At 70.7% G+C, this 56,462-nt stretch carries 49 protein-coding genes and 1 tRNA gene (1 of these 50 running past the window's edge); 28 read left to right on the top strand and 22 right to left on the bottom strand.

Translation table 11 applies throughout. The features are described 5' to 3' along the window. From gltB to pyk, 7 genes are all read left to right on the top strand, one after another. Nucleotides 1–1,815, top strand: the 3' portion of a protein-coding gene (gene gltB / locus ACIBK9_RS29260) for a glutamate synthase large subunit (RefSeq protein WP_397162119.1). It extends 2,691 nt beyond the left edge of the window; 1,815 of the gene's 4,506 nt are visible here — the last part of the coding sequence; its start codon lies beyond the left edge, outside the window; the stop codon is at nt 1,813–1,815. Nucleotides 1,816–1,828: 13 nt separating this feature from the next. Then, nucleotides 1,829–3,307 (top strand): glutamate synthase subunit beta, encoded by a 1,479-nt coding sequence (locus ACIBK9_RS29255; protein WP_397162118.1) that lies wholly within the window; start codon nt 1,829–1,831, stop codon nt 3,305–3,307. 102 nt (nt 3,308–3,409) lie between these two features. Next, the gene (locus tag ACIBK9_RS29250) at nt 3,410–3,991 is read left to right on the top strand and encodes a TetR/AcrR family transcriptional regulator (protein WP_397162117.1); all 582 of its coding nucleotides are present in this window, start codon (nt 3,410–3,412) and stop codon (nt 3,989–3,991) included. Nucleotides 3,992–4,081: 90 nt separating this feature from the next. Then, nucleotides 4,082–5,527 (top strand): MDR family MFS transporter, encoded by a 1,446-nt coding sequence (locus ACIBK9_RS29245; protein WP_397162116.1) that lies wholly within the window; start codon nt 4,082–4,084, stop codon nt 5,525–5,527. Between the two features lie 141 nt (nt 5,528–5,668). Further along, a complete protein-coding gene (locus ACIBK9_RS29240; protein WP_397162115.1) occupies nt 5,669–7,375 on the top strand; it encodes a S8 family peptidase in 1,707 nt (568 codons plus the stop codon). Further along, nucleotides 7,372–7,722 (top strand): DUF2784 domain-containing protein, encoded by a 351-nt coding sequence (locus ACIBK9_RS29235; protein ID WP_397162114.1) that lies wholly within the window; start codon nt 7,372–7,374, stop codon nt 7,720–7,722. The genes ACIBK9_RS29240 and ACIBK9_RS29235 overlap by 4 nt, the downstream gene beginning before the upstream one ends. Before the next feature lie 35 nt (nt 7,723–7,757). After that, nucleotides 7,758–9,188 (top strand): pyruvate kinase, encoded by a 1,431-nt coding sequence (gene pyk / locus ACIBK9_RS29230; protein ID WP_352327603.1) that lies wholly within the window; start codon nt 7,758–7,760, stop codon nt 9,186–9,188. A gap of 101 nt (nt 9,189–9,289) precedes the next feature. Here the strand turns inward: pyk and dapD are convergent, their stop codons facing one another. Then, the gene (gene dapD / locus ACIBK9_RS29225) at nt 9,290–10,252 is read right to left on the bottom strand and encodes a 2,3,4,5-tetrahydropyridine-2,6-dicarboxylate N-succinyltransferase (RefSeq protein ID WP_397162113.1); all 963 of its coding nucleotides are present in this window, start codon (nt 10,250–10,252) and stop codon (nt 9,290–9,292) included. Between the two features lie 24 nt (nt 10,253–10,276). Beyond that, complete coding sequence (locus ACIBK9_RS29220) at nt 10,277–10,699, bottom strand: pyridoxamine 5'-phosphate oxidase family protein (RefSeq protein WP_358293840.1); 423 nt, start codon at nt 10,697–10,699, stop codon at nt 10,277–10,279. 229 nt (nt 10,700–10,928) lie between these two features. Between ACIBK9_RS29220 and ACIBK9_RS29215 the strand changes: the two genes are divergently transcribed. Then, complete coding sequence (locus tag ACIBK9_RS29215) at nt 10,929–11,522, top strand: TIGR03086 family metal-binding protein (RefSeq protein WP_397162112.1); 594 nt, start codon at nt 10,929–10,931, stop codon at nt 11,520–11,522. Between the two features lie 98 nt (nt 11,523–11,620). Here the strand turns inward: ACIBK9_RS29215 and ACIBK9_RS29210 are convergent. After that, nucleotides 11,621–11,693, bottom strand: a tRNA-Leu gene (locus ACIBK9_RS29210). 89 nt (nt 11,694–11,782) lie between these two features. Here ACIBK9_RS29210 and ACIBK9_RS29205 point away from each other — a divergent pair. The 3 genes from ACIBK9_RS29205 (at nt 11,783) to ACIBK9_RS29195 (ending at nt 15,373) form a co-directional block, all read left to right on the top strand. Then, the gene (locus ACIBK9_RS29205) at nt 11,783–12,367 is read left to right on the top strand and encodes a response regulator (RefSeq protein ID WP_352327599.1); all 585 of its coding nucleotides are present in this window, start codon (nt 11,783–11,785) and stop codon (nt 12,365–12,367) included. A 151-nt stretch (nt 12,368–12,518) separates the two neighbouring features. Continuing rightward, on the top strand, nt 12,519–13,811 hold the full coding sequence (locus ACIBK9_RS29200; protein ID WP_358293837.1) for an ABC transporter substrate-binding protein: 1,293 nt from the start codon (nt 12,519–12,521) through the stop codon (nt 13,809–13,811). 254 nt (nt 13,812–14,065) lie between these two features. Further along, nucleotides 14,066–15,373: an ABC transporter substrate-binding protein gene (locus ACIBK9_RS29195; protein WP_358293835.1), complete on the top strand. Its 1,308-nt coding sequence runs from the start codon at nt 14,066–14,068 to the stop codon at nt 15,371–15,373. A gap of 3 nt (nt 15,374–15,376) precedes the next feature. Here ACIBK9_RS29195 and ACIBK9_RS29190 read toward each other — a convergent pair whose 3' ends face one another. Beyond that, a complete protein-coding gene (locus ACIBK9_RS29190) occupies nt 15,377–16,045 on the bottom strand; it encodes a hypothetical protein (RefSeq protein ID WP_387666578.1) in 669 nt (222 codons plus the stop codon). Nucleotides 16,046–16,415: 370 nt separating this feature from the next. Between ACIBK9_RS29190 and ACIBK9_RS29185 the strand changes: the two genes are divergently transcribed. Further along, on the top strand, nt 16,416–17,711 hold the full coding sequence (locus tag ACIBK9_RS29185) for an ABC transporter substrate-binding protein (RefSeq protein WP_358293831.1): 1,296 nt from the start codon (nt 16,416–16,418) through the stop codon (nt 17,709–17,711). Nucleotides 17,712–17,767: 56 nt separating this feature from the next. Here ACIBK9_RS29185 and ACIBK9_RS29180 read toward each other — a convergent pair whose 3' ends face one another. The 6 genes from ACIBK9_RS29180 to ACIBK9_RS29155 all read right to left on the bottom strand — a co-directional run bounded on the left by ACIBK9_RS29180 (nt 17,768) and on the right by ACIBK9_RS29155 (nt 22,993). Continuing rightward, entirely contained in the window at nt 17,768–18,169 is a 402-nt protein-coding gene (locus ACIBK9_RS29180) for a hypothetical protein (protein WP_352358300.1), read from the bottom strand. Nucleotides 18,170–18,228: 59 nt separating this feature from the next. Next, on the bottom strand, nt 18,229–19,026 hold the full coding sequence (locus tag ACIBK9_RS29175; protein ID WP_352331023.1) for an ABC transporter ATP-binding protein: 798 nt from the start codon (nt 19,024–19,026) through the stop codon (nt 18,229–18,231). Continuing rightward, nucleotides 19,023–19,961, bottom strand: coding sequence for an ABC transporter ATP-binding protein (locus ACIBK9_RS29170; protein WP_358293827.1), 939 nt, complete (start codon nt 19,959–19,961; stop codon nt 19,023–19,025). Before ACIBK9_RS29170 ends, ACIBK9_RS29175 begins: the two co-directional genes overlap by 4 nt. Beyond that, nucleotides 19,951–20,949, bottom strand: coding sequence for a branched-chain amino acid ABC transporter permease (locus ACIBK9_RS29165; RefSeq protein WP_352358296.1), 999 nt, complete (start codon nt 20,947–20,949; stop codon nt 19,951–19,953). The genes ACIBK9_RS29170 and ACIBK9_RS29165 overlap by 11 nt, the downstream gene beginning before the upstream one ends. Nucleotides 20,950–20,965: 16 nt before the next feature. Then, nucleotides 20,966–22,123, bottom strand: coding sequence for a branched-chain amino acid ABC transporter permease (locus ACIBK9_RS29160; protein ID WP_397162111.1), 1,158 nt, complete (start codon nt 22,121–22,123; stop codon nt 20,966–20,968). Between the two features lie 519 nt (nt 22,124–22,642). Then, nucleotides 22,643–22,993: a PaaI family thioesterase gene (locus ACIBK9_RS29155; protein WP_397162345.1), complete on the bottom strand. Its 351-nt coding sequence runs from the start codon at nt 22,991–22,993 to the stop codon at nt 22,643–22,645. A gap of 131 nt (nt 22,994–23,124) precedes the next feature. On the opposite strand from ACIBK9_RS29155, the gene polA reads away from it, so the two are divergent. The 3 genes from polA (at nt 23,125) to rpsA (ending at nt 28,706) form a co-directional block, all read left to right on the top strand. Further along, entirely contained in the window at nt 23,125–25,815 is a 2,691-nt protein-coding gene (gene polA, locus ACIBK9_RS29150; protein ID WP_387666587.1) for a DNA polymerase I, read from the top strand. 161 nt (nt 25,816–25,976) lie between these two features. Next, entirely contained in the window at nt 25,977–27,032 is a 1,056-nt protein-coding gene (locus ACIBK9_RS29145) for a polysaccharide deacetylase family protein (protein WP_358293821.1), read from the top strand. A 192-nt stretch (nt 27,033–27,224) separates the two neighbouring features. Beyond that, a complete protein-coding gene (gene rpsA, locus ACIBK9_RS29140) occupies nt 27,225–28,706 on the top strand; it encodes a 30S ribosomal protein S1 (RefSeq protein WP_352358288.1) in 1,482 nt (493 codons plus the stop codon). Nucleotides 28,707–29,000: 294 nt separating this feature from the next. Here the strand turns inward: rpsA and ACIBK9_RS29135 are convergent, their stop codons facing one another. Together ACIBK9_RS29135 and ACIBK9_RS29130 are read right to left on the bottom strand one after the other, a co-directional pair. Then, complete coding sequence (locus tag ACIBK9_RS29135) at nt 29,001–29,750, bottom strand: SDR family oxidoreductase (protein WP_397162110.1); 750 nt, start codon at nt 29,748–29,750, stop codon at nt 29,001–29,003. A gap of 147 nt (nt 29,751–29,897) precedes the next feature. Further along, nucleotides 29,898–30,638, bottom strand: coding sequence for an SDR family NAD(P)-dependent oxidoreductase (locus tag ACIBK9_RS29130; RefSeq protein WP_397162109.1), 741 nt, complete (start codon nt 30,636–30,638; stop codon nt 29,898–29,900). A gap of 121 nt (nt 30,639–30,759) precedes the next feature. Between ACIBK9_RS29130 and ACIBK9_RS29125 the strand changes: the two genes are divergently transcribed. Further along, nucleotides 30,760–31,359 carry a TetR/AcrR family transcriptional regulator gene (locus ACIBK9_RS29125; protein ID WP_397162108.1) on the top strand — a complete coding sequence of 200 codons (600 nt, stop codon included), beginning with the start codon at nt 30,760–30,762 and terminating at the stop codon, nt 31,357–31,359. Nucleotides 31,360–31,467: 108 nt separating this feature from the next. Here the strand turns inward: ACIBK9_RS29125 and ACIBK9_RS29120 are convergent, their stop codons facing one another. Both ACIBK9_RS29120 and ACIBK9_RS29115 read right to left on the bottom strand, forming a co-directional pair. Continuing rightward, nucleotides 31,468–31,674, bottom strand: coding sequence for a 4-oxalocrotonate tautomerase family protein (locus tag ACIBK9_RS29120; RefSeq protein ID WP_358293814.1), 207 nt, complete (start codon nt 31,672–31,674; stop codon nt 31,468–31,470). Nucleotides 31,675–31,812: 138 nt separating this feature from the next. Next, entirely contained in the window at nt 31,813–32,547 is a 735-nt protein-coding gene (locus ACIBK9_RS29115; RefSeq protein WP_397162107.1) for an SDR family oxidoreductase, read from the bottom strand. A 109-nt stretch (nt 32,548–32,656) separates the two neighbouring features. On the opposite strand from ACIBK9_RS29115, the gene ACIBK9_RS29110 reads away from it, so the two are divergent. From ACIBK9_RS29110 to ACIBK9_RS29095, 4 genes are all read left to right on the top strand, one after another. Continuing rightward, complete coding sequence (locus ACIBK9_RS29110; protein WP_397162106.1) at nt 32,657–33,361, top strand: TetR/AcrR family transcriptional regulator; 705 nt, start codon at nt 32,657–32,659, stop codon at nt 33,359–33,361. Between the two features lie 930 nt (nt 33,362–34,291). Further along, nucleotides 34,292–35,872, top strand: a complete 1,581-nt coding sequence (locus tag ACIBK9_RS29105; RefSeq protein ID WP_397162105.1) for an alpha/beta hydrolase — start codon at nt 34,292–34,294, stop codon at nt 35,870–35,872. A gap of 98 nt (nt 35,873–35,970) precedes the next feature. Further along, nucleotides 35,971–36,426 carry a GNAT family N-acetyltransferase gene (locus ACIBK9_RS29100; RefSeq protein WP_397162104.1) on the top strand — a complete coding sequence of 152 codons (456 nt, stop codon included), beginning with the start codon at nt 35,971–35,973 and terminating at the stop codon, nt 36,424–36,426. Between the two features lie 187 nt (nt 36,427–36,613). Then, nucleotides 36,614–36,841 carry a hypothetical protein gene (locus tag ACIBK9_RS29095; protein ID WP_397162344.1) on the top strand — a complete coding sequence of 76 codons (228 nt, stop codon included), beginning with the start codon at nt 36,614–36,616 and terminating at the stop codon, nt 36,839–36,841. Here the strand turns inward: ACIBK9_RS29095 and ACIBK9_RS29090 are convergent. Further along, nucleotides 36,827–37,399 carry a TetR/AcrR family transcriptional regulator gene (locus ACIBK9_RS29090; RefSeq protein WP_397162103.1) on the bottom strand — a complete coding sequence of 191 codons (573 nt, stop codon included), beginning with the start codon at nt 37,397–37,399 and terminating at the stop codon, nt 36,827–36,829. The genes ACIBK9_RS29095 and ACIBK9_RS29090 overlap by 15 nt on opposite strands. Nucleotides 37,400–37,471: 72 nt before the next feature. Here ACIBK9_RS29090 and ACIBK9_RS29085 point away from each other — a divergent pair, with 72 nt between their 5' ends. Genes ACIBK9_RS29085 through coaE form a run of 3 tightly spaced genes read left to right on the top strand, consistent with a single transcriptional unit; the run spans nt 37,472 to nt 38,880 of the window. Next, nucleotides 37,472–38,044, top strand: coding sequence for a dihydrofolate reductase family protein (locus ACIBK9_RS29085; RefSeq protein WP_397162102.1), 573 nt, complete (start codon nt 37,472–37,474; stop codon nt 38,042–38,044). A 26-nt stretch (nt 38,045–38,070) separates the two neighbouring features. Next, entirely contained in the window at nt 38,071–38,229 is a 159-nt protein-coding gene (locus tag ACIBK9_RS29080) for a hypothetical protein (RefSeq protein ID WP_397162101.1), read from the top strand. 48 nt (nt 38,230–38,277) lie between these two features. After that, entirely contained in the window at nt 38,278–38,880 is a 603-nt protein-coding gene (gene coaE / locus ACIBK9_RS29075) for a dephospho-CoA kinase (protein WP_364331190.1), read from the top strand. 17 nt (nt 38,881–38,897) lie between these two features. Here the strand turns inward: coaE and ACIBK9_RS29070 are convergent, their stop codons facing one another. After that, entirely contained in the window at nt 38,898–44,492 is a 5,595-nt protein-coding gene (locus ACIBK9_RS29070) for a TIR domain-containing protein (protein WP_397162100.1), read from the bottom strand. Between the two features lie 75 nt (nt 44,493–44,567). On the opposite strand from ACIBK9_RS29070, the gene ACIBK9_RS29065 reads away from it, so the two are divergent. After that, complete coding sequence (locus tag ACIBK9_RS29065; protein WP_397162099.1) at nt 44,568–45,722, top strand: SLC13 family permease; 1,155 nt, start codon at nt 44,568–44,570, stop codon at nt 45,720–45,722. Nucleotides 45,723–45,734: 12 nt separating this feature from the next. On the opposite strand, the gene ACIBK9_RS29060 is transcribed toward ACIBK9_RS29065, so the two are convergent. From ACIBK9_RS29060 to ACIBK9_RS29050, 3 genes are read right to left on the bottom strand one after another with little or no spacing between them, the layout of a single operon-like run. Beyond that, a complete protein-coding gene (locus ACIBK9_RS29060; protein WP_397162098.1) occupies nt 45,735–46,538 on the bottom strand; it encodes an inositol monophosphatase family protein in 804 nt (267 codons plus the stop codon). 10 nt (nt 46,539–46,548) lie between these two features. Continuing rightward, nucleotides 46,549–47,169: a hypothetical protein gene (locus ACIBK9_RS29055; protein WP_397162097.1), complete on the bottom strand. Its 621-nt coding sequence runs from the start codon at nt 47,167–47,169 to the stop codon at nt 46,549–46,551. A 9-nt stretch (nt 47,170–47,178) separates the two neighbouring features. Beyond that, nucleotides 47,179–48,243: a hypothetical protein gene (locus tag ACIBK9_RS29050; protein WP_387666632.1), complete on the bottom strand. Its 1,065-nt coding sequence runs from the start codon at nt 48,241–48,243 to the stop codon at nt 47,179–47,181. A 180-nt stretch (nt 48,244–48,423) separates the two neighbouring features. Here ACIBK9_RS29050 and ACIBK9_RS29045 point away from each other — a divergent pair, with 180 nt between their 5' ends. Continuing rightward, on the top strand, nt 48,424–49,308 hold the full coding sequence (locus tag ACIBK9_RS29045; protein ID WP_397162096.1) for a PIG-L family deacetylase: 885 nt from the start codon (nt 48,424–48,426) through the stop codon (nt 49,306–49,308). 34 nt (nt 49,309–49,342) lie between these two features. Here the strand turns inward: ACIBK9_RS29045 and ACIBK9_RS29040 are convergent, their stop codons facing one another. Genes ACIBK9_RS29040 through ACIBK9_RS29030 form a run of 3 tightly spaced genes read right to left on the bottom strand, consistent with a single transcriptional unit; the run spans nt 49,343 to nt 52,980 of the window. Then, the gene (locus ACIBK9_RS29040; protein WP_387666638.1) at nt 49,343–50,116 is read right to left on the bottom strand and encodes a sporulation protein; all 774 of its coding nucleotides are present in this window, start codon (nt 50,114–50,116) and stop codon (nt 49,343–49,345) included. A 9-nt stretch (nt 50,117–50,125) separates the two neighbouring features. Beyond that, nucleotides 50,126–51,367 (bottom strand): SPFH domain-containing protein, encoded by a 1,242-nt coding sequence (locus ACIBK9_RS29035; protein ID WP_397162095.1) that lies wholly within the window; start codon nt 51,365–51,367, stop codon nt 50,126–50,128. Then, complete coding sequence (locus tag ACIBK9_RS29030; RefSeq protein ID WP_358293784.1) at nt 51,364–52,980, bottom strand: SPFH domain-containing protein; 1,617 nt, start codon at nt 52,978–52,980, stop codon at nt 51,364–51,366. The genes ACIBK9_RS29035 and ACIBK9_RS29030 overlap by 4 nt, the downstream gene beginning before the upstream one ends. A 140-nt stretch (nt 52,981–53,120) precedes the next feature. On the opposite strand from ACIBK9_RS29030, the gene ACIBK9_RS29025 reads away from it, so the two are divergent. From ACIBK9_RS29025 to ACIBK9_RS29015, 3 genes are all read left to right on the top strand, one after another. Further along, entirely contained in the window at nt 53,121–53,354 is a 234-nt protein-coding gene (locus ACIBK9_RS29025; protein ID WP_397162094.1) for a helix-turn-helix transcriptional regulator, read from the top strand. A gap of 35 nt (nt 53,355–53,389) precedes the next feature. Beyond that, the gene (uvrB, locus tag ACIBK9_RS29020; protein WP_352358255.1) at nt 53,390–55,498 is read left to right on the top strand and encodes an excinuclease ABC subunit UvrB; all 2,109 of its coding nucleotides are present in this window, start codon (nt 53,390–53,392) and stop codon (nt 55,496–55,498) included. Between the two features lie 184 nt (nt 55,499–55,682). Further along, a complete protein-coding gene (locus ACIBK9_RS29015) occupies nt 55,683–56,306 on the top strand; it encodes a PepSY domain-containing protein (protein WP_397162093.1) in 624 nt (207 codons plus the stop codon). Nucleotides 56,307–56,462: the final 156 nt, after the last annotated feature.

Genomic DNA, 56,462 nt, shown 5'->3' with positions numbered 1-56,462 from the left:
GGCGGCAAGTCCAACACCGGCGAGGGCGGCGAGGACCCCGAGCGCCTGTACGACGCCACCCGCAGGTCGGCGATCAAGCAGGTCGCCTCCGGCCGGTTCGGCGTCACCAGCGAATACCTGGTCAACGCGGCCGACCTGCAGATCAAGATGGCCCAGGGGGCCAAGCCCGGCGAGGGCGGCCAGCTGCCCGGCCACAAGGTCTACCCGTGGATCGCCAAGACCCGCCACTCCACGCCCGGCGTCGGCCTCATCTCGCCGCCGCCGCACCACGACATCTACTCGATCGAGGACCTGGCCCAGCTCATCCACGACCTGAAGAACTCCAACCCGGAGGCCAGGGTCCACGTGAAGCTGGTCGCCGAGGTCGGCGTCGGCACGGTCGCGGCGGGCGTGTCCAAGGCGCACGCCGACGTGGTGCTCATCTCCGGCCACGACGGCGGCACCGGCGCCTCGCCGCTGACCTCGCTCAAGCACGCGGGCGCGCCCTGGGAGCTCGGCCTGGCCGAGACCCAGCAGACGCTGCTGCTGAACGACCTGCGCGACCGCATCGTCGTGCAGGTGGACGGCCAGCTCAAGACCGGCCGCGACGTCGTCATCGCCGCCCTGCTGGGCGCCGAGGAGTACGGCTTCGCCACCGCCCCGCTGGTCGTCTCCGGCTGCGTGATGATGCGGGTCTGCCACCTCGACACCTGCCCGGTGGGCGTGGCCACGCAGAACCCCGAGCTGCGCAAGCGCTTCAGCGGCAAGCCCGAGTTCGTGGTCAACTTCTTCGAGTTCATCGCCCAGGAGATCCGCGAGTACCTGGCCGAGCTGGGCTTCCGCTCGCTCGACGAGGCGATCGGGCACGTCGAGATGCTCGACACGACGGCCGCCGAGAACCACTGGAAGGCCGGCGGCCTCGACCTGTCGCCGATCCTGCACCAGCCCGACCTGCCCGCCGGCACGCCCAAGCGGCGCACCGTCGAGCAGGACCACGGCCTGGAGCACGCCCTCGACAACACCCTGATCCAGCTCGCCGAGGGCGCGCTCAACGACGGCACCCCGGTCACGATGGAACTGCCCATCCGCAACGTCAACCGCACGGTCGGCACGATGCTCGGCTACCAGGTGACCAAGCGGTACGGCGGCCAGGGCCTGCCCGAGAACACCATCGACATCGCCTTCACCGGCTCGGCGGGCAACTCCTTCGGCGCGTTCGTGCCCCGCGGGATCACGCTGCGGCTGACCGGCGACGCCAACGACTACCTCGGCAAGGGCCTGTCGGGCGGGCGGATCACCGTCCGGCCGCACGAGGAGGCGCCGCTCGACGGGCACATCATCGCCGGCAACGTCGCCCTGTACGGCGCCACGTCCGGCGAGGTGTTCGTCCGCGGGGTGGTCGGCGAGCGGTTCTGCGTCCGCAACTCCGGGGCCACGGCGGTCGTCGAGGGCGTGGGCGACCACGGGTGCGAGTACATGACCGGCGGCCGGGTCGTCGTGCTCGGGGCGACCGGGCGCAACTTCGCGGCCGGCATGTCCGGCGGCGTGGCGTACCTGCTCGACCTGCGGCCCGAGCGGGTCAACCGGGAGATGGTCGCCATCGAGACGCTGACCGAGCAGGACGCGGAGTTCCTGAAGGAGACGGTCGAGAAGCACTTCGCCGAGACCGCGTCCCCGGTGGCCAAGCAGCTGCTGGCCGACTGGGACGCCGCGCTCGCCCGGTTCGGCAAGATCATGCCGACCGACTACAAGAGGGTGCTGGCGGCCGCCGAGGCCGCCCGCGCCGAAGGCAGGGACATCGACGAGGCCGTCATGGCGGCTGCGGTTCAGGGCTAGGGAGGCGTACTCGATGGCTGACCCCAAGGGTTTTCTCACGCACGAGCGGGAGCTGCCGGCGCGCCGCCCGGTCGACGTCCGCATCAGCGACTGGCGGGAGGTCTACCAGGACTTCCCGCAGGAGAAGCTGACCAGGCAGGCGGCCCGCTGCATGGACTGCGGCATCCCGTTCTGCCACAACGGCTGCCCGCTCGGGAACCTCATCCCCGAGTGGAACGACCTCGTGTACCGCACCGACTGGCGCGAGGCGATCGAGCGGCTGCACGCCACGAACAACTTCCCGGAGTTCACCGGCAGGCTCTGCCCGGCTCCGTGCGAGGCGGCGTGCGTGCTCGGCATCAACTCCGACCCGGTGGCGATCAAGCGGGTCGAGGTCGAGATCATCGACCGCGCGTTCGCCGAGGGCTGGGTGACCCCGCAGCCGCCGCGGGTGCGCACCGGCAAGAAGGTGGCCGTCGTCGGCTCGGGCCCCGCGGGCCTGGCCGCCGCCCAGCAGCTCACCAGGGCCGGGCACGACGTGGTGGTGTTCGAACGCGCCGACCGCCTCGGCGGCCTGCTGCGGTACGGCATCCCCGAGTTCAAGATGGAGAAGCGCCACATCGAGCGGCGCCTGGAGCAGATGCGGGCCGAGGGCACCAGGTTCCGCACCGGCGTCGACGTCGGCGTCGACGTCACCGCGGCCGAGCTGCGCGAGCAGTTCGACGCGGTGGTGCTGTCGGGCGGCGCCACCCAATGGCGTGACCTGCCGGTCGCCGGACGCGAGCTCAAGGGCGTCTACCAGGCGATGGAGTACCTGCCGCTGGCCAACAAGGTCCAGGAGGGCGACTACGCGGTCGCGCCGGTCTCGGCCGAGGGCAAGCACGTCGTGGTGATCGGCGGCGGTGACACCGGGGCCGACTGCATCGGCACCGCGATCCGGCAGGGCGCCGCGTCGGTGACCCAGCTGGAGATCATGCCGCAGCCGCCCGCGTCCCGGCCCGGCAACCAGCCGTGGCCGACGTTCCCCATCCTGTTCAAGATGGAGAGCGCGCACGAGGAGCTGGCCGACGGCGGCGGGGAGCGCGTCTACGCGGTCTCCACCACCGAGTTCGTCGGCGACGAGGAGGGCAACGTCAGGGCGCTGCGCCTGGTCGAGGTCGAGGGGCCGCAGAACGGCTTCAAGCCGATCCCCGGCACCGAGCGGGAGATTCCGGCCGAGCTGATCACCCTGTCCATGGGCTTCCTCGGGCCGGAGAAGGGCGCCCTGCTGGAGGACCTGGCCGAGGTCGCGGGGGAGGGCTTCTACGACGCCCGCGGCAACGTCGCCCGGGACAAGACGTACATGTCGAAGGTGGACGGCGTGTTCGTGGCCGGTGACATGGGCCGCGGGCAGTCGCTCATCGTGTGGGCCATCGCCGAGGGCCGTTCGGCCGCCTCGGGCGTCGACCGGTACCTGAGCGGGGAGACGGCGCTGCCGTACCCGATCCTGCCGACGGCGCGTCCGCTGGTCTGACCTGCGCGAAGGGCCCCGGAGCCGGACGGCTCCGGGGCCCTTCGTCATTTGCACAGTCTGCAAGTCTTGCAGGCTGTGCAAATTCTGCGTAGAGTGCAACGCATGGAGAGTCCGGAACAGCGCCGTGAGCGCCGCAGGGCCGAGAAGCGGCAGGCCATCCGGCTGGCCGCGGTGCGGCTGGCGCTCGACGAGGGCCTCGACGCCGTGACCGTCGAGGCCGTCAGCGCGGCGGCCGACATCTCGCCCCGCACGTTCTTCAACTACTTCGCCTCCAAGGAGGAGGCGCTCGTCATGGAGCCGATCTGGCGGCCGGACGACGTCGTCGCCCTGCTCGCCGACCGGCCGGCCGACGAGCCCGCCTTCCTGTCGCTCAAGACGGTGGCCCGGGAGCTCGCCGTGCGCGTGCGCCCGGTCTGGGACACCATGCAGCCGTTCATGGAGCTCAACAACCGTTACCCCGAACTGGCCGCCAGGGCGCGCGCCGCCGACCAGACCCAGATCATGGAGACGGTCCTCGGCGCCGTGCGGGCCAGGCCCGGAGTGACCGGCGGCATCCACGCCCGGATGCTGCTCATCACGACGTTCGGCGCGATGATCTCGGCCATCCAGGAGTCGGCGGCCACGGACGAGCCGGTCGAAGAACTGCTCGACGAGGCGTTCGCGCTGCTCGAACGCGGACTCTGACACCTCCGGAAAGAAAGCGGCGATCGGGGTGGCACCCCCGACCGCCGCGGATTCCTCCTGCCCTCGCGAAAGAAGCAAGGAGACAACTGAATGGTATCGACAATCGCCCAGGAGGCCCCACCGCGGCGCGGCCTCCTGCTCAGCATGGGCTCGCTCCTGCTGTGCCTGTTCCTGGCCGCCGTCGACCAGACGGTGGTGGCCACCGCCACCCCCACCATCGTGGGCGAGCTGAACGGCCTGGAGAACGTGTCGTGGCTGGTCACGGCCTTCTCCCTGACCTCCGGCATCGTCGCGCCCCTCTACGGCAAGCTCAGCGACATGTACGGCCGCCGCCGCCTGTACCTGTCGGCCATCGCCCTGTTCCTCGCCGGCTCGGCCCTGTGCGGACTCGCCCAGACGATGGCCCAGCTCATCGCCTTCCGCGCCTTCCAGGGCATCGGCGCCGGCGGCCTGATGGTGCTGACCCTGGCGATCTCGGCCGACATCGCCACCCCGCGCGAGCGCGCCAAGTTCCAGGGGCTGTTCGGGGCGGTGATCGGCGTGGCCGCCGTCCTCGGGCCGGTCATCGGCGGCTACCTCACCGAGCACGTCTCCTGGCGCTGGATCTTCTACATCAACCTGCCGCTCGGTGCGGTCGCGCTGGCGGTCGCGTTCGCCGTGCTCCGGCTGCCGCGGCGCACCTCGCCGCACCGGATCGACTGGCCGGGGGCCGCGCTGATCTCCGGGGTGCTGACCTGCCTGACGCTGTTCGCCTCGTGGGGCGGGACGACGTACGCGTGGACCTCGCCGGTCGTCGTCGGGCTGGGCGTGGGGGCGGTCGTGCTGGCGGGGCTGTTCGTGCTGGTGGAGCGGAGGGCGCAGGAGCCGGTGCTGCCGCTCGGGCTGTTCCGCGACCGCACGCTCACGATCGCCACGGCGACCATCGTGCTGATGGCCACCGGGATGGTGGGGGCGGCCACCTTCCTGCCGCTCTACCTGCAACTCGCCGCCGGGGCCAGCGCGTCGAACTCGGGGCTGCTGCTGCTTCCCCTGATGGCGGGCATGATCGCCGCCTCGGCCGTCGCGGGGCGGCTGGTGACCCGGCTGGGGACGTACAAGTGGGTCGTGGTGACCGGGGCGGCGCTGGCGACGGTGGCCGCGTTCCTGTTCTCGACCATGGGGCTGGGGACCGGGGCGGTCACGTCCGGGCTGTACATGGTGCTGTTCGGGGTCGGGCTCGGCATGGTGCTGCAGAACCTGATGCTGGCCGTCCAGGTCAGCGCGCCCGCCGCCGACCGGGGCGCGGCCACGTCGGTGGTGTCCTTCGCCAGGAACGTGGGCGGCGCCGTGGGGGTGGCCGTGCTCGGGGGCGTCTTCAGCGGCAGGCTGGGGCAGGCGGCCCTGGTCTCGGGGGTCGCGGGTGCGGTGCCCGAGTCCGTACGGCCGGCGTTCGCCGAGGCGGTCACCGGGGTCTTCGCGTGGATCACGCCGGTCATGCTGGTCGGGGTCGTGCTGCTGGCCTGCCTGCCGAACGTGCGCCTGCACCGCGACGCCTGACCCCGTACGACGCGGGCTCCACACGAAACCACCCCAGAGCCCGCGTCACCCCCCATCTGCCGAAATTTCACACCTAAGTTGCATCAGCCGTTGAGTGTCGGGAAGATGCAGATTCTGCGACAGTCGGTGGATGGGGGAGCAATGCGGCGAGTCGCCTCTGGCCTGACGGCGCTGGCCGTCGCCGCCGCGCTGACCGCGTGCTCGGCCGCCGCGGGCGACCGGGCCACCCCCGAGGAGCCCGCGCAGGACGGCCCCACCAGCTCCGCGCAGCCCACGCAGTCCGGCGCGACCTCCCGCACCGGCCAGAACCAGAACCTGGTCTTCTACGCCGACGGCAAGCAGGGCCAGGCCCTGGCGGCCGTCAAGCGCGCCGGCGGCACGGTCGTCGAGGAGGACAGCAAGCTCGGCTACGTGCTCACCCAGGGCGGCGGCGACGGTTTCGCCGAGAGCGTCGGCGCCGACCCGGCCGTCGTCGGCGTCTCACCCGACCGCCGCGTCATCGGCTCCACCTCCTCCCGCGCCGCCCGCCCCGCGGGCAGGGGCTTCCCCGACGCCGGATCCATGGCCGGGAAGGGCCTGGCCCAGGAGCCCCTGGCCCACCTGCAGTGGGACATGAAGATGATCGGCGCCGACCGGGCCAACGCCAAGGCCCCCGGCGACAAGAAGGTGCTGGTCGGCGTCATCGACACCGGCGTCGACGGCAAGCACCCCGACATCGCGCCCAACTTCGACCGCGAGCTGAGCCGCAACTTCGTCACCGACAAGCCCAAGGACGAGCGCGGCGAGACCCTGGACGGCCCCTGCGAGGTCCCCTCCTGCAAGGACCCCGTGGACGAGGACGACGACGGCCACGGCACCCACGTCGCCAGCACCATCGCCTCCCCGATCAACGGCATCGGCATCGCCGGCGTCGCCCCGGACGTGCGGATCGTCAGCATCAGGGCCGGCCAGGACTCCGGCTTCTTCTTCCTCAAGCCCAGCCTCGACGCCCTCACCTACGCCGCCGACATCGGCGTGGACGTCGTCAACATGAGCTACTACGTCGACCCCTGGCTGTTCAACTGCGCCGCCAACCCGGCCGACACCAAGAAGGAGCAGCTCGAACAGCGGGCCGTCGTCGTCGGCATGCAGCGCGCCCTCGACTACGCCCGCGGCAGGGGCGTCACGCTCATCTCGGCCCTCGGCAACGGCTCCACCGACCTCGGGCACCCCACGGCCGACAAGCAGAGCCCCGGCTACCCGCGCGGCGACGAGAAGACCCGCAAGATAGACAACTCGTGCGTCAACGTGCCCGCCGAGTCCAAGGGCGTGATCTCGATCTCCGCCGTCGGGCCGTCCGGACGCAAGGCCGTCTACAGCGACTACGGCCTGGAGCAGACCGACCTGGCCGCCCCCGGCGGCGACGCGCTGGACGGCAAGGGCGCGCAGGCCAGCCGGTCGATCCTGGCCGCCGCCCCCGAGCACGTGCTCAAGGCCGGCGGCCGGATCGACGCCTCCGGCAAGCCCAAGGGCGCCGACGTCGTGCGCGACTGCCACAAGGGCGCCTGCTCCTACTACCAGTACCTCGACGGCACCTCCATGGCCGCCCCGCACGCCACCGGCGTCGCGGCCATCCTGATCAGCCGGTTCGGCAAGCCCGGCCCCGGCGGCCTGTCCATGGACCCCGCCACCGTCGAGGACCTGCTCTACCGGACCGCGACGCCCGTGGCCTGCCCGACCCCGCGCGCCTACGTCTACAAGGTGTACGGCGAGAACGAGACCCATCAGTGCGAGGGCGACCAGGCCAAGAACGGCTTCTACGGGCACGGCGTGGTGAACGCCTGGAAGGCGGCCACCATAGAGCCATGATGTACCGCCTGCTCGCGGACGCGGTGATGGTGACGCACTTCGCCTTCCTCGCCTACGTGGCCGTGGGCGGGTTCCTGGCCTGGCGGTGGCGGTGGACGATCTACCTTCACCTCGCGGCCGTCGGCTGGGCCGTGGTGACTCTCGTCACTCACGTGGACTGCCCGCTGACCGTCGCCGAGGACTGGGCGCGGCGCAGGGGAGGGCTGCCGGGCCTGCCGCCGAGCGGCTTCGTCGACCATTACCTCGAAGGTGTCGTCTACCCTGAACAGTACGCGAACTTGGTACGGCTCGGACTCGCCGTTCTCGTGTTGTTCTCCTACGCCGGGTACGTTCTCCGTCGTCAGTGACTGCCAAGTGGTCTGTACCAATTAAGGTAGGACTCGTGACTCGTCGCGCGAAAATCGTCTGCACCCTAGGCCCAGCCACTTCGTCCAAAGAACGCCTCCACGAGCTGATCTCCGCGGGCATGGACGTGGCACGGTTCAACCTCAGCCATGGCAACCATGACATGCACAGAGAGGTCTACGACCGGGTCCGGGAGGTGGCGGCCGACCTCGGCCGCGGCGTAGGCGTGCTCGCCGACCTGCAGGGCCCCAAGATCCGCGTCGGCACCTTCGAGGAAGGGCCGGTGCGCCTCGGCTTCGGCGACGTCTTCACCATCACCACCGAAGACGTGCCCGGAGACCGCGAGCAGGTCTCGACCACCTACAAGGGCCTGCCCGGCGACGTGCGTCCCGGTGACAAGATCCTGGTCGACGACGGCCGCCTGGTCCTGGAGGCCACCCGCGTCGACGGCGACCGCGTCATCACCCGCGTCGTCATCGGCGGCATGATCTCCAACAACAAGGGCCTCAACCTGCCGGGCGTCAACGTCAGCGCGCCCGCGCTCACCGACAAGGACGAGGCCGACCTGCGCTGGGCGCTGCGCACCGGCTTCGACATGATCGCGCTGTCCTTCGTCCGCCGTCCCTCCGACGCCGACGTCGTGCGCAACATCATGGAGCAGGAGGCCGTCCGCCTGCCGCTGCTCGCCAAGATCGAGAAGCCGCAGGCCGTCGACCGCCTGCCGGAGATCGTCGAGGCCTTCGACGGCATCATGGTCGCCCGCGGCGACCTCGGCGTGGAGCTGCCGCTGGAGCAGGTGCCGATCGTGCAGCGGCGCATCATCGGGCTGTGCCGCGAGAAGGCCCGCCCGGTCATCGTCGCCACCCAGATGCTCGACTCCATGATGAGCGCCCCGCGCCCCACCCGCGCCGAGGCCAGCGACGTCGCCTACGCCGTCATGGACGGCGCCGACGCCGTCATGCTGTCGGGCGAGACGTCGGTCGGCAGCTACCCGATCGAGTCGGTCGCGACGATGGACCGCATCGCCTGCGCCGCCGAGAAGTCGTCCCTGCACGCCACCCACAGCCTGGAGCGCCTGCCGGAGACCACCGGCGGTGCCATCGCCAGGGCCGCGGCCGAGGTCGGCGCGATCGTCGGCGCCAAGGCGCTGATCGCGTTCACCATGTCCGGCGAGACCGCCCGCCGCCTGGCCCGCTATCGCTCGCCGATCCCGCTGCTGGCCTTCACCTCGGCCCCGCACGTGCGCGGGCAGCTGTCGCTGACGTGGGGCGTGGAGACGTTCCACGTGCCGTTCGTGCACCACACCGACGACATGGTGCGGCAGGTGGAGGCGTCGCTGCTGTCGCTCGGGCGGCTGGAGAAGGGCGACAAGGTGGTCATCGTGGCCGGCTCGCCTCCCGGCACGCCGGGCAGCACCAACGCGCTGCGGGTGCACACCATCGGCTCCGCGGTCTCCCACGCGAACTGACCCGCCCACGCTCCGCGCAGGCTCGCCCGGACGGGTGAGCCTGCGCCGGGACGTCCTGTGGCCCCCTCCGTGGCGACGGCCGGCGGAGAGGGCCCTGACGGTCAGTGGGCGTGCAGGGCGGCGTTCAGGGTGATGCCCGAACCCGTGCGGGGCAGGGCCTCCACCGCGCCCGACTGCGAGTTGCGGCGCAGCAGGATCCCGTTGGAGCCCGACAGCTCCGCCGCCTTGACCACCGTGCCGTCGGGCAGCGTGACCCGCGTGCCCGCGGTCACGTAGAGGCCCGCCTCCACCACGCAGTCGTCGCCCAGCGAGATGCCGATGCCCGCGTTGGCGCCCAGCAGGCAGCGCTCGCCGATCGAGATGACCTGCTTGCCGCCGCCCGACAGCGTCCCCATGATCGAGGCGCCGCCGCCGACGTCGGAGCCGTCGCCGACCACCACGCCCGCCGAGATGCGCCCCTCGACCATCGAGGTGCCCACCGTGCCGGCGTTGAAGTTCACGAAGCCCTCGTGCATGACGACCGTGCCCGACGCCAGGTGGGCGCCCAGCCGCACCCGGTCGGCGTCGGCGATCCGCACGCCCTCCGGCAGCACGTAGTCGACCATCCGCGGGAACTTGTCCACCCCGTACACCGTCACCGCGCCCTTGGCCCGCAGGCGCAGCCGGGTGCGCTCGAAGCCGGGCACCGGGCACGGCCCGAAGTTGGTCCACACCACGTTGGCCAGCAGGCCGAACTGGCCGTCCAGGTTCACGCCGTGCGGCCGGACCAGCCGGTGGGAGAGCAGGTGGAGCCGCAGGTAGACGTCGTGCGCGTCGACCGGCGGCTCGGAGAGCTTGGCGACGCCCGTGCGCACCGCCACCACCTCGACGCCCCGCGCCGCGTCGCGGCCGGTCAGCGCGGCCAGCTCGCCGGCCTCCTCGGCGGAGATCCGCTCGGTGCCCGTCGCGGGCGGCTCGCCCAGCTCGGGAGCCGGGAACCAGGTGTCGAGAACGGTGCCGTCGTCGGCGATGGTGGCGAGGCCGACGCCGAACGCGCCGGTCGAGGTGGGATCGATTGCAGTCACGAGCCAAAAATACCGGGCGCCCGCTCAGCCCAAGGAGCCCAGGTCCGCCGACAGCCACCGCTCGGGCCGCATCCGGAACGTCACCAGGACGTGCAGGTCCGAGCCGTGCACGTACCCCGTCACCGCCTCCTGCGGCAGATAGCGGGCGGCGATGCGGGTCAGCTCCTCGATCGTCGTGGGGTCGGAGCGCACCACCGGGCCCTCGACCGACACGTACCGGTAGGTCGGGCTGACCCGCTGGACCAGCATCGTGAACCGGCCCGCCTTCGCCACCAGCCGCGCCTTGCGCGACTCGCTGTCGGTCAGGAACCTGATCTCGCCGCCGGGGCTGTAGTCGTACCAGACGGGCACGGCCAGTGGCGACCGCCCCGCGCCCGTCTCCACCGCCAGGCTCGCGATGTGCGGCTCGGCCAGGAACGTCTCCCGCTCGGTCACGCTCAACGGCATCCCCCGCCACCCCCGTCTCGTCCGTCGCAACTCGTCACAGAGGACTGTTCCCGGCGAACCGCCCGCGAAATCCCGCCCGGCCGCCGCTCCGGCTCTTGATCGCTCCGGCGCCCGCACGGGTGAAAACCACTCGCACCGCCGCGAGGGTGCCGCCATCATCGACAGGTTGGCCACCCGCGGGCCTGCGGGGCCGGCCGGGTGGGTTCTTCGACGATGACGGGACATCGCCTTGGCAGACATCATCGAGCTCAACCGGCGGTCGGTGCGGGCCACCGTCGACCTGGTGAACACGATCAGGCCCGCCGACCTCGACCGGCCGACGCCCTGCGCCGGATGGGCCGTCCGCGACCTGCTGGCACACCAGATCGTGCAGAACCACGGCTTCGCCCTGGCGGCCTCGGGCACGCGGTCGGAACTGGCGAGCTGGCAGCCGCGCCCCCCGGGCGAGGACCACGTGGCCGAGTACGCCGCCTCCGCGCAGGCCGTCGTCGCCGCCTTCGCCGCGGACGGCGTGCTCGACCGGGCCTTCTTCCTGCCCGAGATCCGCGACGGCGGCCCGTTCCCGGCGGCCATGGCGATCGGCTTCCACTTCATCGACTGCGTCGTGCACGCCTGGGACTTCGCCAGGGCGCTCGGCGTGCCGCCCGGCATCGACGACGACCTCGCCGCGGCCGCTCTCCCGCTGGCCGCGCAGGTGCCCGACACGCCGGAGTCGCGCGGCTCGGGGAAGGCGTTCCTGCCCGGCGTCGAGCCCGGCGGCGCCGCCACGGCCCTCGACCGCGTGGTCGCCCTCCTCGGCCGCTCGCCCTCCTGGACGCCCTGACCCGGTCAACGTTTTCGGGCCTGCCCGTCGATCCGGCAGTCAGCGGGTGGAGAACGAAAAACCGCCCGGCCTATGAGGGAGCCGGGCGGTCAGGCCGGTGCCCCGGGTGGGATTCGAACCCACACTGTATGGATTTTGAGGCCATCGACTCTGCCGTTGGTCTACCGGGGCGACTTCGTCCGGTTTGTGATCTCGCAGCGTAATGCCCGAGGCCGCACCGGCGTGGATCTAATCTACCGGACGTCTGTACTCTTCTGCTCGTGAGTACGCAGCGGCGAGTAGTGATCGCGGAAGACGAGGCCCTGATCCGCCTCGACCTCAAGGAGATGCTCCAGGAGGACGGTTACGTCGTCGTGGGCGAGGCCGGTGACGGGGAGCAGGCGATCCAGCTCGCCGCCGACCTGCGGCCCGACCTCGTCATCCTCGACGTGAAGATGCCCGTGCTCGACGGCATCTCGGCGGCCGAGCGCATCGTGGCCGACCGGATCGCGCCGTGCCTCATCCTCACCGCCTTCTCCCAGCGTGACCTGGTGGAGCGGGCCCGCGACGCGGGGGCGATGGCCTACCTGGTCAAGCCGTTCACCAAGGCCGATCTGGTGCCGGCGATCGAGATGGCGGTCAGCAGGCACGAGGAGATGGTGGCGCTCAGCGCGGAGGTGTCCAGCCTTTCCGAGCGGCTGGAGACCCGCAAGCTGGTCGAGCGGGCCAAGGGCCAGTTGATGGCCCAGCACGGCTGGACCGAGCCGCAGGCGTTCCGGTGGATCCAGAAGGCGTCGATGGACCGGCGGCTGAGCATGCGGGAGGTTGCTCAGATCGTTATAGACGACGCGGCCGAGCGGGCATGAAAAGCGCCTATATCAGGTGATTTAGCCCCGCGGGTTGTGGCCCGGTCACGACTGGGCATCCAACCGGCTTCGGCTTCTTTCTGCGCAGGCGTCCCGGCGCATGCTGATGGGCGGACGGAAGGTCCGCTCATCTCGAACGGAGACGCTTTCGATGATCCGCATTTCCCGCGCCCTGGCCGTCGCCACAGCGGCGAGCCTGGCACTGGCGGCGTGTTCGACCGGCGGCACGACCGCCGGGACGGGCGCCACCGGCGCCGCGTCCGTGAAACCCTCCTCGGCCGCCGCGGTCAAGGGGGACGGCACGCTGACGATCGGCACCGTGCTGCCCCAGACGGGCAATCTCGCGTATCTGGGACCACCCGAGTTCGCCGGGGTCGACCTGGCGCTCAAGGAGATCAACGACGCCGGGGGAGTGCTCGGCAAGCCGGTGGCGAAGATCGACACCGACTCGGGCGACACCACGACCAACATCGCCTCGCAGTCGGTGGACAAACTGCTCGGGCAGAAGGCCGACGCGATCATCGGCGCGGCGTCCTCGTCGGTGTCGGAGTCGATCGTGGACAAGATCACGCGGGCGGGCGTGGTGCAGTTCTCGCCGGCCAACACCTCTGACAAGTTCACCACGATCAACGACCAGGGCCTGTACTTCCGCACGGCGCCGCCGGACAAGCTGCAGGGCCGCGTGCTGGGCGACCTGGTGGCCGCGGACGGCAACGACACGGTCGCCGTCCTGGCGATGCAGGACTCCTACGGCTCCGGCCTGGCCGACCAGGTGACCAAGACGGCCGAGGAGGCCGGCGCGAGCGTGGTCGAGCGGGTCGACTACGACCCCAAGGCGGCCGAGTTCTCCGCGGACGTGGCCAAGGTCAAGGCCAAGAACCCGAAGGCGATCGTGCTGATCGGCTTCGAGGAGACGGCGAAGGTCGTGCAGGAGCTGGTCAAGCAGGGCCTGACGGCCGACAAGGTCAAGTGGTACATGGTGGACGGCAACATGTCGAACTCCAACTACCTCAAGATGCCCAAGGGCACGCTGAAGGGCGTGAAGGGCACGATCCCCGGCGCCGCGGCCCCGGAGGCGTTCCAGAAGCGGCTGCTGACGGTGAACCCGAAGCTGACGAACTACACCTACGCGGCGGAGTCGTACGACGCGACGACCCTGATCGCGCTGGCGGCCGAGGCGGCCAAGGACGACTCGGGCACCGCGCTGGCCCCCAAGCTGATCGAGGTCAGCAAGGGCGGCGAGAAGTGCCAGGACTTCAAGTCGTGCGCCGACCTGCTCAAGGCGGGCAAGGACATCGACTACGACGGCGTGAGCGGCCCGGTGGACTTCAACGACGCCGGTGACCCGTCGGTCGCGACGATCGGCGTCTACCAGTACGACAAGGACAACAAGTACGACGCGGCCAAGGCGCTCGAATATCGCAAGGGCAACATCGCCGGCTAGGCGCTGGCGGCACCCCAAGCCGGACAACCCGCCATACAACCACCCCAGTCCCGAAATTTCGGGCTGGGGTGGTTGATATGGAGTCATGGCCGTAACGCTGATGAAACATGCAATTACAGAGGGTGATTGCGACATTACAAATTAGCATAAAAGTACCCGAAATCCCCACATCTCCCCGTCAAAGAGGCATGCTGAGCTCGGAAAACGCAGCGAGGGAGATCGTTCCCCCGCTGGGAATAAGGGGAGTCTCTTTTATGATCCGCATTGCTCCAGCAGGGCGCTTCCTGGCCGTCGCGGCAGCGGCGAGCCTGGCCCTGACGGCCTGTGGCGGCGGTGGCGACACGGCCGCGCAGCAGACCACGTCCGCGGCGCCGTCCTCGTCGGCCCCGGCCACCCAGACGGAGGCGGCCAAGGGCGACGGCACGCTCACGATCGGCACCGTGCTGCCCCAGACCGGCTCGCTGGCGTTCCTCGGCCCGCCCGAGTTCGCCGGCGTCGACCAGGCCGTCAAGGAGATCAACGACGCGGGCGGCGTGCTCGGCAAGCCGGTCACCAAGATCCACACGGACTCGGGTGACACCACCACGAACGTGGCCTCGCAGTCGGCGGACAAGCTGATCGCGCAGAAGGCCGACGCCATCATCGGCGCCGCCTCCTCGTCGGTGTCGGAGTCGATCATCGACAAGGTCACCGGTGCCGGCGTGGTGCAGTTCTCGCCCGCCAACACCTCTGACAAGTTCACCACCATCAGTGACCAGGGCCTGTACTTCCGTACCGCGCCCCCGGACAAGCTGCAGGGCCGCGTGCTCGGCGACCTGATCGCCGCGGACGGCAACGACACCATCGGCATCCTGGCGATGCAGGACTCCTACGGCTCCGGCCTGGCCGACCAGGTGACCAAGACCGCCGAGGCGGCCGGCGCCAGCGTCGTGGAGCGCGTGGACTACGACCCCAAGGCGGCCGAGTTCTCCGCGGACGTCGCCAAGATCAAGGCCAAGAACCCGAAGGCGATCGTGCTGATCGGCTTCGAGGAGGGCGCCAAGGTCATCCAGGAGCTGGTCAAGCAGGGCCTGACGGTCGACAAGGTCAAGTGGTACATGGTGGACGGCAACATGTCGAACACCAACTACCTCAAGATGCCCAAGGGCACGCTCAAGGGCGTCAAGGGCACGATCCCCGGCGCCGAGGCTCCGGAGGACTTCCGCAAGAAGCTCCTGGAGATCGACCCCAAGCTTGAGGACTACACCTACGCCGCCGAGTCCTACGACGCCGCGATCCTCATCGCCCTGGCGGCCGAGGCCGCCAAGGACGACAGCGGCAAGTCCATCGCCGCCAAGCTGCCCGAGGTCAGCAAGGGCGGCGAGAAGTGCAAGACCTTCAAGGAGTGCGCCGACCTGCTGAAGGCCGGCAAGGACATCGACTACGACGGCATCAGCGGCCCGATCGAGTTCAACGACGCCGGTGACCCCGCCGTGGCCACGATCGGCGTCTACCAGTACGGCGACGACAACAAGTACGCGCCCAAGGCCCTGGAGTACCGCACGGGCAACATCGAGGGCTGACCCTCACCCGCCGCCCAGGCCGCACACGCGCAACGAGTACTGGATCAACCGGTCCTGCAGCGGCTTGGGCGGCACCACGATCACCACCCGCTCGGGGCCGCCGTCCACGGTGGCCCGCACCGGGAACAGGAACGCCTTCTTGGCCTCGGCGAAGGCGTGCGGGTCGCAGCGGCCGGGGGTGAGCGTCACCGGCACCTCCGTCCGCTGCCGCCCGGCCTCCAGCACGGCCACGGGCCGGCCGCCGGCGTCCGGCGTGATGATGTAGTGCGTGGTGCCGTCGAGCTCGGTCAGCGTCACCTTGCCGGCGCCGCGCCGGGTGACCACCAGCTTGCCCCGCATCTCCTTGCCCACCTGCTTCCAGTCGGGGCCGAACTCGATGCCGGCGGCCTCCTTGATGAGGAATTCCGAGCATTCGTCCCGAAGCAGGCGGGTCAGCAGCGGGCTGGGGTGCGGCACCTTGAAGACCACCCGGCGCGGCTGCTCGGCGCCGGCGCGGATGTTGGCCACCACGGTGGCGGGCTGGAGCTGCGGCAGGCCCGCGGGCAGGCAGTTGGCCGCGCCGTAGGTGATGCGCAGGTCGGTGCGCTCGGTCCGCTTGATCGTGGCGTCCGTCTTTTCCGGCGGCAGTGTTTTGAACGACGGCGTCACGAGCTGGACGTCGGCGAAATACACGGGTATGCCGCTGGTATTACGGACCGCCACCTCCAGCGCGTGCACGGGCTCGTCGGAACGCCATTGCTCCAGCGTGACCGATACGCCGGCGGGAGGATCCGAGGAAGGCGGCGGGGGCGGCGGCGACGAGGCACACCCGGCAAGAAGGACCGCCGTGACTAGGACAGGCGTAAAACGCTTCACCCGTCGCACATTAAGCCTGCTAGCGCAGGTCCGTAAGTTGAGGACTGATTACGACTCCGCATCCAAGTGCCGACAGTTCACCCCGCCATCTGGTTCGAGTACACGGCGATTTTGTACGTTTCCGTCATTCGATCGGGAGCGCTCGGCGGTGCTGACGATCCCGGCCTGGAAATGAAGGAGACACTTCATGATCCGCATTGCTCCCGTGGGACGGGCGCTGGCCGTCGCGGCCGCCACCAGCTTGGCCCTGACGGCCTGCGGCGGTGGCGGCAGCAACACCGCCACGCAGTCCTCGCAGCCGGCCGCGCCATCCTCGTCGGCTCCCGCGGCGAAGGGCGACGGCACCCTCACGATCGGTACGCTGCTGCCCCAGACCGGTTCGCTCGCCTTCCTCGGCCCGCCCGAGTTCGCCGGCGTCGACCTGGCCATCAAGGAGATCAACGAGGCCGGGGGCGTGCTGGGCAAGCCCGTCACCAAGTACGACACCGACTCGGGCGACACCACCACGAACATCGCCTCGCAGTCGGTGGACAAGCTGCTGGCCCAGAAGGCCGACGCGATCATCGGCGCGGCGTCCTCCTCGGTGTCGGAGTCGGTGATCGACAAGATCACGGGCGCGGGCGTCATCCACTTCTCGCCCGCCAACACCTCCGACAAGTTCACCACGATCGAGGACAAGGGCCTGTACTTCCGCACCTCGCCGCCCGACAAGCTGCAGGGCCGCGTGCTCGGCGACCTGGTGGTGTCCGACGGCAACGACACCGTCGGCATCCTGGCGATGCAGGACTCCTACGGCACCGGCCTGGCCGACCAGGTGCAGAAGACGGTCACCGACGGCGGCGGCGAGGTCGTCGAGCGGGTCGACTACGACCCCAAGGCCGCCGACTTCTCCGCCGACGTGGCGAAGATCAAGGCCAAGAACCCCAAGGGCATCGTCCTGATCGGGTTCGAGGAGACCGCCAAGGTCATCCAGGAGCTGGTCAAGCAGGGCCTGCCGGCCGACAAGCACAAGTGGTACATGGTCGACGGCAACACCTCCAACACCAACTACGTCAAGATGCCCAAGGGCACGCTTGAGGGCGTCAAGGGCACCATCCCGGGCGCGGCCGCTCCGGAGGAGTTCCAGAAGAAGCTCCTCGGCATCAACCCCAAGCTGGAGGACTACAGCTACGCCCCCGAGTCCTACGACGCGATGAACCTGCTCGCCCTGGCCGCCGAGGCCGCCAAGAGCGACGCGGGCACCGACATCGCCGCCAAGCTGGCCGAGGTCAGCAAGGGCGGCGAGAAGTGCAAGGACTTCAAGAGCTGCATCGACCTGCTCAAGGCCGGCAAGGACATCGACTACGACGGCGTGAGCGGCCCGGTCGAGTTCAACGACGCCGGTGACCCCGCCGTGGCCACCATCGGCATCTACCAGTACGGCAAGGACAACAAGTACGCCACCAAGGCGCTGGAGTACCGCACCGGCAACATCGCCGGCTGATCAGCCTCCCCCAGCACCCCGAGAAGGGCCCGGTCCGCGCGGACCGGGCCCTTCCGTCATGCGCAGCCGGCCACGATCTGCTCGGCGGCGGCCCGGTACTGCCGCAGCAGCGCGACCTGCCGCGCGTGCGGCACGTCGTTCCTGGACAGGCCCGCGGTGGCCGTCTCGACGCTCTGGACGGCGGCGTGCAGCGAGGCCGGCAGCCGGTCGCCGAACTGGAGCGTGATGCCGCGCAGCTCGGCCAGCCGGCCGATGACGGCGTCCTCGAAGTACTGCTGCTCCTCCTGGCCCTTCGGCCTCAGCATCAGGTCGGCGTAGCCGATGGCCGAGACCACGCGCGCGCACGGGCTGTCGGTCGGGTCGCCGCCGGTGCTGTACCGCTGCGCCGAGGAGGCGTCCTCCTGGCAGCCGACGAGCAGGACGGGCAGGACGAGCGCCACTGTCAGCATTCGTTTCACAGCGTTCATTAAAAAACGGAGAAGGGGCCCCGGGGGAGCCCCTTCTCCGTTCGATCCGGTTACGCCTTGGCCAGCGTGCCCAGGTACAGCTCGATGACCTTGGGGTCGTTGGCGAGCTGCCTGCCGGTGCCGGTGTAGGCGTTGCGGCCCTGGTCGAGCACGTAGCCGCGGTGGCAGATCTGCAGGCAGCGGCGGGCGTTCTGCTCCACCATGATCACCGTCACGCCCGCCTTGTTGATCTGCTGGGCCTGGATGAAGACCAGGTCCTGGAGCTTGGGCGACAGGCCCGCCGACGGCTCGTCCAGCAGCAGCACCGACGGCTCGGTCATGAGCGCCCTGGCCATGGCCACCATCTGCCGCTCACCGCCGGACAGGGAGCCCGCGCGCTGCTTGCGGCGCTCCTTGAGCGCCGGGAAGAGCTCGGCGACGAACTCGAAGCGCTCCTTGAACTTGCCGGGCACCTGGAAGGCGCCCATCTCCAGGTTCTCCTCGATGGTGAGGCTGGGGAAGACGTTGTTGGTCTGCGGCACGTAGCCGACGCCGCGGGAGACCAGCGAGTGCGCCTTCATGTTCGTGATGTTCTCACCCTTGAGCAGCACCGTGCCGCTGCGGATGTTGACCAGCCCGAACATGGCCTTCAGCAGCGTCGACTTGCCGGCGCCGTTGGGGCCGATGATGCCGATCAGCTCGCCCTCTTTGACGTAGAGGTCGGAGCCGTTGAGGATGTTGACGCCCGGCAGGTAGCCGGCGATCAGCTCGTCGCACCGCAGCACGGCGTCTTCGGCGCCTTCCAGGTGCGCGGTGCGGTCGGTGACGGCCGCCTGCGACTCGGGGGCGGCCTCGGGGGCGTCGCTCACTTCTGCGTCTCCTCTTCGATCTCGGCCTCCAGGGCCGCCTCGGCCTCGTGGAGCTGCGACTCCAGCTCGGTGTCCGAGAGCGGGGCGTCGTGGTGGGCGCCGAGGTAGGCGTCGATCACGCGCTCGTCCGACATGATCGTGTCGGGCGGGCCCTCGGCGATCACGGCGCCCTGCGCCATGACGATCACCCAGTCGCTGATGTCGCGGACCATGTCCATGTCGTGCTCGACGAACAGCACCGTCATGCCCTGCTCGCGCAGGTCCTTGACGTGGCCGAGCAGCGACTGGGTCAGGGCCGGGTTCACGCCCGCCATGGGCTCGTCCAGCATGACCAGCTCCGGCTGGACCATGAGGGCGCGGGCCATCTCCAGCAGCTTGCGCTGGCCGCCGGACAACGAGCCGGCGAAGTCGTCCCGCTTGGCGCCCAGCTTGAAGCGTTCGAGGAGCTCCTCGGCGCGGACGGTGATCTCGTCCTCCTGGCCGCGCCACATCGACGGGATGAGCGCCCGCCAGAACGTCTCGCCCTTCTGCCGCTGGGCGCCCAGGCGCATGTTCTCCATGACGGTCAGGCGGGACAGCGCCTTGGTGAGCTGGAAGGTGCGCACCATGCCGGCGCGGGCGACCTTGTGGGCCGGCACCCCGCTCATGCTGCGCCCGTTGAACGTCCACGAGCCGGAGTCGGCGGTGTCGAAGCCGGTGAGCTGGTTGAAGAAGGTCGTCTTGCCGGCGCCGTTGGGGCCGATCAGCGCGGTGATGGAACCCCGCTGGATCTCGACGTGGGCGACCTCGACCGCGGTCAGGCCGCCGAAGCGGCGCACGACGTTGTCGACGGTGAGGATCGGGTCCGGCTTCGGCACGCCCGGGTCGCGGGCCAGGTCCTTGAAGGCGGCCAGTGCCGCGGCCTTGCGCTCGGTGGCCGTGGTTTCAGCGTGCATTGATTGCTATCTCCCTCTTGTCGCCGAAGATGCCCTGTGGCCGGAAGATGAGCAACAGGACGAGACCCAGGCCGACCAGGATCCAGCGGACGGCGCCCACCTGGTTCGTGTCCATGAAGGTGATGATCCCGGCGCCGACGGCCTCGGACAGCACGCCGTAGATCAGGACGAGCAGCACCCAGAAGATCGACGCGCCCACGACGGGGCCGAGCACGCGGGCGGCGCCGCCGAGGATGACCATCGTGTACGCGTAGAACGTCGTCTCGGTGCCGAAGATGTCGGGCTGGACGGAGGCGTAGGCCAGGCCGTAGATGAAGCCGCCCAGGCAGCCCACGACGCCGCCCAGGATGAGCGACTGCATCTTGTAGGAGAAGACGTTCTTGCCGAGGCTGCGCACGGCGTCCTCGTCCTCGCGGATGGCCTTGAGCACGCGGCCCCAGGGGCTCTTCATCAGCAGGTAGACCAGCCCGCAGCACAGGGCGATGAGCACCCAGCCGACGGTCAGCACCCACAGCACCCGGTGGTTGAAGAACAGGGGGACGGAGCCGAGGTTGAAGCCGTACTGGCCCTCGGGGTAGGGGTTGAGCGCGTAGAAGCCGTCGGAGAAGCCGCGCTGGCCGTCCGAGCCGCCGAAGACGCTCTTGAAGGCCACCGAGCGGAACACCAGCCGGACGATCTCGGCCGCCGCGATGGTCACGATGGCCAGGTAGTCGGCGCGCAGCTGGAGGGTCGGGATGCCGAGCAGGATCGCCAGGAGCACCGCGGCGAGCAGGCCGACGATGATGCCGACCCAGAACGGCAGGCCCATGACGGTGACGGTGACGGCCAGGCCGTAGCCGGCCACGCCCATGAACGCCGCCTGGCCGAAGTTGAGCAGGCCGGTGTAGCCGAATTGGATGTTGATGCCGATCGCGGCGAGCGCGTACAGCACGGTCTCGACGCCGACCGCGGACTTCAGCGTCGTGCTGATGATCGTGATCCAGTCCATTCTGATCCTCCCCCGATCAGCCGATTCGCTCGCGGCGGCCCAGGATGCCCTGGGGCCGGACGAGGAGCACGATGATGAGCACGACCAGCGCGCCGACGCTCTTGAGCTCCGGCGGCACCCACAGGGTGGAGACCTGGATGAACAGGCCGACCACCAGCGAGCCGACCAGCGCGCCGAAGGCGGTGCCGAGCCCGCCGAGCGTGACGCCGGCGAAGATGAGCAGCAGGATGTCCTGGCCCATCGTGTACTTCAGGTTCTGCGAGAGCCCGAGCATGATGCCGGCCAGCGCCGCGATGGCGCCGCCCAGGGTCCAGACGATCCGGATGACCCGGTCGACGTTGATGCCGGACGAGGCCGCGAGCGCGGGGTTGTCCGACACGGCCCTGGCCGCCTTGCCGGTACGGGTGCGCAGCAGCGCGAAGCCGACCAGGAGCAGCACGGCCAGCTCGATGCCCATCGCCACGAAGTTCTTGGGCGCCGCGGAGATCGGCCCGACCTCGATGCCCGGCTGGGCCGTGTACTGGGCGTAGGCCTCGTTCTGGCCGCCGAAGAAGATCAGCATGACGTAGCGCATGACCAGCGCGACGCCGATGGAGACGATCATCATGGCGACGATGCCGGTGCCGCGCCTGCGCAGCTGGCCCCAGAAGAGGCGGTCCTGGGCGTAGCCGAACGCGCCGCCCAGCGCCACGGCGAGCACCGCGGCGGGTATGAGATGGAGGCCGAAGCCCACGTTGAACATGTAGGCCAGCACCGCGCCGAGCGTGACCAGCTCGCCGTGGGCGAAGTTGGTCAGGCCGGTCGTGCCGTAGATCAGCGACAGGCCGAGCGCGGCCAGGGCGATGATCAACCCGAGGTTGAGCCCCTCGAAGGCGAGCTGCGCCGCGGTGTCCCAGACGCTGCTCTCCCCGCTGTCGTCTGCCTGCGGCTGCCCGGCGACGCCCTTGGCCTGCAACGCGAACAGCACGGTCGAGCAGTTGCCCTCGAAGACGGTCGGCGTGCGCACGTTGCTGCCGCCGCGCACCTCGGCGTTCTTCGGAAGGGAGTTCGGGTCAAGGGTGACCTTGAACTTGCCCTTGTCGGTAGGAACTTCCCACGTGCCCTGTGCGTTTGTTGTGACCTCCTTGACGGGTTGTCCGCCCTCGGTGGTCACGGCGATTTTGACGCCGTTCACTGGCTGGCCTTGGAGTTTGAGCGTCCCCTTCAAACCCTGGCATCCGGCCGGCCCCGCCTGCGCGGGACTGGCCAGCAGGAAGATGAGTCCACCCAGGAAGGCCGTGAACGCGATCACGGCTCTGCGCAATGGTGCTCCCTCAAATAGGTCAAGGCGGGGTTGTGCCCCTCCATCTCGACACGCGCGCATCGCAGGCACAACTGGGATGCAATGGCGGGAGCTTATTCCGCAGACGCCCGTTTCAGTATGGTTCGTCACCAATTAGTGACATGCGTGTGCCACACATGTGAGCAAACAACGCGGCAGGTCAGGGGCTAAATGAGGGAAGACGCCTGGCCCACGCCGAAAACGAAACGGTAACGATGGGGAGAAAACGTGGACGAGCCCGCGGGGCGGCCTTTGGGGCCATGTAGGGCTTCCCCGGCCGCACACGTTATCTACCGGGCCTCCCCGCGGGCTCTGTTCGGACAACCGTAGCGATCGATGGGGCCGCTGCGCAAAGGTTCGGTCAAAGTGACGTCAGGGGCGCTGGTCGCGCAGCATGCACGTCAGTCTGGAGGTGCACACCCGCCGTCCCTCCTCGTCGGTGATCTCGATGTCGTACGTCGCCAAAGTGTGTCCGCCGTGCAACCGCGTCGCGACCCCGGTCACGTACCCGGAGGTCGCCGAGCGGTGGTGGGTGGCGTTGATCTCGATGCCGACGGCGATGCGGCCGGGGCCGGCGTGGATCGCCGCGGCCACCGAGCCCAGCGTCTCGGCCAGCACCGCCGACGCGCCGCCGTGCAGCAGGCCGTAGGGCTGGGTGTTGCCCTCGACCGGCATCCTGCCGACGACGCGCTCGGGCCCGGCCTCGACGAACTCGATGCCCATGCGGTGGGCCAGCGTGCCCTCGTGCACCGCGCCGTACGCGGAGAAGTCCAGCGGATCGGTCTGCGTCAAGGGGATGTCTCCACTCTTCCGAGCTCGGGTTTTCTGTCGTTGACGCAGACTAGGCTGCGTACGTGCCGAAGAGTGAAGTGACCCCCAGCCGCCCGTGCCTGTTGCTGCTTGACGGGCATTCCCTGGCCTACCGCGCCTTCTACGCGCTCAAAGACGCCAACCTCATGACCACCGACGGTCAGCACACCGAGGCGGTCTACGGGTTCACCTCGATGCTGACGAACATTTTGCGCGACGAGCAGCCGACCCACGTGGCGGTGGCCTTCGACCGGTCGGAGCCGACGTTCCGCCACGAGGAGTACTCCGACTACAAGGCCAACCGGAGCGAGACGCCCGAAGACTTCCGCGGCCAGATGCAGCTCATCTACGAGCTGCTCGACACGCTGCGCATCCCGCATCTGTCCAAGGCGGGCTTCGAGGCCGACGACCTCATCGCCACCCTGGCCACCCGCGCGGCCGGCGACGGGATGAACGTCCTGATCGTCACCGGCGACCGCGACGCCCTGCAGCTCGTCGACGAGCACGTCACCGTGCTGATGACGCGCCGCGGCATCAGCGACATGACCCGGTTCACCCCCGAGGCGGTCGAGGAGAAGTACGGCCTGACCCCGGCCCAGTACCCCGACTTCGCCGCCCTGCGCGGCGACCCCAGCGACAACCTGCTGTCCATCCCCAGCGTCGGCGAGAAGACCGCGGCCAAGTGGGTGCGCGAGTTCGGCTCCCTCACCGCGCTGGTCGACCGCGTCGACGAGGTCAAGGGCAAGGTCGGCGACAAGCTGCGCGAGCACGTTGCCCAGGTGCTGATGAACCGCCGCCTGACCGAGCTGCTGCGCGACGTGCCGCTCGACGTCGAGCTCGGCGACCTCACCCAGGGCGCGTGGGAGCGCGAGGAGATCAACAAGCTGTTCGACACCCTGCAGATCCGCGGCGAGCTGCGCGAGCGCGTCTTCAAGGTGCTCGGCACCGGCGAGGCGGAGCCCGAGCAGGGCTTCGAGGTCGAGACCGTCATCCTCGGCCCCGACCGGGTGGCCGGCTGGCTGGCCGCGCTCCCGCAGGGCCGCGCCGGGCTGGCCTTCAAGGGCTCCTACGGCAGCGGCTCGGGCCGCATCGACGGCATCGCCGTCGCCTCGCCCGACGGCACCGCCGCCCACATCGACCCCGTCAAGCTCACCGAGGCCGACGAGGCGGCGCTGCGGGCCTGGCTGGGCGACGAGAGCAGGCCCAAGGCCGTCCACGACGCCAAGGGCCCGATCCTGGCCCTGTGGGCCCAGGGCATGGAGCTGCGCGGCCTCAGCTGCGACACCGCGCTGGCCGCCTACCTCGCCATGCCGGGCCAGCGCACGTTCGCGCTGGAGGACCTGGCCAGGCGCTACCTCCACCGCGACCTGCGGGCCGAGGAGGAGTCCGGCGGCCAGGCCGCCCTGTTCGGCGACGACGAGGACGCGCCGGCCAAAGACCTCGCGCTGCGCGCCCACGCCGTGCGCGAGCTGGCCGACTCCCTTGAGGGCTTCCTGGCCGGCCGCGGCGGCACCCAGCTCCTGGCCGACGTCGAGCTGCCGCTGCTGTCGGTGCTGGCCGAGATGGAGCGGGCCGGCATCGCCGTCGACAGCCAGTACTTCGCGGGCCTGGAGGCCGAGTTCGGCGCCGCGGTCAAGCACGCCGTGGAGGAGGCCCACCGCTCCGTCGGCGAGCAGTTCAACCTGGGCTCGCCCAAGCAGCTCCAGGAGATCCTGTTCACCCGGCTCAACCTGCCGAAGACCAAGAAGATCAAGACCGGCTACAGCACCGACGCCGACCAGCTCGCCTGGCTCGCCACCCAGACCGAGCACGAGCTGCCGACGATCATGCTGCGCCACCGCGACCAGCAGAAGCTGCGCACCACGGTCGAGGGCCTGATCAAGGAGGTCGGCGACGACGGGCGCATCCACACCACGTTCAACCAGATCATCGCCGCCACCGGCCGCCTGTCGTCGGAGAAGCCCAACCTGCAGAACATCCCGATCCGCACCGCCGAGGGCCGCCGCATCCGGCAGGGCTTCGTGGTCGGCGAGGGCTACGAGCGGCTGTTGACGGCCGACTACAGCCAGATCGAGCTGCGCATCATGGCCCACCTGTCCGGCGACGAGTCGCTGATCGAGGCCTTCGAGTCCGGCCACGACTTCCACCAGGCCACCGCGGCCCGGGTGTTCGACCTGCCGCCCGAGCAGATCGACAGCGAGCTGCGGGCGCGCATCAAGGCGATGAACTACGGCCTGGCCTACGGCCTGTCCGACTTCGGCCTGTCCGGGCAGCTCAACATCCCGGTCTCGGAGGCGCGGGCGCTGAAGGAGGAGTACTTCACCGAGTTCGGCGGCGTGCGCGACTTCCTGCAGGCCATCGTGGCCCAGGCGCGCACCGACGGCTACACCGAGACGATCATGGGCCGCCGCCGCTACCTGCCCGACCTGACCAGCGACAACCGCCAGCGCAGGGAGATGGCCGAGCGCATGGCGCTCAACGCCCCCATCCAGGGCTCGGCGGCCGACATCATCAAGGTCGCCATGCTCCACGTCCACCAGGCCATCGCCGAGGAGGGGCTGGCCTCGCGGATGTTGCTGCAGGTCCACGACGAGCTGGTGTTCGAGGTCGCGCCGGGCGAGCTGGAGACGCTGCGGCAGCTCGTGTGCGACCAGATGAACGCCGCCTACCACCTGCGCGTTCCGCTGGAGGTCTCGGTGGGCGTCGGGCGTACGTGGCAGGACGCCGGCCACTGACGATGTTTATCCCGACACGGCGGGGCAGTCCGACATATCGCGAACGGCGTGGCCCCGCCGTCTCCGGGGCTTCTCGTCTACGCTGATGACAGTTTGGCCGAGATGTCGGGAGATTTGTGCGGGTACCAGCGTCCTTCACGCGGATCATCGCAATCGCGAACGTGGCCGTGGTGACCGTGGCCGTCGTCGGGCTGAGCCTCTTACCTGACGGTGAGACTCCTACTACCCAAGCGTCGGCCCGGGTCGGCGTGATCGCCCCCGTCTCACCCCCGCAGGGGCAGCCGCAGGACACCTCCCAGCCGCCCGGCGTGGTCGCCACCCCCGAGTTCGCCCGGCAGGTGCGCGCCAACGAGGCGGGCCTGGTGCCGGTCATCATGTACCACCGGATCCTGCGCAAGCGCGTGGCCTCCATCGACCGCACCCCCGCCCAGCTCAGGCAGGAGCTGGAGAAACTGGCCAAGCAGGGCTACGTGCCCATCACGGCCAGGGAGTTCGCCACCGGCGACATCCGGGTGCCGGCCGGGCGGTTCCCGGTCGTGCTGACGTTCGACGACGGTCACCCGAGCCACTTCGCGCTCGACGACGCGGGCAACCCCGAGCCCGACACCGCCGTCGGCGTGATCCTCGACGTGGCCGCCCGTTACCCCTCGTTCCGGCCGGCCGCGACGTTCTGGATCACCCGTGAGCCGTTCGGGCTGCGCGACCAGGAGCGGCAGGCGGCCGCGGTGCGGTGGCTGGTCGATCACGGCTTCGAGGTCGCCAACCACACCTGGTCCCATCCGGACCTGCGGCGGCTGGGCAAGAAAAAGGTGCGCGAGCAGATCGTCCGGCTGGAGCGCCTGCTGAAGAAGCTGGGGGCGCCGCCGGACAAGACCCTGGCCCTGCCGTACGGGTCGCTGCCGCGGCCCAAGAAGCTCGCCCGTACCGGCTCCTGGGACGGGACCCGCTATGATTTCGCGGGCGTGTTCCTCGCCGGGGCCCAGCCGTCGCTTTCGCCTTTCGCGAAAGACTTCGACCGTGGGGCGATCCAGCGGATCCAGAGCAACGGCAAACGGGGAGAGTGCCGCAAGTGGTGCTCGCAGTACTGGCTGGAGTGGCTGAACAAGCACCCTGGCGAGCGCTACGTCTCGGACGGCGATCCCACGCGGATCTCCGTCCCGCGCAGGCTACGGGGTAATATCAACCCCAAGCGGGAGTCCCAGATCATCGGGTACTGATGTGCCTCCGGATTGACCCCGTGGCCAAGGTCTCATATGCTGATCGCTGCGCTGTGGGCTCGCGCGCGCCTCAGACGGAGCGGGCTCGCGCTCGGTCACGTCGATGTCGTAATTCCTCGGCTTGATGCGGAAGAGGGCCTGCCGCGCATCCGCCACATCGACATCCTGTCCGCGTTCGGAGCAATTCCACACATGACGTCCAGCACTGAGGCCACCTCGAGCACCCCGCAGGTAGCGGTCAACGACATCGGGTCCGAGGAAGCCTTCCTCGCAGCGATCGACGAGACCATCAAATACTTCAACGACGGCGACATCGTCGAGGGCACCGTCGTCAAGGTCGATCGAGACGAGGTCCTTCTCGATATCGGCTACAAGACCGAGGGTGTCATCCCCTCGCGCGAGCTTTCGATCAAGCACGATGTCGACCCTGCTGACGTCGTGGAGGTCGGGGAGCACGTCGAAGCCCTGGTTCTCCAGAAGGAGGACAAAGAGGGCCGCCTGATCCTGTCCAAGAAGCGCGCCCAGTACGAGCGCGCCTGGGGCACGATCGAGAAGATCAAGGACGAGGACGGCATCGTCACCGGTACCGTCATCGAGGTCGTCAAGGGTGGTCTCATCCTCGACATCGGCCTGCGCGGCTTCCTCCCCGCCTCCCTGGTCGAGATGCGACGGGTCCGCGACCTGCAGCCGTACGTCGGCCGCGAGCTCGAGGCGAAGATCATCGAACTCGACAAGAACCGCAACAACGTGGTTCTCTCCCGCCGCGCCTGGCTGGAGCAGACGCAGTCCGAGGTTCGCCAGACGTTCCTCAACACCCTGCAGAAGGGCCAGGTCCGCAAGGGCGTCGTCTCTTCGATCGTCAACTTCGGCGCCTTCGTCGATCTCGGCGGGGTCGACGGTCTGGTCCACGTGTCCGAGCTGTCCTGGAAGCACATCGACCACCCGTCCGAGGTCGTCGAGGTGGGCCAGGAGGTCACGGTCGAGGTCCTCGACGTCGACATGGAGCGCGAGCGCGTCTCCCTGTCGCTCAAGGCCACGCAGGAAGACCCGTGGCAGCAGTTCGCCCGTACCCACCAGATCGGCCAGGTCGTGCCGGGCCGCGTCACCAAGCTGGTGCCGTTCGGTGCGTTCGTCCGGGTCGAGGAGGGCATCGAGGGCTTGGTCCACATCTCCGAGCTGGCCGAGCGCCACGTGGAGATCCCGGAGCAGGTCGTCCAGGTCGGCGACGAGATCTTCGTGAAGATCATCGACATCGACCTCGACCGTCGTCGCATCAGCCTCTCGCTGAAGCAGGCCAACGAGGGTGTCGGCACCGAGGTCGAGTTCGACCCGACCCTCTACGGCATGGCGGCCACGTACGACGACCAGGGCAACTACATCTACCCCGAGGGCTTCGACCCGGAGACCGGGGAGTGGCTCGAGGGCTTCGACAAGCAGCGTGAGGAGTGGGAGCGGCAGTACGCCGAGGCCCAGACTCGCTTCGAGGCTCACCGCAAGCAGATCGAGGAGGCCCGCAAGGCCGAGGCGGAGGCCGGCGAGGCCGCTCCCTCGTCCTACAGCGGCGAGACCGCTCCTCCGTCGGGCAGCTCGTCGTCGGCTCCGGCCAGCGGCGCGCTCGCCTCTGACGAGGCGCTCGCAGCCCTCCGCGAGAAGCTCGCGGGCGGCCAGAGCTAAGGCTCAGCCTTGAAAGGCCCCGCACGGGTTTCCGTGCGGGGCTTTTTCATGCCCTTCTCCGGGACGGGCCTCGCGTGGAGCCTTGCCGTAGGGGGCTCGCCGGGGTGGTCATGAGCTGGGCCGCCGTGACGGCGACGGCCTGGTGGTGCTCGTGCCGCCGGCGACGCGATCTCCCGTTCCGTGAGCGGAGGTCGTGGCCGCCTCGGGCGAGATCAGCGACACGACGACACGCTCGTGAATCACCTCGCCGACCCGCGCAGCCAAGACTGCCGCCAGGCCGCTGACGAACGGAGGTCAGTAGGCGAGCTCCCCGATGCCGCCATCGACGCGCAGGACGGTGCCGGCGGTGTAGGCGGACTCGTCGGAGGCCAGGTAGACGGCCGCCTTCGCCACCTCGGTGGTGGTGCCGATGCGATGCAGGGGCACGGTCCGCCGGAGTTCGTCGTAGATGGCGGCCTGTCGCTCGGGGCCGAGCGACTTGAACGCGTCCGTGAGGGTCGGCCCCGGGCTCAGCCCGTTGACCCGGATGCCCCGGTCCTTCAGCTCATAGGTCAGCCCGCGGGAAAGGGACAGCAGGCCCGCCTTGGCGGCACCGTAGACCGCCGCGTTCTCGTGCCCGACGTAAGCGGAGACCGAGCCGACGAGAATGACCGAGGCCTGCTGTGACAAGAGCGGAAGCAAAGCTCTGACCAGGAAGAACGGCCCTTTGAGATTGGTGGCGACGAGCGTGTCGAACGCCTCCTCGCTCCATTGCTCGATCGGGAGATGGGTGACGTCGGCGGCGTTGCTCATCACGATGTCGAGCTTCGGCCATTCCTGCTGCAACCGCGCCGCGAGCGCCGCCTGGCCGGGGACGTCGCCGGCGTCGCTGACGATGGGCAGCAGCGGGCCGTCCAGTTGCCGGGCGGTCTTGGCCAGCCGTTCCCGTGAGCGGCCGGTGATCGCGACAGTCGCTCCCTCGGCGAGGAACTGACGGGCTGTCTCCAACCCGATGCCGCTGGTCCCGCCGGTGATCAGTGCATGCTTTCCTGCGAGACGACCCATGGAAGTCATCCTCCTGACTGGCTCATGGCGCATGGTTGTGGTGATGATGACGGGCCGTCCCCCCATCGTGAGGCACCCGCCATCGTGAGGCACCCGCCAGAGGCCGGCCCCGTACTGCGGACGTGGCTCTGGCCGGTGCGTTCGGGGTCAGATGGCGGTGCGTCCGCCGTCGGCGGCCACGACGGCGCCGGTCACATAACTGGCTTGGTCGCCGGCGATGAAGGCGATGACGCGAGCGACCTCGGCCGGAGCGGCGGCGCGCTTGAGCGCGGTCGTCAGGCCCATGCCGCCGACGTCCGGTCCCATGACCGCCACCACCTTGGAGGTGGTCATCGGGCCGGGCGCCACGGCGTTGACGCGTACGCCGGAGGCGGCGAACTCGGCGGCCCAGGTGCGGGTCAGGGACTCCAGCGCTGCCTTGGTGGCGCCGTAGACCGCCATCGGCGGCATGCCCAGGCCGGCGGCGGTGGAGGTGACGTTGACGATGCTGCCGCCCCCGCCGGCGGCCATCTTCGGTGCGAGCTGGGCGACCAGGATGAACGGCGCGCGCACGTTGACCGCGAAGGCCGCGTCGTAGGCGGCGAGGTCCTGGTCGGCGGTCGCGCTGAACGGGACGACACCGGCGTTGTTGACGAGGATGTCCACCGCCCCGGCCTCCTCGGCCAGCCGCCGCACGGCCTGCGGGTCGGCCAGGTCGGCGCCGATGAAGTGCACGGAGCCGGTCGCGCCGGTCCGCACGTCGTCCACGACCTGGGCGCCGCGGCCGGGGTCGGTGCCGGTGATGATCACGTCCGCCCCGCCGGCGGCGAGAACCTTCGCCGTGGCGTGCCCGAGCCCGCCGATGGCGCCCGATCCGGTGATCAGCGCCGTCTTGCTGTGAAAGTCCATGGGGTTCTGCCTCTCCGCCGGTGCGAGCGCCGGCGACTTCTGTGCGGTCGTTCAATAAGTCGCGCGGCCTTCAACGTACAGACTTCTGTGCAAGCGGTCAAAAAGTCGGTAGCCTGGGCACATGGCACGGACAGGACGCCCTCGCGCGTTCGACAAGGACCAGGCGCTGCAGCGCGCGCTGCTGCTGTTCTGGTCGCGGGGCTACGGAGAGACCTCCATCCAGGACCTCGTCGAAGCGCTGGATCTGGAGCGGGGCAGCCTGTACGGCGCCTTCGGCGACAAGCGGCAGTTCTACCTGGCGGCGGTCCAGCTGTACTGGGACACCTACGAGCGCGAGCTGATCGCGGCGCTGGCGTCCGGGCCGGTGCTGCCGGCGCTGCGCGAGGTGCTCGCCAACCCGGCCCGGACGCAGGAGTACGCCTCCGAGGCCGGCGTTCCGCAAGGGTGCATGATCGGCAACACCACCGCCGAAATGGTTCCGCAGGATGCCGAGGCCCGCGAGATCGTCGCCCGCTCGCACGACCGCTTCACCCGGATCGTCGCCGACGCCCTGCGCCGCGCGCAGGCCGACGGCGAGGTCGCCCGGGCCGCCACCCCCGAGGCCCAGGCGCAGCTCCTGCTGTTCACCGTCCAGGGCCTGTCCCTGGTCTCCCGCGCAGGACTCGACACCTCCGTCGCGCTCGCCGCCGTGGACGCCCTGATCGACGCCCTCCGCGCTTGATCCGCGGCCTCCGGGCCCACCCGACCCCAGGTGCGGTTTCTGCGCTGGGGGCCGGGGTGAGGTTCGGCGGTGGGACCGGGCCGGGGGCGGCCCGGTGTCCCGGACGGGTCAGCTGCGGCCGAGCATGTCCGCGGTGAGGATGTTGCCACCCAGACCCCAGCCGCCGTCCGGAACCTCCTCCAGGAGGACCAGGGTGGTGGCCCGAGCTCGTTCTCCGTAGACGGTGGCATAGGCGTCGGTGACTGCGTCGATGAGCTTCTTCTTGGACTCGGGGGTCAGGGTGTCGGCGGGAACCTTGAGGTTGGCGAACGGCATGTCGGTTTCCTTTCGTGTGGGGATTCAGAGTGAGGCGGCGGGTGCCCGGAGGTGAACGCGCCGGGCACGACGATGGCGGTCCCATGCCGAACCCGCTGGAGGCCCCGGTGGCGACGATGGCCTGTCGCGCGGCGGCCATCAGATGATCCCGCCGTTGGCGCGCACGACCTGGCCGTTGATCCAGTGCCCGGCCGGGCTCGCCAGGAAGGCGACGACCCCGGCGATGTCCTCGGGGGTGCCGAGCCGTTCCAGCGGCGGCTGCTTGGCGAGCTGCTGGATCGTCGCCTCGGTCTTGCCGTCGAGGAACAGTTCGGTGGCGGTCGGGCCCGGCGCGACCGCGTTGACCGTGATGTTCCGCCCGCGCAGTTCCCGGGCGAGCACCAGTGTCATCGCCTCGACGGCTCCCTTGCTGGCGGCGTACGCCCCGTAGCCCGGGAACTGCAGGCCGACCACGGAGGTGGACAGGTTGACGATCGCGCCACCGTCGCGCATGCGGCGCGCGGCCTCCCGGGCCATCACGAACGCGCCGCGGATGTTGGTGCGGTGCAGAGCGTCCAGCTCGTGAAGGTCGAGGTCGGCGATCGGGGACAACGACAGCCGCCCCGCCGAGTTGACGACCACATCGACCCCGCCGAAGGACTTCTCCGTCGCCTCGAACATCTCCGCGACGGCGTCTTCGTCGGCCACGTCGGCCTGGACCGGGATCGCCCGGCCGCCGGATGCCGCGATCTCCTCGACCACCTGCGCCGCGGCGGAGGCCGACCCTTGGAACCCCACGGCGACCGCACAGCCCCGTGCCGCCAGCGCCACCGCGATCGCCTTGCCAATCCCGCGGGAGCCGCCGCTGACGACGGCCACACGCTGGTCATTCATGGAAACTCCCTGGTTCTAGCAGTGATACGGATTCTCCGTATCGGCGTTACGAGAATCGACGGTAGCACAGTTCGTATCGCCGCTACCGATTGGCGCTATCATCGATCGCATGGCAGAGACGGACGCGCTCCGCGCGGCGATGATCGAGGCCGCGGAGCGGCAGCTGGCGTCGTCCTTGGACCATGAGGTGGCCACGCGCGCGGTCTGCGAGGCCGTCGGCGTGAGCCAGCCCGTGCTCTACCGGTTGTTCGGTGACAAGCGCGGGTTGCTGGACGCCGTCGCCGACCACGGCTACGAGCAATATGCCGCGCTCAAGGCCGCCCAGGAGCAGACCGGCGACCCGGTCGCCGACCTGCGCGCCGGCTGGGACGGCCACATGGCCTTCGCCCGGGCGAAGCCGGCCCTCTACCAGTTGATGTTCACTCCGCGGCCGTGGTCACACTCGACGGCGCGAGATCGCGTGATGGACCTGCTGGTGGCGGCGCTCACGCGGTGCGCGGCGGCGGGGGCGCTGAAGGCCGAGCCGCAGACCGCCGCTCAGCTGATCCTGTCGGCGAACGTCGGCACCGCCCTCGACCACATCGCCAGACCGGCTCTGTTCGACGACCCCGCGCTGTCCCACCGCATGCGAGACGCCGTGTTCTCGCACGTCCTGGCCGGGCCGGCCGCTCAGAACGACGCCGACCCGCTGTACGCCGCCGCGCTGCGCCTGCACGCACAACTCGATCTCACCGGGACCGAGGCCCTGGAACCGGCCGAGACCGCCCTTCTGCGGCGATGGCTTGAGCGCATCACGCAACCCGTCCGAGGATGACGGCCACGCTCAAGAACACGCTGCCCGCTCGGTCGCCGGCTTTCGCGGCGTAGCGCCCCGCTGCCCGGGCTCGCCTTCTCGCCGTTTCCCGACCAGGTACGGACGGCAACGACGCGGAGGCGCTGGTGCCACCCTGGCATGTGGCGCGTCGCGTCCCTCAAGAGTGGCCTGTGGCGGGGAGGCTGAGCCGCAGGGGGGCTGGGCGGCCCTTGAGGGTCTGATTACAGCCGATCTGTCTTTTCCCTCCTCTGACCCGAGCGGGGTTCTGTGAGGGGACGGGGGTTCGGTGGCACGGAGAATCGCCGAGCGGGCGCGAGATTTTACCCATCGACCTTTTACGACTTCTCTACCTGCGAAGACGGCCGCTGGGAAACTGACATGCGGCTGGAGGTACGAGCGTTCGGGGGCGATGCGGTGCGTATGGTTCGGCGCGTGATCCCGGTGGTGGCGGCGGTCACCGTCCTGGTTCCGGCGGCAGGCGGGGGAGTCGGGCAGGCGATGCGCCTGGTCGCCTCGCCGACCCCATGGCCGGAACGCGACGTGACCGAGCTCGCGGAGCCGCGACCTGAGGCGGCCTGGCCTGAGAAGCCCAGGCAGGACACGGCCGGATCGGCTGGGGCGGACGTGGGGGCGACCAGATCGGCAGGCTCGGAGTTCGGAGCGGCCGGATCGGCGGCGTCGGAGCTCGGGACGGCCGGATCGGCGGAGTCTGAGCTTGGGGCGGCCGGATCGGCGGAGTCTGAGCTTGGGGCGGCCGGATCGGCGGCGTCTGAGCTTGGGACGGCCGGGTCGGCAGGGCAGGGGCTCGGAGCGTCGGAGCTCGGGGCGGCGGGGCCGCAGGAGCGGGGCGTTGCCGGGGCGGTGCGGCCGGCGCCTGGGCGGGAGAGGCTCGTCTGGTCCGAGTGCGGCGGCGGGCTGCGGTGCGCCACGTTGCCCGTCCCCGCCGACTGGGCCAGGCCGCGCGAGGCCCGCGTGGCCGTCCGGCTCGCCATGATGCCCGCCCAGGACCCGCTGCGGCGGCTCGGCGCGCTGGTGGTCAACACGGGGGCCGCGTCGGTCGTCCGAGAGGTCGTGGCGCGGCCGGACACCGTGGGCGAACTGGCCAGGTGGTTCGACGTCGTGCTGGTCGAGGCGCGCGGGGCCGGGGATGGGGGGCACGCGGGGGCGTGCCCCCGACCCCGGCCGGACCCGGCCCGGCTGCAGGTGGCCGAGGGGCGGACGGCCTGGCGGGCGTTCGCCCGGGACAACGCCGTCCACGACCGGGCCTGCCGCGCCGCGCTCGGGCCCGCCTACGCCGGGCTGACGTCCTGGCAGGTCGCCCACGACCTCGATGCCGTACGTGCCGCGCTGGGGGAGTCGCGGCTGCGCTATCTCGGCAACGGCTACGGGAGCGTGTACGGGCAGGCGTACCTGGAGCTGTTCCCCGGCCGGGCCGGGCGGATGTACCTGGAGGGGCTGCCCGACCACACCGAGACCGGGCTCGAACGGCGGCTGCTCGCCCACGCCCGCGCCCAGGAGCGGCAGCTCGGGTACTTCCGCGACTGGTGCCGGAACCGCCCCGGCTGCCCGCTCGGCCGCGCGGACGCCGTCCGGGTGTTCGACGGTCTGGTCAGGCGCGCGCCTCTGCGGCTCGGTGGCGGCGAGCGTACGGTCAGCGGGCACGAGATCGCCGCCGCCGTATGGGCGGGCCTCACGCCCGCCCGGTGGCCGGCGCTCGCGCAGGCCCTCTCCAGAGCCCGAACGGGCGACACCACGGGCCTGACCGCCCTGCTCCCCGCCGAGCCCCCACAACCCACCCCTCCGGGCCCGACGGCAGCCAACCCCGGCCCGGGCCAGCCGCCCCCCGCAGGTACGGCCGGAGCCCGCCTCGGCGCGGGCCAGGCGGCCTCTGGTACCGCGGCCTCTGGGGCGGTGGCCTCTGGAGTGGCGGGGGGAGGCGTCCTGTCCGATGCGCGGGCGGCTTCAGGGGCGGCGGGGGCGGTGTCGCAGCCTGGGGAGGCGGTTCCCGGTGTGGTGGGGGGAGTGGCGTCCGAGGTGGGGGAGGTGGGGCCGGCAAGTGCGGAGGGGGTCAGGTGGTGTCATGACTTCGGGTTGGCGGCGCCCGGCTATCGCCGGTTCCTTCAGATGGAGGCGCGGCTGCGGAAGGCGGCCCCACGGGTGGGGTGGCTGAGCGGGCGGGCGGAGGTGGCCAGGTGCCTGGGGGCGGCGCGCTCGCCGGGCTGGGCGCCGCACCCGTTGCCGGCCGGGCTCAAGGTGCCCCCGGTGCTGGTCGGCGTGGGACGGCTGGACAACGAGACGCCGTCCTCCGGGGCGGCAAGGGCGGCCGGGCAGATCCCCGGGGCGAGGGTCCTGTGGCACGGGGACGGGCAGGGCGCGTACCTGGCGCAGGGCGTGAGCAGGCTGCGCGCGGCCTGTCTGCGTACGAAGGTGCACGACTACCTGGTCAACGGCGTCCTGCCGAAGCAGGGCACGTTCTGCCCTGGGGAGCTCACGGCGGGCAACGCTCCTTAGTCGGCAGCGCGAGAGGACCGTCCAAGGCCGGGCGGCGGGCGGTCGGAGGGCGGGGAAGTCGGCGGTGGCGGTGGGAAGGCAGCAGATAGGGTGCTGGCGTGAAGATCGAACGGGCGGTGGCGGCGGACGCGGGCGAGATCCTCACCCTGCAGCGGGCGGCGTACGTGAGCGAGGCCCAGCTCTACGGCGACCCCTACATCCCGCCGCTCGTGGAGTCGCTGGAGCAGGTGCGCAAGGCCGTCGAGACGGGCGTCGTGCTCAAGGCCGTGGACGCCGGCCGGATCGTCGCCGCAGTGCGCGGGCAGGTGGCCGGCACCACCTGCCTGGTCGGACGGCTCGTGGTCGCGCCCGACCGGCAGGGGCAGGGGCTCGGCACGGCCCTGCTCGCGGCGCTGCACGAGCAGGTGCCGGAGGCGGGCGCGTTCGACCTGTTCACGGGGCATCTGTCGGAGGGGAACCTGCGGCTGTACCGGCGGCTCGGCTACCGCGAGACCCGGCGGGAGCGGATGGACGACCACCTCACCCTGATCCACCTGCGCCGCAGCCCAAACTGATCGTTTCCCCGGGGGCCTGTCCGGTGCCCGACGCCACGGCGTCCGGGCAGGCGGGATCGCGGTGATTCCGGGGGCGAAGAGCTCGCCTCGCGGCCCGTCTCATCACCCAGGACGCCATGACGGCTCCCGAGGGGAGCGCCACCGACCCGAGAGGTGAGCAGTCGCAGACGGGTGACCGGGCAGGGTCCTGGACGTCACCGGCGACGGCAAGGCCGAGGTCGTCGCAGGCGCCCCGGCCCAGAACGGCCGCGCGGGCAGGCCCGTCGTCCTGGGCGGCTCGTCCGGCGGCGTCTTCGCCTCCGGCACCCAGGTCTGTGACGCGGACCAGTTCGGTCGCCTTCGGCAAACTCCTGGCCCGGTGAACGCCCGCCCGGACCGGGGCTGGCCGGTCCGGGCGTTGTCAGCCGTTCAGTGATCTCCGCACGGCGGCGTCCACGAGCTGGCGGACCTCCTGCTCGCTGAAGATGTCCGGCAAGGTCAGCCGTTCGACGATGAGCCAGTTCAGGGCGAGGTAGAGCAGGACCACCGAGGTCGAGTCGCCGGGCAGGCCGGACGTCGCGTGGTAGCCGATGTTGGCGTCGATGTCCTCGCGGATGCGCTTGGTGAGCACGGCGCGCAGCTCAGGGCGCCGGGTGGACTCCAGCCGCAGTTCGAGCAGCGCCAGGTAGCCGGAGTTGAAGGCGGTGACCCGGTCCACCAGCTCGTGCATGAGCTCGGCGTAGCGGGTCTCGTCCTGCACGCCCTCCTGGCCGCGGGCGAGCGTGGCCTCGTCGGGCAGCAAGCGTTCGTAGATGCGTCCGCCGACCTGGGTGAACAGATCGTCGCGGTTGGCGAAGTAGTTGGAGGCCGTGCCGGGGGGCACCGCCGCCTCGGCGTCGACGGCCCGGAACGTCAGCCCGCGCGCTCCTTCCCTGGCCAGCACCTCGATGGCCGCGTCGATCAGCGCCTGCCTCCGCTCGGGGTTCTTCCGCACTTGACACCACTCCAGACGTAGTACTATGTTCAAACCACTTCAGTCATAGTACTACAGCAGGAGTTGCTCCGAATGCGAAAGCTGGTCTACTACGTCGGCGTCTCCCTCGACGGCTACATCGCCGGGCCCGGCGCCGAGTTCGACTTCTACCCCGTGTCCGCCGAGATGGCCGACTGGATCAACACCCGCTATCCCGAGACGCTGCCCACCCACATCCGCAGGCTCGTCGGCCTTGAGGGCGTGCCCAACAAGGTGTTCGACACCCTGGTGATGGGCCGCGGCACCTTCGAGCCGGCCCTGGAGGTGCCCACCACCAGCCCGTACTCCCATCTGCGCCAGTACGTCGTCTCCAGCACGCTGACGATCGACGACCCCACGGTGCACGTGGAGAAGGGTGACCCGATCGAGCTCGTCCGGCGGCTGAAGGCCGAGGACACCGGCATGGACATCTACCTCTGCGGCGGCGGCAAGCTCGCCGGCTCCCTGCTCCCGGAGATCGACGAGATCATCCTCAAGCGCTACCCCGTGGTGGCCGGGGCGGGCATCTCCATGTTCGCCGGCCGGTTCAGCCCCACCCTGTTCACCCCGACCAGGCGCGAGTCCTTCGACAACGGCGCCCAGGTCACCTGGCTCACCCGCGCCTGACACCCACCCCCAAGGAGGAAAAAAGTATGCAGATCAAACTTCCCGCCACGATCATCCAGGCCAAGTCCGACCAGCAGGCCCGCTCGCCGCACCGGCACGACCAGCCGGCGCGCGACCTCAAGCCCACGGGCCGGGCCAACCCCTCCCGCCGTCCGACCGCCGCGCCGCGCCGCGGCGGGTACTGAGCGAGCCGGCGGGATGACCGGGTACGCCGTGATGGGTAGTCTTTTCCGGTGCTGAAGATTGGGCTCACCGGCGGCATCGGCTCCGGCAAGAGCGAGGTGTCCAGGCGGCTGTCGGCCAGGGGCGCCGTCGTCATCGACGCCGACAAGATCGCGCGAGAGGTGGTCGAGCCCGGCACGGTGGGGCTGTCCCGGGTGGTGGCCGCGTTCGGGGAAGGGGTGCTGCGCCCCGACGGCTCGCTGAACCGGGAGCGGCTGGGCGCGGTGGTCTTCGCCGACCCCGACCGGCTGGCCGCGCTCAACGCGATCGTGCATCCGCTGGTGGGGGAGCGGGTGGCCGAGTTGCAGGGCCAGGCGGCCGACGACGCGATCGTGGTCTACGACGTGCCGCTGCTCGTGGAGAACAAGCTGGCCCCCATGTACGACGTGGTGATCGTGGTCGACGCGGCCGACGAGGTGCGGATCCGGCGCCTGGCCGACCACCGCGGCATGCCGGAGGCCGACGCCAAGGCCCGCATCGCCGCCCAGGCGAGCCGGGAGGACCGCCTGGCCGCCGCCGACCTGGTGATCCCCAACGAGGGCTCCCTCGACGACCTGGAGGCCCGGGTCGACGAGGTCTGGCACGAGCTCGTACGCCGCGCCGCCCGCGGATAGTAGTCACCCGCCTGCGGTCAGAAGGGCGAGTCGAGCGGCACCTGACTCACCTCCGGCAGGTACGGATCCAGCTCCCCCAGCTCGAACCGTGACATCCCGATGACGTGCCAGAACTGCCCGCCGGGCTCGCCGTGCACCTTGTACCGCCCGTCCGGCGCCAGGGCGGCCCAGCCCTCGGGCAGCCCCAGCAGCGTCGCCCGCCGCTCCCCGCCCTCCCAGAGGATCACCACGCCGTCGTCGCCGGCGCTGGCCAGCAGGTCGGACGTGGGGCTGTAGGCCACCGACCACACCCGGCGCGCGTGCCCGGTGAGGGTGTGCAGCAGCTGCCCGGTCGCGGTCTCCCACACCCGCACGGTCATGTCGTCGCCGCCGGTCGCCAGGTGGCGGCCCGTGGCGTCGAAGGCCAGGCTCCACAGCCGGCCTTCGTGCTGGGTGAGCGTGTGCGCCAGGCGCGGCTGCCAGGGCTGCCCGGGCCGCAGCTCCCACACCAGCGCGCGGCCGTCGTTGCCGGCGCTGGCCAGGTAGCGGCCGTCGGGGGAGAAGGCCACGGAGTACACCCGGTCGGTGTGGCCCTCCAGCGTCGCCACCCGGCCGCCGGAGGAGACGTGCCACAGGCGGACGAGCTTGTCGTCGCAGCCGGTGGCCACGTAGTCGCCGAGGGGGCTGAAGGCGATCGAGCGCACCCGCCCCCGGTGGTCGACCAGGTCGACAGCCATGCGGCCGGTCGGCCGGTACCAGATCTTGACGCTGTCGTCGTCGTTGGCGGTGGCCAGCATGTTGCCGTCGGGGCTGAACGCCTCGGCCCACACGTGGTCGGTCTCGGCGTGCAGCTCGCGCTCGTAGTCGCCGGTGGTGGCGTTCCAGAAGTGCACGCCGCCGTCGTTGCTGGAGGTGGCCAGCACCGGGCCGGCGGGCGAGAACAGCGCGGAGATCAGCCGGTCGGCGGTGCCGGTGAACTCCCGCAGCCGCCGCCCGGTGCGCAGCTCCCACACCCGGACGACGCCGTCGTTGCCGCTGGTGGCCAGCATCGAGCCGTCGGCGCTGAAGCGCACCGACGAGATCCGCCGGCCGTGGCCGCGCAGCACCCGCTGGCACTGCCCGGAGATCGGGTCCCACAGGCGCACGGTGCCGTCGTTGCTGCTGGTGGCCAGCTGCTGGCCGTCGGGACGGAACGCGAACGGCCAGACCGAGCTGCGATGCCCGGTCAGCTCGACGCGCTTGCCGCCGCCCACGGGCTGCAGCCGGACCGTGCCGCCGGAGTCGCCGCTGGCCAGCGTGCGGCCGTCGGGGCTGAAGGTCACCTGGTAGACGGCCGCCGTGTGGGTGGTGTGCACGCCGAGCGGCTCGCCCGACGCCTCCCACAGGCGCACGCTGCCGGACGTGTCGCCGCTGGCCAGCATCGAGCCGTCGGGGGAGAACGTCAGGCAGTAGACGCTGCCGGTGTGGCCGGTCAGCTCGTGCCGGGGGGACCAGGTGGCGGTGTCCCAGAGCCGGATCGTGCCCGCCTCGTCGCCGGTGGCCAGCAGGGTGCCGTCGGGGCTGTGCACGGCCCGGTAGACGCTGCCGCGGTGGCCGTCGAGGGTCACGGCCGTCTGCCCGGCGCTCAGGTCCCAGACCCGGACGACGCCCGCGGAGTCGCCGGTCACGAGCTGGGAGCGGCCGAAGGAGGCGGTGTAGACCGGCGCGCGGTGGCCCGGGAGCTCGTGGACCAGCCGGCCGGTCGCGGTCTCCCACACCCGGACCACGCCGTCGCCGCCGCCGGCCGCCACCAGCTCGCCCGAGGCGCTGAGGCGTACCGGCCACACGCCGTCGGGATGGCCGGTCAGGGTGTGCAGGCGCCGGCCGGTGAGGGTGTCCCAGAGCTGGACCGTGCCGTCGCTCGCGCCGGTGGCCAGCAGGTCGCCGGCGAAGGTGACGGCGTAGACGCGGCCGCGGTGGCCCTGGAGGGTCCGGACCGGGGAGCCGCCCGCGCACAGCAGCACGCCGCCGTCCTCGTTGCCGATGGCGATGGTCGAGCCGTCGGGGCTGTAGGCGATGGGCTCGGGCAGGCGGGAGGTCTGGAAGTGGTAGCCGTACGGGACGCCGATGCCGGCGGGCGCGAACTCCACCTCCACCGGCTGGCCCGGCACCACCGCCGCGCCCGGCAGGTGCGGCAGCGTGCCGGTGACGTTGATCAGGGACGCCCGGTGCCAGCGGGCGCCCTCGACCGTGACGTCGCTCAGGTCGACCTGCGCCAGCCGCGCGCCCGACAGGTCGGCCCCGGTCAGGTCGGCGCCGGTCAGCCGGGCGCCGTCGAGCCGGGCGCCGGCCAGGCTCGCGTCGCGCAGGACGGCCCTGGACAGGTTCGTGCCGGCGAGGGTGGCCTCCGACAGGTCGGCGCCGGTCAGGTCGACCTCCTGCAGGTCGCGCGCCGACAGGTCTTCGCCCTTGAGGTTCGCGCCGCGCAGGTCCGCCTTGGCCGGGGTACGCAGCCTGGCCGCGATCTTGACCGCGTTCGCCCTGGCCACGTCGTCGGCGGGCGGGTCGGCCACCCAGGCGCGCAACGCCCGCACGTCGGCCAGGTCGCACAGGAACTCGACGGTCAGCGCCGACAGCGGCCTGCGGGTCAGCGGGAGGGGATTGTCGAGGTTCGCGGCGATGTGGCGGGCGATGAGCCATTCCATCACCGAGGCGTGGATGAACCCGAACATGCCCTCCTCGGTGCGCACGAGCAGGCTGCCCGAGCCCATCGCGTGCGCGGCGTGCGCGGGCGAGAGCTGGCCCGAGGCCAGGTCGCTCAGCGTCTCGCCGATCTCGGTCAGCTCGTCGACGCCGAGCAGCGTCTCGCCGCTGTCCCACAGGCGCAGCGCCAGTGCGGTCACCACCCGCCACAGCTCGCCGATCGACAACGCGCCGGGCGAGCCGGGCACGCGGGCCCGCCGCTCCTCGAAGGCCAGCCAGGTGCTGAGGATCTCCTCGTACAGCAGGGCCGGGCTGAGGGTGTGCTGGGCGCCGGCGACCGTGCGCAGGCGGTCGGCGTCGAGGTCGGCGATGAAGCTGAGCATGCGCGGGTTCTGGGCCAGCGCCAGCAGGTCTTTGATCTCGCCCATGAGCGACATGCGGGCGCCGGCCTCGTCGCCGTCGTCGAACCGGTTGGCCAGGTAGGAGCGGATCTGGTCGTGCGTGAAGTCCTCCACGCTGAGCACCCGCCGCTGCGGCAGCACACCCACCATCTCGCCGAGCGAGGTCAGCACCTGGCTGTGCGACTTGAAGTGCTGCGTACGGCTGGCCACCACGATCTTGGCCTTGTCCTCGGCCGCGGCCAGCAGGGTGGCCAGGTGATCGGCCGCCCGGTCGTAGGTCAGCCGGGTGACCAGCTCGTCGAACCCGTCGAACAGCAGCACGATGCGCCCCTGCCGGAGCAGGTAGCGGAACGCCTTGAGGTCGATGAACTCCTCGCCGTGCCCGGCCAGGTGCGCGGCGACCAGGGCGTCGACCGAGTGGGCCTTGTCCAGGGCGCGCAGCTCGATGAAGATCGGCGTCAGGTGCGGCAGCTCGGCCGGGATGCGCCTGGCCAGCTCGCGCAGCGCGAACGTCTTGCCGTGGCCGAAGTCGCCGAGCAGCAGCAGGAACCGGCCGTGGTCGGCGGCCAGCAGCCGCATCAGCTCGTCGGTGAGCCCCTGCCTGATCTGGCTGCCCGGCCGGTCGAGCTCGCGGTAGCGCTGGGGGACGTAGAGGCCGGGCGGGTAGCGGCGGTCGCCGGTGAGCCGGGCGGTCTGCTCGGCGACATATCCCGACAGGTCGAGCAGGCCCTGGAACTCCAGGAAGCTGCGCACCCGCACGCCCTTGCGCATGAGGTCGTCGCGGAGCGCGCGGGAGGCCGGCGGACCCTGGTAGATCAGCTCGGCGGCCAGGTCGGCGGCGTGGGCGCGGCGGGCGAACCCGGTCGCGGCGGCCTCGGTCAGCTCGCCGACGTGCGCGCCGATCATGAGCTGCCGGACGAACCCGTCCTCGGGATGGGTGACCACCAAGTGGTCGGGGAAGCGCCGGATCTTGGCCCGCTCGTGCCGGGCCTCGCAGACCTCGGTGATGCGGTCGAGCAGCAGCTCGACGGGGCTCGGCTCGCGCTCCTCGGGCTGGGGGGCGGGCGGCGGGGTGCCGGGGGTCTCGCCGGTGAACGTGGCCCGCACCGCCCGCCAGCCGTGCCGGGCGCGCGCGGGCTTGCCGGCGTCGGGCGTCCAGGTGCGCATGCCGTCGGGGGAGATCTCGATCACCTGGTGGCGGCCGGAGCGCGGGGCCGCGACCGCGGCGAAGCCCGGCCGCGGCTCGGCGGCCGGGACGCCCGCGCCGGACCCGTGGAAGAGCAGGTTGAGCCGGTGGGTGAGCAGCCGGTCGAACGTGGGCGCGTCCCGCAACGCGGCCGGCGGATGGCCGATCGCGCCCAGCCGCAGCCAGGCGCTCTCCTCGTAGGGGCGCAGCCGCTCGGCGAACCACGCGGCCTGCGCCTCGCCCAGCAGCGCGTACGCGTCACGCTCCAGATGGCTCATCGCCATCGTCGAGTTGAGCCCGGCCACGACCACCCTCAGGTCGGGCACCTCGAACAACGTCCAGGGCTGGCCGCCGTCGAACACCCGGTCGTCGAGCCCCTGGTACACCTCGCGGAACAGCCCGGCGAAATGCCGCCACTTGGGCCAGTAGGGGGGCTGCGGGCTCACGTCGTCGGCCTCGCAGGTCATGAAGTACGCGCTGGCCGCGGCCTTGGTGACGTCGCGCGGGCCGGGCAGCAGCACCAGCCGGTGGGGCTCCAGCCCGATCAGCAGCCGCAGGTCGGTGACGAACTGCGTGGCCTGCGCGAACTGCCCCAGGCTGCCGGACTCGGTCAGGTCGCCGCTGACCACCATGAGGTCGGGACGCGGCATGCCCCGGTCGTACATGGCCGTCAGGTCGGCCCAGATGCGGGCCTGCATGTCCTCCGGCGTGAACGGCTCGCCGGGATCGGGCAGCGCCCGCCCGAACCTCGGCCCGCCGATGTGCAGGACGTTGACCGACTCCCGCCCGCGGTCGTCGCCGCCCGAGGGCGGGAACTTGGGGGCCGTCACCGGGGTGCGGCGGGCCCTGGCCAGGTCGGTCGTCGGGGGCAGCGTCGGGACGGCCGGAGGCGGCACGACCCGGCCGGAGGGGAAGGCGGGGGCCGCCTCCGGCTTGGCCCGCCCGGCCAGCGCCTCGCCGACCCGGCCCAGCAGCAGCGCCCTGGCCTGCCCGGAGTCGGTGACGCCGAGCAGGTCGACCCAGGTGATCGTGGACAGCAGGCCCTCCAGCTGCACGTCCTCCAGCCGGATCGTGACGAGCTTGTTGGAGGGGTTGTCGGGGTCGGCGCGCATGGCCGCCTGCCACTCCATGCGCCCGTAGCGCGAGGTGAGGTAGTTGCGCGAGAGCACGGCCACGACGAGCTGCGCCTCGCTGACCCCGCGGTCCATGAAGTCGATGAAGTTGGTGCCGGGCACGAAGTCCCAGGCTTGGATCATGGTCCGGTAGCCGGCCGCCTCCAGCTCCCAGGCGATCCAGGTCGCCCAGGCGGTGTCGGCCGGGGAGTAGCTGACGAAGATCTCGGTCGGCCTGCCGTCACGTGCCATCTGCTCAGTATCCACCGAGGAATCGGTGATTTGGAGTCAGTGTGCGATCATCGTCGAGTGTGGCGGCGTCTGGCTGTGCTCGATCTGATCCGGATCGGGCTGCTTGCTCTCGGTCTGGTCTTCGTGGCGACCGGTCTGCTGCCGTGGCGCGACGCCGTCGAGAGCCTGGAGACGATCGGGCCGCTGCTGATCTTCCTGGTCGCCATCATCGTGCTGGCCGAGCTGACCAAGGAAGCGCAGGTCTTCGACGCCATCGCGGCCAGGATGGCGGTGCTCGGCCGCGGTAACTACACCGCACTTTTCTTTCTTTGTACGGCTTTCGCGTCATTTGTCACGATTTTTCTGAACCTTGACACCACCGCCGTCCTGCTCACCCCCGTCATGCTCGCCCTGGCGCCCCGGGCCCGCATCGCCGCCCTGCCGCTGGCGATGACCACCATCTGGCTGGCCAACACCGCGAGCCTGCTGCTGCCCGTCTCCAACCTGACCAACCTGCTCAGCGTGGACAAGCTCGGCCTCGACGCCCAGGGCTTCGCCGCCCGCATGTGGGCCCCGCAGATCGCCTCGATCGCGGTGACGATGGCGTTCCTGTGGGTGTTCTTCTGGCGCCGGGGCGAGCGCCGCGACCTGCGCTACACGCCGCCGGTGCTGGAGCCGGTGGCCGACCGCGTGCTGTTCGGCGCGGCCTCGGCCGGCTGTCTGCTGTTCATCGCCCTGCTGCTGCTCAAGGCGCACGTCGCCGTCGCCGCCACCGCCGCGGCCGTGCTGGTGGTGGCCGCCTTCCTGGTGCGCGACCGGGCCAAGCTGACCTGGAGCCTGCTGCCCTGGCAGCTCGTCATCTTCGTGACCGGGCTGTTCCTGGTGGTGCCCACGCTCAGCGCCCACGGGCTCGACGCGCTGATGACGTGGATGATCGGCACGGAGGGCGACCCGTACCGGACGGCCGCGGTGGGCGCGGGCCTGTCGAACGCGATCAACAACCTGCCCGCCTACAAGGCCGTCGAGGCGGTCATCCCGGCCGCCGACCAGGACCGCCTGCTGGCCCTGCTCGTGGGCACGAACGTGGGCACGGTGATCACCCCGTGGGCCTCGCTGGCCACGCTCCTGTGGTTCGAGTCGTGCCGCCGCCACGGCGTCGCGGTGCCGCTGCGCCGCTTCCTGCTCACCGGCGCCGGCCTGGCCGTCACCGGGCTGCTGGCCACGGTCTGGGCCCTGGTCACGTTCGGCTGAGCGCCGGGGACGTCAGCCGGGCAGCAGCGACATCAGCCCGGGCAGCGCGCGCGGGTGGGCGGCCACGAAGCTGCGGTCCTCTGCCGTGCCGTCGATGCTCTCCTCGAACGGGCCGCCGTCGAGCGCCCTGATCTCGATCCCGGCCTCCTGGGCCAGCAGCGCGCCGGCCGGCAGGTCGACCGCCTCGGCGCGGTAGCCGACGATGCCGTCGATGTCGCCGCGGGCCAGCATCGCCCACGACAGCAGCGGCGCCCACAGTTGCAGCACCCGCCGCGCGCCCACCTCCAGCGCCGCCTTCAACGCCAGCACGGTGGCGTCGCCCCTGCTCACGCCGTACCCCTGGGTCCAGGCCAGCAGCGGGCCGTGCGGGCTGGCCGTGTACGGCGGCGCCAGCCGCGCCCCCGTGGACGCCACGGCCCCGCGCCCCCGGATCGCCGACCACGTCTGGGCCGTCACCGGGTCGTGCACCACGCCCAGCACCGGCCGCCCGGCCTGGCACAACGCCACCCCCACGACGTACGTGGGCAGCCCGATGGCCACGTTGTTGGTGCCGTCGAGCGGGTCGACCAGCCACGTCCACTCGCCGCCCGCCGCGCCGATCAGCCCGGACTCCTCGGCCACGATCGTGTGCGAGGGGAAGGCCGTCAGGATGCGCTCGACCAGCAGCTTCTCCGAGGCCAGGTCGAGATCGGTGACGACGTCGCCGGCCTCGCCCTTGGCCCGGATGCCGACGGCCCCACGCGTGCCCGCCGCGAGCAGCGCCCCGGCGGCCTGGGCGGCCTCGACGGCCACAGAGCGAGCGTGATCCAGGTCCATCGGGCACCCCTCAGGTCAGGTGGGCGGTGATCAGCCGGACGGCCAGCGCCGTCTCCTCGGCGTTCAGCGGTTCCCGGGGAACGTGGTGGCCGGCCGCCCCGAGCGGGCCGAGCGACAGGTCGCGGCTGCCGGGCCGGCCGCGCCCGAGCGCGATCGTGGCCGCCTCGCCGCCCTCCGGCACCACGCTGCTGTGGAAGCGGTCGGCCGGCAGGGTGTAGGTGTCGCCGGGGCCGAACAGCTCCACCAGCCCGGTCGCGTGCCGCACGGTGCGGCGGGTGGGCGAGATGCGGTCGCCGTCGGCGCCGCTGACCACCTCGAACACCCGGTGCGTGGCGTCGGGCCCCGCGTCGGTGACCACCGCGTGCACGTTGCGCACCTGGCCGTAGAGCACGTGGCTGACCAGGTCCCAGCTGTGGCAGTGGATCTGCGAGGTGGTGCTCTCGGCGTGCTGGAGCGAGTCGGACCACAGGTGGAGGCATACCCCCTCGCCGCCCTCACGCTCCAGCGGCAGGCAGACGAAGCCGAGCGGATGGCGTACGGCCCTGGGGCGCGCGGTTTCCCGCAGCACGCCGAGCGCCCACGACCTGGCCTGTCCGTCGCGGACCCGCTGGAAGACCGACCGGTAGCTCATGAGTCGCACTCACGTTCCGTCTCGTCGGAGGGCCGCAGGACGCGCCTCGCCGTAGGGATCGACGGCGCGCAGGGCCTTGCGCGCGATGTCCACGACGTCGCGGCCGTCGTAGGCCTTGGGGAGAGGCACCCCGATACGGCCGAACAGGTCCTGGACCTCCTCGATCGTGGGCTCGTCGCCGAGCGGCGCCTTCTTGTACATGTCCATCGGCACCCGCCGCGCCTGCTCGAAGCTGAGCCGCAGCTCGGTGTCGCAGTTCTCGTAGTAGAACGTGCCGGCCAGCGCGGTCATGGCGCGGTTGGGGTCCTCCACCGTCATGATCAGCCGGGTGGCCGACAGGTCCCAGCGGAACGTCGTCATCGACGACGACAGACCGACCTCGATGTCGAGCAGGCCGTAACGCTGGCGGTACCAGAAGGCGGCCAGGATCGTCGCGTACGACTCCTTCCTGACCCGGTCGGTGGTCCACGTCTCGCCGGTCGCGTCGGGGGAGTCCGACAGGGAGCGCCGGTAGTGGGCGTACGTCTCGCACACCTCGACGTTGGACGGGTCGATCACCTCGACCCGCACCACCAGGTGCCGTTTGTCCCGGCGGGCGGCGGCCACGCACTCGGGCAGGGTGACCGCGCGCAGGTAGGTGCCGGTGCCGCCCTTGAAGCTCCACCGGGTGGTGTCCTTGCGCGCCTCGGCGTGCATCTGGGCGATCTCCTGCTTGCTGCCCAGCACCCTGACCAGCTGCAACGCGTCGAGGGCCTTGCGGGTGCCGTGGACGAGCGTCTCGATCTCCTCCAGCCGCGACAGCCGGACGGGGAGCTGGGCCAGCGCGCCGGAGGTGATGGTCTCCTCGACCGGGGCCTGACGGGCGCGGTCGCGCAGCAGGGCGGTGGCCACCAGCGCCATGATCACCAGCGTCGCGGCGTTGACGAGCTGGGTCTGCACATCGGTCGGCACCACCTCGTCGGGCATGATGCCGAGCACGCCGATCACGACGGCCAGTAACAGCGCGATGGCGCCGTCGGCGTTCTGGGCCGCCCATGGGGCGACCCGCTTCAGCGCCGCCGTGAACCGTGCCATCGTTCGCCCGCCCGTCCGACGATCGGTCAATCCCCTAGGTCATCGTAACGACCGCCGGCATGCGACTTCCAGCGCACGGGAAGGAGGTATCTCCTACCCGGGAATGACATGACATCTCCCCCTGGCAGCTCAGGACCGGGACCTGACCAGGTTCGATACTGGAAGCGCACGGGGGTGGGGATGAAGGGGATCAGGATGTTCTCGGCGGCCGCGCTGGCGCTGGTGCTGGTGGCGGTGCTGGCGTGCCCGGCCCCGCCCGCGGCGGCGTGGGCGGAGGTCCATCGGCCGTCGTCGTCGGAGCGGTTCATGCAGGTCGTGGCCCACCCGGACGACGACCTGCTGTTCATGAGCCCCGACCTGTACGGCGCCGTCCAGTGGCACCGCCCGACGGTGACCGTCTACCTGACCGCGGGCGAGGGCCAGGCCGGCTGGGACGACGACCGCGACCCCGTCGCCTACACCCGCGACCGCGCGCGGGGCCTGCGGGCCGCGTACGCCTTCCTGGCCGGCGCGCCCGACGTCTGGCGGGTCACGACGATCACGGCGGGCGGCTTCCCCGTCCGCCTGGAGGAGCTGGCCGACAGGCCGGCGGTCAGGCTCGCCTTCGTCGGGCTGCCGGACGGCGGCGACCCGCGCGCGGACGGCGGCCGCGACGCGCTGACCAGGCTGTGGCAGGACCGCTCCTGCGTGCGCCGGTTCGGCGCCGGCCCCGAGCCGCGCTGCGTCGGCCGGCGGGACGTGGTCGGCGTGCTGCGCGCGCTCTACGCCCGCTTCCGGCCGACGGTGCTGCGCACGCTCGACCCCGAGCCGCCCACCGGCCGGGGGTTGTGCGACCACCCCGACCACGTCGCCTCGGCCCGCTTCGCGCTGGCCGCGGCGAGCGGGCTGGGGCTGCGGGCGGTCTCCTACCGCGGCTACCCGATGACCGGCTGGGCCCCCAACGTCGCGGGGGCGCTGCGCGAGCTCAAGCGCCAGGTCTTCGGCGTCTACCTGGGCCACGACTACCGCGTCGGGCACACCTGGCGCTACCGGGCCTGGACCGAGCGCATGTACCGGGTCCCCTGAGCCGGGACGCCGCCCGGCTCAGGGGAGCGCCCGGCTAGAACCAGCCGCGGCGGCGGGCCATCTGCTCCAGGCCGTGCTGCAACGCCTGGTCGGCCGCGCCGGGGTGGTCGTCGTAGCGCACGGTGAAGCGGTTGTAGGTGTCGTGGCTGGAGGTCAGGAAGCCGCCGCGCTTGTCGGCCTCCAGGATGACGTCCATCTGCCGCGGCCCGGCGATGAACGTCAGCTCCAGCTCGTTGAAGTGCCGCCGCCACTGGCCGCCCGCGTAGTACTCGATCTCCTGGAAGAACGGCATCGTCGAGCCGTACAGCGTGCCGCGCTCCAGGTCGGCCTTCTTGAAGCCGAAGCCCAGCCGGTCGAGGGCGGCGATGACGTGCTCCTGGGCCGGCAGCGGGCTGACGAACAGCGGGTCGAGGTCGCCCTTGTCGATCGCGCCCGCCAGCGCCAGCTCCGTCTGGACGCCGAGCCGCATGCCGTGCAGCGGGTGGCCGCCGATCGCGCTGATCGGCGTCTCCCACGGCACCATGATCTCGAACGGCTGCTGGTGCTGGGCGCCCGAGGCGAGCTGGAACGTCCCGGCCACCTGCTGGCGCAGGAAGCTGTAGGTCGTCTTGTACTCGTTGTCGCCGCTCTCGACCTCCACCACGGCGGTCAGGTCGAGGTAGATGCCCTCGACCTTGTAGTCCGAGCCGCCGCCGCGGAAGTGCACGACGCCGCGCAGCGGCTCACCGGGACGCACGGTCGCGTCGGTCAGCACCGTGTCGACCTCGACGCCCGCGCCGAAGGCGGCCATCAACTTGCGGAACACCATGGGTCTCTCCTATGCGGTGGGGGTCTGGCCGTTGACGGCGGCGTGTCCCGTGCCCGAGATGCGGGGGAGCAGCTGGGCCAGGACGAGGGTGGACAGCGCCGAGTCGGCCTGGCCCTGCTGGGTCCGTACGACCAGCGGCTGGGGGGCGTTCTCGGCGAGCTTGGCGCCCACGTCCAGGCGCCGGCGGGCCAGCTCGTACTGCAGCACGGCCCGGTTGTCGCGGTAGGACTCGGCCAGCCTGCGCAGGGCCTTGGCCTCGTTCTCGGCGGCGGTCAGGTCGGCCCTGCCGCGCGCCTCGATCTCCCACGTCACGCGCTGGGCCTCGGTCTCCTGCTCCTCCAGCATGCGCGCCACGTTCTTGCGCGCGGTGTTGTGGGCGGCCTTGACCTCGACCACGCGGGCGTCGCGGGTCTTCTTGGAGCGCTCGATCTCCATGAGCAGCGTGTCGATGCGGCGCTTGCGGGTCAGCTCCCACTCGCGCTCGTAGGCCGACAGCTCCTTGGCGACCTTCTCCCGGGTGGCCAGGTGCTGCTGGTACTGGTCGGGGAGCTGGACGTCGGGGATGTTGGCGCCGGTGACGCGCACGCCGTACCGGCCGAGCTGGCGGTTGAGCGCCTCCTGCATGTCCCCGACGTCGGAGCCGCGCAGGTCGTAGGCGCGCTCGGTGTTGACCCGCCGGCTGCGCTGCCTGATCGCGTCCTGCACGGCGCTGGAGAGCACGAGGTCGAAGTTGCCCGCGCCGATCGTCCGGACGAACGCCACCGGGTCCACGATGCGGAACTTCAGAAAGAACTCGATCGACTTCAGCGGCACGTTCTCGGCCGTCGGGCAGGCCACGATCGGCGCCGAGTACGGGATCTCGGTGGAGGTGTCCACGACCGCGTCCACCCGGTCCCACGGCAGCCACAGGTAGTGGCGGCCCGGCGGGAGCGTGCCGGTGATCGCCCCCCAGCGGCTGCGCACGCCGGTGGTGCCCTCCTCGATCTCGATGATCGCCTGGCGCCAGATCGTGACCAGCGCCACGACCAGGAAGAACAGCGCGGCCAGCGCGGCGGGCAGGGTGAGGTCGGTGAGCGCGGCCATCCCGGCGAAGTACAGGGCCAGCAGGACGAGCGCCATCCAGGCGAAGCCGCGCCGGTCCTTGGGGATCACCACCGGCACGAGCTGGCCCTGCTCGCCGCCGCGCAGCAGCTGGCGGATGTCGGACCAGGAGGCCAGCGACTCCTTGATCTTCGAGAACTCGCGGGTCATCGGACCTCACCCTCGCTCAGGCGGCCGGGCAGCAGGCGCTCGACCGTGCTTTCCAGGTCGTGGTCGGGCTCAGGCGTGGCCTGCGGCTCGCTCACGTCGGCGGCGGCCTTCTTCAGCAGGGCCGCGATCTCGTCCTCGCGGCTGCTGACGCGGGCGGCGATCTCGCCGAGCCGGCCGCGGATGGCGGCCATGTCCTCGGCGGAGAACAGCGCCGCGCCCTTGCCGCCCACGAGCTGCTGGGCCAGGGCCAGGAAGTCGATGTCGGTCTGCTCGCCCACCTGCACCACCTGCGGCAGCCGGGTGGCCACCGACTCCAGCTTGGTCAGCAGGTCCTGCTGGAAACGGTAGTCGAGGATCTCGGGGGCCTCGGCGGCCGACAGCGCCCGGATGTCCAGGGCCTGGGCCTCCAGGAGCGCGGCGTTGGCGTTGGCCGTGGACTCGGCCTCGACCAGGCGCTGCCTGGCCTGCGCGGTGGCCTGGTGGCTGGCGCGTTCGAGCGCGGTGTCCATGCGGGCCTGGTAGCCGGCGATCTCGGCCTGGATGGCGCTGAGCGTCTCCTGCAGCCCCGCCAGCTCCTTGACCAGGTCGCCCTCGTTCTGCTCCTTGCGGAGCTGGAGCTCGTACTCGTAGGTGTAGGCCTCCTTGGCCACCCGGACCATCTCGGGGGCGGCCAGGTCCATGCGGTACTCCTGGCTGGACGGCTCGGCGTGGGTGATGTTCACGTCGGTGAGCCGTACGGCGGGCAGGAACTGCTGGTTCAGGTTCTCCAGCATGCCGAGGGTGCTCTCGCCCACCAGGTCGTAGATGTCCTCGGCCCGCTGGGCGTAGATCAGCGAGCGGGTGACCTCGCTGATGGCGTTCTGCAGCTTGGACTGGAAGCCGCTGACCGAGCCCAGCACGAAGATGAACTCGGCCGGGTTCTCGATCCTGAACTGCAGGAACAGGTCGACGCTGGCCTTGACGCCCTGCTGGGTCGGCGCCTCCCTGATGGGGGCGTTGAACGGGTACTCGCGGGTGGTGTTGACGATGTAGCTGACCCGCTTCCACGGGTTGAACAGCGTCACCCGGCCCGGGTCGGCGATGTGCACCAGCTTGCCGAACTTGGTGATCAGCGCCTTGCAGCCCTCGGGGACCATCACCACGCTCCTGCGCCACCACAGGAACGCGGCGGCCAGCACCAGCACCACCCAGTAGTGCGGGCCGAAGAAGATGTCCGACCCCGGCACAATGCCGCCGAGCGCGCCGATCAGGCCCAGGACCACCAGCACCGTCAGCGGGATGACCACCTTGGCCGTGCTGCCCTTGGGGATCACCACCGGCGAGATGACGTGCATGCCGTTCTCGGCGAAGCTGCGGTTGACGATCTCGCCGGCCTCGTTCAGTGAGGCGGACCTGGCCTCGATCAGCGTGCCGACGGAGGCGCCGCCGTCGCGGGCGGCGGCGAAGTCGTGCGGGTTGAGCGCGAAGCCGGGGGCCTGGCCGGTGAGCTGGCCGGCCTGGTCGGCGACCTGGCCGATCGCCTGGCTCATCGCCTGCCGTACGTCACCTCCTTGAGCGACCGCTTGGGCTATGCCCTGACCTGCCTGGATCAGTGCCTCTCGGGGTCGTGACATCGAACCTTCCTTTTCCGCTACAGGCGAATCCGACCGTATCGGGTATGACTTGCTGTTCGCTTGCAATGTGTCGTCATATGACTGTTACGTCCCATAGCAGAGGTGTTATGGATGGAGCAGGTCTGCTACCTGGAGGGTTGATGAGCGAGACCGTCCACAACCGCATCGCGCTGCTGCGCGCCGAGCGGGGGGTGAGCCGCAGGCAGCTCGCGCAGGCGCTGGGGGTGCATTACCAGACCGTGGGATACCTGGAGCGGGGCGAATACAGCCCGAGTCTTCACCTGGCGTTGCGTATAGCGCGGTACTTCGAGGTGCCGGTCGAGGTGGTGTTCTCCACCACGCCGTTCCCCCGGATCGGGCAGCCCACGGCCTGACGGTTTCTGTCGGTGGCGCCGCCTACAGTGGCAGCATGCGTCCGGTCACAGATTTGCAGCGGAAGGTGGCGCCTTTCGAGGTCGTCACCGAGATGACTCCATCCGGCGACCAGCCGACGGCCATCGCCGAGCTGGAGCGCCGCGTCCGGGCCGGGGAGAAGGACAGCGTCCTGCTCGGCGCCACGGGCACCGGCAAGACGGCCACGATCGCCTGGCTGATCGAGCGGCTGCAGCGGCCCGCGCTGGTCATGCAGCCCAACAAGACGCTCGCCGCCCAGTTCGCCAACGAGCTGCGCGAGATGCTGCCCAACAACGCGGTCGAATATTTCGTCTCCTATTACGACTACTACCAGCCCGAGGCGTACGTGCCGCAGAGCGACACGTACATCGAGAAGGACTCCTCGATCAACGACGAGGTCGAGCGGCTGCGCCACTCGGCCACCAACTCGCTGCTCACCCGCCGCGACACCATCGTGGTCGCCTCCGTCTCGTGCATCTACGGCCTGGGCACCCCGCAGGAGTACGTCGACCGCATGGCCAGGCTCCGCGTCGGCATGGAGGTCGACCGCGACCAGCTCCTGCGCCGCCTGGTCGACATGCAGTACACGCGCAACGACCTGGCCTTCACCCGGGGCACGTTCCGGGTGCGCGGCGACACGATCGAGATCATCCCGAAGTACGAAGAGCTGGCCGTGCGCATCGAGATGTTCGGCGACGAGATCGAGAAGCTCGCCACCATGCATCCGCTGACCGGCGAGGTCATCACTGAAGACGAAGAGCTCTACATCTTCCCCGCCTCCCACTACATCGCCGGCGAGGAGCGCATGGCGGCGGCCGTGGCCGGCATCGAGGCCGAGCTGGCCGCGCGCCTGTCGGAGCTGGAGCGGCAGGGCAAGCTGCTGGAGGCCCAGCGGCTGCGCATGCGCACCACCTACGACATCGAGATGATGCGCCAGATCGGCACCTGCTCCGGCATCGAGAACTACTCCCGTCACCTCGACGGCCGCGCCGCCGGCACCGCGCCCAACACGCTGCTCGACTACTTCCCCGAAGACTTCCTGCTGGTCCTCGACGAGTCCCACCAGACCGTGCCGCAGATCGGCGCGATGTACGAGGGCGACGCCTCGCGCAAGCGCACGCTGGTCGACCACGGGTTCCGGCTGCCGTCCGCGCTGGACAACCGGCCGTTGAAGTGGGAGGAGTTCCTGGAGCGCATCGGGCAGTCGGTCTACCTGTCGGCCACGCCCGGGCCGTACGAGCTGGGGCGGGTCAAGGGCGACGTCGTCGAGCAGGTCATCCGGCCCACCGGCCTGGTCGACCCCGAGATCGTCGTCAAGCCCACCAAGGGGCAGATCGACGACCTGGTCCACGAGATCCGCGAGCGCGCCGAGCGCGACGAGCGCGTCCTGGTCACCACGCTGACCAAGAAGATGTCCGAAGACTTGACCGACTATCTCCTGGAGCTCGGCATCCGGGTGCGCTACCTGCACAGCGAGGTCGACACGCTGCGCCGCATCGAGCTGCTGCGCGAGCTGCGCATCGGCGAGTTCGACGTGCTGGTCGGCATCAACCTGCTGCGCGAGGGCCTCGACCTGCCCGAGGTGTCGCTGGTGGCCATCCTCGACGCCGACAAGGAGGGCTTCCTGCGCTCGGAGACCTCCCTGATCCAGACCATCGGCCGCGCCGCCCGTAACGTGTCCGGCCAGGTCCACATGTACGCCGACAAGATCACGCCGTCGATGGAGCGGGCCATCGACGAGACCAACCGGCGCCGGGCCAAGCAGATGGCCTACAACGAGGCCAACGGCATCGACCCGCAGCCGCTGCGCAAGAAGATCGCCGACATCCTCGACTCCCTCCAGCGCGAGGACGCCGACACCGACAAGCTGCTCGGCGGCGGCCGTCAGCAGTCGCGCGGCAAGGCCCCGGTGCCCGGCTTCGCCGCCCGCCAGGCGGGCCAGCACGCCAAGGCCATCGCGGGCGAGATGCCGCGGGCGCAGATGGAGTCGCTGATCGAGTCGCTGACCGAGCAGATGCACCAGTCGGCCGCCGACCTTCAGTTCGAGGTGGCCGCCCGGCTGCGCGACGAGATCAAGGAGCTCAAGCGCGAGCTGCGCGACATGCGCGAAGCAGGCGTCAAATAGGGGCCGGCGACATGCGCGAAGCAGGCGTCGAGTAGTGGCCGACAGCGTGGGTGAAACGGGCGTCCAGTAGGGGCCGGCGGGCCGCCGGCGGGTCCCCGCGTGGCGCGGCCTCGCCGGCCCCGGCCGTGGCTCAGGGTTCTGACCTGCGGGAATGAAGGCGGGTTCCTGGGGCAGCGGTCCAGGTATGAACAAGTCGATCATCGGGGCACTGGTCGGTGCGGCGCTGCTCGCAGCCGGCTGCGGCGCCGTACGGGAAGTCGGCCAGTTCGCCGTCGAGCCCACGCCGGGCCCCACCATGGGAAGCCCGTCTCCGTCGATGGAAAGCCCGCCCGAAACGGGGACCATGTCCCCCTCGCCGGGCGCCACGTCCATGAAGCCAGGAGCCGGAGAGCTCAAGGACGCCGCCAAGGTCGCGATGGCCGCGGTGCCCGGATCCAAGGTCGTCTCCGTCGAGAGCGAGGAGAACGGCATGGTCTGGGAGGTCAAGGTCGTCGGCTCCGACGGCACGGAACACCAGGTCGACGTGAAGTCCGGCAAGGTCGTCAAGGGGCCGACCGCCGAGCAGATGGACGAGCAGGAGAAGGCCAAGATGCACACCCGCATCACCGAGGCCAAGCTCGACTACGCCCAGGCCGCCGACAAGGTCGCCGCGGCCGTACCGGAGGGACGCGTCACCGAGCTGAAGCTCGACACCGAGAACGGCAAGACCGTCTGGAAGTCGGACGTGATGACCCCGGACGGGACCAAGCACGAGGTGATGGTCGACGCCGCCACCGGTGAGGTCACCAAGAAGAACGAAACCAGCTGACCCGCGGGGGAGCAGGCCACCTCCGGCCATCGGCGGAGGTGGCCGTCCCGGGCCGCTAGGGGCAATGCCGGGAAGTTAAGACGGCTGGCGGTCGAGTCAAGGTGTTCGGCCGAACCTGGGACATGAGAACGGAGATCCAGTAGAACGGGTGATCTT

It is taken from the genome of Nonomuraea sp. NPDC050227 (assembly GCF_044459705.1).
Lineage (GTDB): Bacteria > Actinomycetota > Actinomycetes > Streptosporangiales > Streptosporangiaceae > Nonomuraea.
This window is presented reverse-complemented; position numbering and strand designations above follow the sequence as displayed.

What these genes read in the sequence shown, in the direction of transcription:
- ACIBK9_RS29255 (WP_397162118.1), top strand. Translation starts at nt 1,829, where the DNA reads ATGGCTGACCCCAAGGGTTTTCTCACGCACGAGCGGGAGCTGCCGGCG.
- ACIBK9_RS29250 (WP_397162117.1), top strand. Translation starts at nt 3,410, where the DNA reads ATGGAGAGTCCGGAACAGCGCCGTGAGCGCCGCAGGGCCGAGAAGCGG.
- ACIBK9_RS29245 (WP_397162116.1), top strand. Translation starts at nt 4,082, where the DNA reads ATGGTATCGACAATCGCCCAGGAGGCCCCACCGCGGCGCGGCCTCCTG.
- ACIBK9_RS29240 (WP_397162115.1), top strand. Translation starts at nt 5,669, where the DNA reads ATGCGGCGAGTCGCCTCTGGCCTGACGGCGCTGGCCGTCGCCGCCGCG.
- ACIBK9_RS29235 (WP_397162114.1), top strand. Translation starts at nt 7,372, where the DNA reads ATGATGTACCGCCTGCTCGCGGACGCGGTGATGGTGACGCACTTCGCC.
- ACIBK9_RS29220 (WP_358293840.1), bottom strand. Translation starts at nt 10,699, where the DNA reads ATGCCGTTGAGCGTGACCGAGCGGGAGACGTTCCTGGCCGAGCCGCAC.
- ACIBK9_RS29200 (WP_358293837.1), top strand. Translation starts at nt 12,519, where the DNA reads ATGATCCGCATTTCCCGCGCCCTGGCCGTCGCCACAGCGGCGAGCCTG.
- ACIBK9_RS29195 (WP_358293835.1), top strand. Translation starts at nt 14,066, where the DNA reads ATGATCCGCATTGCTCCAGCAGGGCGCTTCCTGGCCGTCGCGGCAGCG.
- ACIBK9_RS29185 (WP_358293831.1), top strand. Translation starts at nt 16,416, where the DNA reads ATGATCCGCATTGCTCCCGTGGGACGGGCGCTGGCCGTCGCGGCCGCC.
- ACIBK9_RS29170 (WP_358293827.1), bottom strand. Translation starts at nt 19,961, where the DNA reads ATGCACGCTGAAACCACGGCCACCGAGCGCAAGGCCGCGGCACTGGCC.
- ACIBK9_RS29165 (WP_352358296.1), bottom strand. Translation starts at nt 20,949, where the DNA reads ATGGACTGGATCACGATCATCAGCACGACGCTGAAGTCCGCGGTCGGC.
- ACIBK9_RS29155 (WP_397162345.1), bottom strand. Translation starts at nt 22,993, where the DNA reads ATGGGCATCGAGTTCGTCGAGGCCGGGCCCGAGCGCGTCGTCGGCAGG.
- rpsA (WP_352358288.1), top strand. Translation starts at nt 27,225, where the DNA reads ATGACGTCCAGCACTGAGGCCACCTCGAGCACCCCGCAGGTAGCGGTC.
- ACIBK9_RS29135 (WP_397162110.1), bottom strand. Translation starts at nt 29,750, where the DNA reads ATGGGTCGTCTCGCAGGAAAGCATGCACTGATCACCGGCGGGACCAGC.
- ACIBK9_RS29130 (WP_397162109.1), bottom strand. Translation starts at nt 30,638, where the DNA reads ATGGACTTTCACAGCAAGACGGCGCTGATCACCGGATCGGGCGCCATC.
- ACIBK9_RS29125 (WP_397162108.1), top strand. Translation starts at nt 30,760, where the DNA reads ATGGCACGGACAGGACGCCCTCGCGCGTTCGACAAGGACCAGGCGCTG.
- ACIBK9_RS29120 (WP_358293814.1), bottom strand. Translation starts at nt 31,674, where the DNA reads ATGCCGTTCGCCAACCTCAAGGTTCCCGCCGACACCCTGACCCCCGAG.
- ACIBK9_RS29115 (WP_397162107.1), bottom strand. Translation starts at nt 32,547, where the DNA reads ATGAATGACCAGCGTGTGGCCGTCGTCAGCGGCGGCTCCCGCGGGATT.
- ACIBK9_RS29110 (WP_397162106.1), top strand. Translation starts at nt 32,657, where the DNA reads ATGGCAGAGACGGACGCGCTCCGCGCGGCGATGATCGAGGCCGCGGAG.
- ACIBK9_RS29085 (WP_397162102.1), top strand. Translation starts at nt 37,472, where the DNA reads ATGCGAAAGCTGGTCTACTACGTCGGCGTCTCCCTCGACGGCTACATC.
- ACIBK9_RS29080 (WP_397162101.1), top strand. Translation starts at nt 38,071, where the DNA reads ATGCAGATCAAACTTCCCGCCACGATCATCCAGGCCAAGTCCGACCAG.
- ACIBK9_RS29070 (WP_397162100.1), bottom strand. Translation starts at nt 44,492, where the DNA reads ATGGCACGTGACGGCAGGCCGACCGAGATCTTCGTCAGCTACTCCCCG.
- ACIBK9_RS29060 (WP_397162098.1), bottom strand. Translation starts at nt 46,538, where the DNA reads ATGGACCTGGATCACGCTCGCTCTGTGGCCGTCGAGGCCGCCCAGGCC.
- ACIBK9_RS29055 (WP_397162097.1), bottom strand. Translation starts at nt 47,169, where the DNA reads ATGAGCTACCGGTCGGTCTTCCAGCGGGTCCGCGACGGACAGGCCAGG.
- ACIBK9_RS29050 (WP_387666632.1), bottom strand. Translation starts at nt 48,243, where the DNA reads ATGGCACGGTTCACGGCGGCGCTGAAGCGGGTCGCCCCATGGGCGGCC.
- ACIBK9_RS29045 (WP_397162096.1), top strand. Translation starts at nt 48,424, where the DNA reads ATGAAGGGGATCAGGATGTTCTCGGCGGCCGCGCTGGCGCTGGTGCTG.
- ACIBK9_RS29040 (WP_387666638.1), bottom strand. Translation starts at nt 50,116, where the DNA reads ATGGTGTTCCGCAAGTTGATGGCCGCCTTCGGCGCGGGCGTCGAGGTC.
- ACIBK9_RS29035 (WP_397162095.1), bottom strand. Translation starts at nt 51,367, where the DNA reads ATGACCCGCGAGTTCTCGAAGATCAAGGAGTCGCTGGCCTCCTGGTCC.
- ACIBK9_RS29030 (WP_358293784.1), bottom strand. Translation starts at nt 52,980, where the DNA reads ATGTCACGACCCCGAGAGGCACTGATCCAGGCAGGTCAGGGCATAGCC.
- ACIBK9_RS29025 (WP_397162094.1), top strand. Translation starts at nt 53,121, where the DNA reads ATGAGCGAGACCGTCCACAACCGCATCGCGCTGCTGCGCGCCGAGCGG.
- uvrB (WP_352358255.1), top strand. Translation starts at nt 53,390, where the DNA reads ATGCGTCCGGTCACAGATTTGCAGCGGAAGGTGGCGCCTTTCGAGGTC.
- ACIBK9_RS29015 (WP_397162093.1), top strand. Translation starts at nt 55,683, where the DNA reads ATGAACAAGTCGATCATCGGGGCACTGGTCGGTGCGGCGCTGCTCGCA.